Source organism: Pseudoalteromonas sp. OF7H-1 (assembly GCF_022347825.1).
Lineage (GTDB): Bacteria > Pseudomonadota > Gammaproteobacteria > Enterobacterales > Alteromonadaceae > Pseudoalteromonas > Pseudoalteromonas maricaloris.
Genome location: NZ_JAKRFX010000014.1, coordinates 57672 through 115342, shown reverse-complemented (window position 1 = coordinate 115342; position 57671 = coordinate 57672). Strand labels below are relative to the sequence as shown.

General features: G+C 43.4%; 47 protein-coding genes and 1 pseudogene (2 of these 48 cut by a window edge). 24 read left to right on the top strand and 24 right to left on the bottom strand.

The features are described from left to right. Positions 1–985, top strand: the 3' portion of a protein-coding gene (locus MHN30_RS17005; RefSeq protein WP_239360485.1) for a peptidylprolyl isomerase. The gene continues 194 nt to the left of window position 1, outside the view; 985 of the gene's 1179 nt are visible here — the last part of the coding sequence; the start codon falls outside the window, past its left edge; its stop codon occupies positions 983–985. Next, a complete protein-coding gene (locus tag MHN30_RS17000; protein WP_239360484.1) occupies positions 982–1503 on the top strand; it encodes a hypothetical protein in 522 nt (173 codons plus the stop codon). The genes MHN30_RS17005 and MHN30_RS17000 overlap by 4 nt, the downstream gene beginning before the upstream one ends. 50 nt (positions 1504–1553) lie before the next feature. On the opposite strand, the gene MHN30_RS16995 is transcribed toward MHN30_RS17000, so the two are convergent. The 4 genes from MHN30_RS16995 to dapE all read right to left on the bottom strand — a co-directional run bounded on the left by MHN30_RS16995 (position 1554) and on the right by dapE (position 4593). Further along, entirely contained in the window at positions 1554–2222 is a 669-nt protein-coding gene (locus MHN30_RS16995; RefSeq protein ID WP_239360483.1) for a hypothetical protein, read from the bottom strand. A gap of 27 nt (positions 2223–2249) precedes the next feature. Next, positions 2250–2621, bottom strand: coding sequence for an acyltransferase (locus MHN30_RS16990; protein WP_239360482.1), 372 nt, complete (start codon positions 2619–2621; stop codon positions 2250–2252). A gap of 188 nt (positions 2622–2809) precedes the next feature. Next, on the bottom strand, positions 2810–3256 hold the full coding sequence (locus tag MHN30_RS16985; RefSeq protein ID WP_010607857.1) for an Hsp20 family protein: 447 nt from the start codon (positions 3254–3256) through the stop codon (positions 2810–2812). A gap of 155 nt (positions 3257–3411) precedes the next feature. Continuing rightward, positions 3412–4593, bottom strand: coding sequence for a succinyl-diaminopimelate desuccinylase (dapE, locus tag MHN30_RS16980; protein WP_239360481.1), 1182 nt, complete (start codon positions 4591–4593; stop codon positions 3412–3414). 260 nt (positions 4594–4853) lie between these two features. On the opposite strand from dapE, the gene MHN30_RS16975 reads away from it, so the two are divergent. After that, positions 4854–5504 (top strand): OmpW family outer membrane protein, encoded by a 651-nt coding sequence (locus MHN30_RS16975; RefSeq protein WP_130164635.1) that lies wholly within the window; start codon positions 4854–4856, stop codon positions 5502–5504. A 74-nt stretch (positions 5505–5578) separates the two neighbouring features. On the opposite strand, the gene MHN30_RS16970 is transcribed toward MHN30_RS16975, so the two are convergent. Continuing rightward, positions 5579–6112, bottom strand: coding sequence for an acyl-CoA thioesterase (locus MHN30_RS16970; protein ID WP_045989626.1), 534 nt, complete (start codon positions 6110–6112; stop codon positions 5579–5581). A 200-nt stretch (positions 6113–6312) separates the two neighbouring features. Here MHN30_RS16970 and MHN30_RS16965 point away from each other — a divergent pair, with 200 nt between their 5' ends. Beyond that, positions 6313–6879, top strand: a complete 567-nt coding sequence (locus MHN30_RS16965; protein WP_039492231.1) for a hypothetical protein — start codon at positions 6313–6315, stop codon at positions 6877–6879. A 24-nt stretch (positions 6880–6903) separates the two neighbouring features. Here MHN30_RS16965 and tyrR read toward each other — a convergent pair whose 3' ends face one another. After that, complete coding sequence (gene tyrR, locus MHN30_RS16960; RefSeq protein WP_130126705.1) at positions 6904–8460, bottom strand: transcriptional regulator TyrR; 1557 nt, start codon at positions 8458–8460, stop codon at positions 6904–6906. A 290-nt stretch (positions 8461–8750) separates the two neighbouring features. Here tyrR and MHN30_RS16955 point away from each other — a divergent pair, with 290 nt between their 5' ends. From MHN30_RS16955 to MHN30_RS16925, 7 genes are read left to right on the top strand one after another with little or no spacing between them, the layout of a single operon-like run. Next, on the top strand, positions 8751–10955 hold the full coding sequence (locus MHN30_RS16955) for a CapA family protein (protein ID WP_239360479.1): 2205 nt from the start codon (positions 8751–8753) through the stop codon (positions 10953–10955). A gap of 14 nt (positions 10956–10969) precedes the next feature. Beyond that, on the top strand, positions 10970–12943 hold the full coding sequence (locus tag MHN30_RS16950) for a hypothetical protein (RefSeq protein WP_239360478.1): 1974 nt from the start codon (positions 10970–10972) through the stop codon (positions 12941–12943). Beyond that, positions 12944–16048: a poly-gamma-glutamate biosynthesis protein PgsC/CapC gene (locus tag MHN30_RS16945; protein WP_239360477.1), complete on the top strand. Its 3105-nt coding sequence runs from the start codon at positions 12944–12946 to the stop codon at positions 16046–16048. Further along, positions 16035–18287: a hypothetical protein gene (locus tag MHN30_RS16940; protein WP_239360476.1), complete on the top strand. Its 2253-nt coding sequence runs from the start codon at positions 16035–16037 to the stop codon at positions 18285–18287. Before MHN30_RS16945 ends, MHN30_RS16940 begins: the two co-directional genes overlap by 14 nt. Further along, positions 18274–19026, top strand: a complete 753-nt coding sequence (locus tag MHN30_RS16935; RefSeq protein ID WP_239360475.1) for a hypothetical protein — start codon at positions 18274–18276, stop codon at positions 19024–19026. The genes MHN30_RS16940 and MHN30_RS16935 overlap by 14 nt, the downstream gene beginning before the upstream one ends. Beyond that, the gene (locus tag MHN30_RS16930; RefSeq protein ID WP_130164641.1) at positions 19005–23228 is read left to right on the top strand and encodes a hypothetical protein; all 4224 of its coding nucleotides are present in this window, start codon (positions 19005–19007) and stop codon (positions 23226–23228) included. Before MHN30_RS16935 ends, MHN30_RS16930 begins: the two co-directional genes overlap by 22 nt. Continuing rightward, entirely contained in the window at positions 23218–27285 is a 4068-nt protein-coding gene (locus tag MHN30_RS16925; RefSeq protein WP_239360474.1) for a poly-gamma-glutamate synthase PgsB, read from the top strand. The genes MHN30_RS16930 and MHN30_RS16925 overlap by 11 nt, the downstream gene beginning before the upstream one ends. Before the next feature lie 11 nt (positions 27286–27296). On the opposite strand, the gene MHN30_RS16920 is transcribed toward MHN30_RS16925, so the two are convergent. Then, positions 27297–27476 carry a hypothetical protein gene (locus MHN30_RS16920; RefSeq protein ID WP_010370747.1) on the bottom strand — a complete coding sequence of 60 codons (180 nt, stop codon included), beginning with the start codon at positions 27474–27476 and terminating at the stop codon, positions 27297–27299. Between the two features lie 91 nt (positions 27477–27567). Here MHN30_RS16920 and MHN30_RS16915 point away from each other — a divergent pair, with 91 nt between their 5' ends. After that, complete coding sequence (locus tag MHN30_RS16915; RefSeq protein WP_343224349.1) at positions 27568–28614, top strand: nitronate monooxygenase; 1047 nt, start codon at positions 27568–27570, stop codon at positions 28612–28614. A 113-nt stretch (positions 28615–28727) separates the two neighbouring features. Next, positions 28728–29744, top strand: coding sequence for a CDP-glycerol glycerophosphotransferase family protein (locus tag MHN30_RS16910; RefSeq protein ID WP_239360472.1), 1017 nt, complete (start codon positions 28728–28730; stop codon positions 29742–29744). A 72-nt stretch (positions 29745–29816) separates the two neighbouring features. Here MHN30_RS16910 and MHN30_RS16905 read toward each other — a convergent pair whose 3' ends face one another. From MHN30_RS16905 to MHN30_RS16895, 3 genes are all read right to left on the bottom strand, one after another. Further along, positions 29817–29975, bottom strand: a complete 159-nt coding sequence (locus tag MHN30_RS16905) for a hypothetical protein (RefSeq protein WP_172439955.1) — start codon at positions 29973–29975, stop codon at positions 29817–29819. A 110-nt stretch (positions 29976–30085) separates the two neighbouring features. Then, positions 30086–30253: a hypothetical protein gene (locus MHN30_RS16900; RefSeq protein ID WP_017217813.1), complete on the bottom strand. Its 168-nt coding sequence runs from the start codon at positions 30251–30253 to the stop codon at positions 30086–30088. Positions 30254–30496: 243 nt separating this feature from the next. Next, positions 30497–30970 carry a VOC family protein gene (locus MHN30_RS16895; protein WP_239360470.1) on the bottom strand — a complete coding sequence of 158 codons (474 nt, stop codon included), beginning with the start codon at positions 30968–30970 and terminating at the stop codon, positions 30497–30499. A 197-nt stretch (positions 30971–31167) separates the two neighbouring features. Between MHN30_RS16895 and MHN30_RS16890 the strand changes: the two genes are divergently transcribed. Then, complete coding sequence (locus MHN30_RS16890) at positions 31168–33720, top strand: Ig-like domain-containing protein (protein WP_239360467.1); 2553 nt, start codon at positions 31168–31170, stop codon at positions 33718–33720. 117 nt (positions 33721–33837) lie between these two features. On the opposite strand, the gene MHN30_RS16885 is transcribed toward MHN30_RS16890, so the two are convergent. Then, a complete protein-coding gene (locus tag MHN30_RS16885) occupies positions 33838–34041 on the bottom strand; it encodes a hypothetical protein (protein ID WP_017217816.1) in 204 nt (67 codons plus the stop codon). Between the two features lie 314 nt (positions 34042–34355). Between MHN30_RS16885 and MHN30_RS16880 the strand changes: the two genes are divergently transcribed. Further along, a complete protein-coding gene (locus tag MHN30_RS16880; RefSeq protein ID WP_130126716.1) occupies positions 34356–35711 on the top strand; it encodes an MFS transporter in 1356 nt (451 codons plus the stop codon). Here the strand turns inward: MHN30_RS16880 and MHN30_RS16875 are convergent. Continuing rightward, positions 35692–36597 carry a LysR family transcriptional regulator gene (locus MHN30_RS16875; protein WP_130126717.1) on the bottom strand — a complete coding sequence of 302 codons (906 nt, stop codon included), beginning with the start codon at positions 36595–36597 and terminating at the stop codon, positions 35692–35694. The two genes, MHN30_RS16880 and MHN30_RS16875, sit on opposite strands and share 20 nt — an antisense overlap. Positions 36598–36688: 91 nt before the next feature. Here MHN30_RS16875 and MHN30_RS16870 point away from each other — a divergent pair, with 91 nt between their 5' ends. Both MHN30_RS16870 and MHN30_RS16865 read left to right on the top strand, forming a co-directional pair. Continuing rightward, positions 36689–37459, top strand: coding sequence for an NAD(P)H-dependent oxidoreductase (locus tag MHN30_RS16870; RefSeq protein WP_239360464.1), 771 nt, complete (start codon positions 36689–36691; stop codon positions 37457–37459). A gap of 37 nt (positions 37460–37496) precedes the next feature. Then, positions 37497–38456: a hypothetical protein gene (locus MHN30_RS16865; protein ID WP_239360461.1), complete on the top strand. Its 960-nt coding sequence runs from the start codon at positions 37497–37499 to the stop codon at positions 38454–38456. 7 nt (positions 38457–38463) lie between these two features. Here the strand turns inward: MHN30_RS16865 and MHN30_RS16860 are convergent, their stop codons facing one another. Beyond that, positions 38464–39570: an AraC family transcriptional regulator gene (locus tag MHN30_RS16860; protein WP_239360458.1), complete on the bottom strand. Its 1107-nt coding sequence runs from the start codon at positions 39568–39570 to the stop codon at positions 38464–38466. A 176-nt stretch (positions 39571–39746) separates the two neighbouring features. Between MHN30_RS16860 and MHN30_RS16855 the strand changes: the two genes are divergently transcribed. From MHN30_RS16855 to MHN30_RS16845, 3 genes are all read left to right on the top strand, one after another. Further along, positions 39747–40580, top strand: a complete 834-nt coding sequence (locus tag MHN30_RS16855) for a DUF2306 domain-containing protein (protein WP_130164648.1) — start codon at positions 39747–39749, stop codon at positions 40578–40580. Positions 40581–40610: 30 nt separating this feature from the next. Then, on the top strand, positions 40611–41180 hold the full coding sequence (locus MHN30_RS16850; RefSeq protein WP_239360455.1) for a hypothetical protein: 570 nt from the start codon (positions 40611–40613) through the stop codon (positions 41178–41180). Positions 41181–41301: 121 nt separating this feature from the next. Next, positions 41302–42477, top strand: a complete 1176-nt coding sequence (locus MHN30_RS16845; protein WP_130164650.1) for an alpha/beta hydrolase-fold protein — start codon at positions 41302–41304, stop codon at positions 42475–42477. Here MHN30_RS16845 and MHN30_RS16840 read toward each other — a convergent pair. Beyond that, on the bottom strand, positions 42469–43335 hold the full coding sequence (locus MHN30_RS16840) for an alpha/beta hydrolase-fold protein (RefSeq protein ID WP_239360453.1): 867 nt from the start codon (positions 43333–43335) through the stop codon (positions 42469–42471). The two genes, MHN30_RS16845 and MHN30_RS16840, sit on opposite strands and share 9 nt — an antisense overlap. Positions 43336–43743: 408 nt before the next feature. On the opposite strand from MHN30_RS16840, the gene MHN30_RS16835 reads away from it, so the two are divergent. Together MHN30_RS16835 and MHN30_RS16830 are read left to right on the top strand one after the other, a co-directional pair. Next, a complete protein-coding gene (locus tag MHN30_RS16835) occupies positions 43744–44484 on the top strand; it encodes a VWA domain-containing protein (protein WP_239360451.1) in 741 nt (246 codons plus the stop codon). A 193-nt stretch (positions 44485–44677) separates the two neighbouring features. Next, entirely contained in the window at positions 44678–46453 is a 1776-nt protein-coding gene (locus tag MHN30_RS16830) for a sulfatase-like hydrolase/transferase (RefSeq protein ID WP_239360449.1), read from the top strand. Between the two features lie 50 nt (positions 46454–46503). Here the strand turns inward: MHN30_RS16830 and MHN30_RS16825 are convergent, their stop codons facing one another. The 6 genes from MHN30_RS16825 to MHN30_RS16800 all read right to left on the bottom strand — a co-directional run bounded on the left by MHN30_RS16825 (position 46504) and on the right by MHN30_RS16800 (position 52195). After that, positions 46504–47406 (bottom strand): DUF808 family protein, encoded by a 903-nt coding sequence (locus MHN30_RS16825; RefSeq protein WP_039492132.1) that lies wholly within the window; start codon positions 47404–47406, stop codon positions 46504–46506. 124 nt (positions 47407–47530) lie between these two features. Beyond that, positions 47531–49504: a DUF2207 domain-containing protein gene (locus MHN30_RS16820; protein ID WP_239360447.1), complete on the bottom strand. Its 1974-nt coding sequence runs from the start codon at positions 49502–49504 to the stop codon at positions 47531–47533. A 205-nt stretch (positions 49505–49709) separates the two neighbouring features. Continuing rightward, positions 49710–50645 carry an endonuclease/exonuclease/phosphatase family protein gene (locus MHN30_RS16815; RefSeq protein WP_239360445.1) on the bottom strand — a complete coding sequence of 312 codons (936 nt, stop codon included), beginning with the start codon at positions 50643–50645 and terminating at the stop codon, positions 49710–49712. A 12-nt stretch (positions 50646–50657) separates the two neighbouring features. Then, positions 50658–51296, bottom strand: a complete 639-nt coding sequence (locus MHN30_RS16810; protein ID WP_239360443.1) for a DUF1826 domain-containing protein — start codon at positions 51294–51296, stop codon at positions 50658–50660. 23 nt (positions 51297–51319) lie between these two features. Next, positions 51320–51697, bottom strand: coding sequence for a MerC domain-containing protein (locus MHN30_RS16805; RefSeq protein WP_222242678.1), 378 nt, complete (start codon positions 51695–51697; stop codon positions 51320–51322). Positions 51698–52009: 312 nt separating this feature from the next. Continuing rightward, complete coding sequence (locus MHN30_RS16800; protein ID WP_069020990.1) at positions 52010–52195, bottom strand: hypothetical protein; 186 nt, start codon at positions 52193–52195, stop codon at positions 52010–52012. Positions 52196–52431: 236 nt separating this feature from the next. Between MHN30_RS16800 and MHN30_RS16795 the strand changes: the two are divergent. Continuing rightward, positions 52432–52585: pseudogene (locus MHN30_RS16795) on the top strand (IS110 family transposase); the annotation flags it as partial. A 43-nt stretch (positions 52586–52628) separates the two neighbouring features. Here MHN30_RS16795 and MHN30_RS16790 read toward each other — a convergent pair. The 4 genes from MHN30_RS16790 to MHN30_RS16775 form a co-directional block, all read right to left on the bottom strand. Further along, positions 52629–53150 carry a cysteine hydrolase family protein gene (locus MHN30_RS16790; RefSeq protein ID WP_130126724.1) on the bottom strand — a complete coding sequence of 174 codons (522 nt, stop codon included), beginning with the start codon at positions 53148–53150 and terminating at the stop codon, positions 52629–52631. 230 nt (positions 53151–53380) lie between these two features. After that, on the bottom strand, positions 53381–54400 hold the full coding sequence (locus MHN30_RS16785; RefSeq protein WP_039492118.1) for a hypothetical protein: 1020 nt from the start codon (positions 54398–54400) through the stop codon (positions 53381–53383). A 501-nt stretch (positions 54401–54901) separates the two neighbouring features. Continuing rightward, on the bottom strand, positions 54902–55429 hold the full coding sequence (locus MHN30_RS16780; protein WP_045989586.1) for a cytochrome b: 528 nt from the start codon (positions 55427–55429) through the stop codon (positions 54902–54904). Further along, positions 55422–56432 (bottom strand): catalase family peroxidase, encoded by a 1011-nt coding sequence (locus tag MHN30_RS16775; RefSeq protein ID WP_239360441.1) that lies wholly within the window; start codon positions 56430–56432, stop codon positions 55422–55424. The genes MHN30_RS16780 and MHN30_RS16775 overlap by 8 nt, the downstream gene beginning before the upstream one ends. A 266-nt stretch (positions 56433–56698) precedes the next feature. Here MHN30_RS16775 and MHN30_RS16770 point away from each other — a divergent pair, with 266 nt between their 5' ends. Beyond that, positions 56699–57671 carry the 5' portion of a DEAD/DEAH box helicase gene (locus MHN30_RS16770; RefSeq protein ID WP_239360438.1) on the top strand. Its footprint extends 452 nt past the window's final position, so the window shows 973 of its 1425 coding nt (coding positions 1–973); the start codon lies at positions 56699–56701; its stop codon lies beyond the right edge, outside the window.

Genomic DNA, 57671 nt, shown 5'->3' with positions numbered 1-57671 from the left:
AAGTATTTTGGAGCGCCAATCTAATGTTGGTTTCAGCACCCGATATCACGTCGATAAGTTTCTCGCAAGCTCACTCTTACATTGGTTCCCGGCACTTTCTCAGCTTGAAAAAAAACACTACCCTTTGGTATTTGATAAGGATCAGATGCTGTCTTTACTTGGACAGTACCCCGCTGATGGGCAATACCCTGCTGAGCAATTACTCAAATGGCAACAGCTGCAACTAACAAAATCAGCGCCACTGACACTTGCTCAAGTATTACATAGCCAATCAATGCAAAACCGCTTTAAACTTCACCAGGGAGAACTCGCATTACTGCAAGCTATTGTCAATCAACACCTCAATCAACAGGCGCTATTTACCGCCGCAAAGCCTTATATTGCTAAGCAAGGTCTAACAATAGAACAGTTACGACAAGTGGTAACCGCAGAACTATTGAGGCCGAGCATGTTGGCATTTCTTGGTGTTAAGGAAGAAATGCATGGTGCAACAAGCCAGTATGTTGATACCCTAAGAAATGAAATTCCAGAAAGTGCTATCGCGAAGTATTATGAGCGTCATAAGAAGCGGTTTAAATACATCAAGCAAGTCAGTGCGAGCGCAGCGAAATTTCCCGAACAAAAAGCCGCACAGCAATTTAATGATTATGCAAATGCACACTCATGGCAACAAGCCGTCGCTAAATATACCCCGATATTAATATGGCAGGCCCAACTCACTCCGCTGACGCGCCAAAGCATGCCGAAATGGGAAACACAGCTGGCGTTTAGTAATCAACAAGGCAAGATAACACCTAGTATTCGCACGCCAAGTGGCGAATGGCTGGTATTGTATAGTCAGTCACCGGTATATGATTACTACGATGTGAAAAGTGAAACAGTACGCTACCAAGCACTGCGGGCACTGACCCAAGAGTTTGCTCAGCACAAGTTCGAGCAAGATTATATGGCTTGGAAAGCGGCAAACAGCGGAGCAGTAATATGAAGTATTGGCAAGCATTGATTGTCATATTCCTTGGGGCAGTGATCGCTGTATTCACACTGCGTTTTGCCAGCATAGGTTGGCAAAACCCCACATATAATCCCCCCTCGCAGACAAAGCCCGAGCAGGAGAAAAGAACTGAAACGTTAATCACGCCAATCAATACTTATGCTCCTATCAAACCAAATGCAGAGACCTCACCCAAAGCAGTTAAGCCAATCACGGCTCCTGAATATCTGCCGCCAATAAACCAAGCAGAAAAGCAAATGGATGATTTTCAGGGGGATTTGTCGGATACCGAAGCTTACCAAGCGTATTTGGATCAAAAAGACGCCAAGCTAAAACAACAGTATATTGCGGCCGTCGATGGTAAAATAGCGCAAATAGAAGTACTGCTAGCACGTGGGATTAAAGAGGGACTACCACAACAACAGTTACAAGAGGCAAGAGATAAAATCACGGCACTTAAAGACATGCAAAATAAATTGCGCATTGAACTGAGCGAACGTGATAACAAATAAAATTAGGCTGTGGCTCCACTCGCCTAACCCCCTGCCAAAAACGAAAACAATTAACGTACCTGCAGCTGAACCTTGCCGCTAGCCACATTAGGGTTTTTCATCACCGCATTGAGGACTACATCTTGTTGACCTCCGTGATAATAGCTAATAATTTCTTCCAGCACCTTTTTGGGAGTACTTGGATTCATGGCAAGTGCTAAGTGCGTAGCAAAGTCTCGTTTTAGACTCAAATAAGTTAGCGTGTTTGGTGCCGTCGCGGGGTTTTGTGCAACCGCAAGATCTATCACATCGCCACTTTCAGGCAGATAAGAAACCAACGCTTCAAGTTGCTGAGCTGAAGTGTGGCTGTCTTTGGCTTGATTTAACACCAAAACATGTTGATTCATGTGTAATAAGATATAAATCGCAATGCTGACAACACCTCCCCAAAGCACTAAGTGTGTATATTTGATGCTCAGAACTAAGCCATCAACATGCATATCATGACGGGCAGCATGCATTTTCAAAAAGAAATAGCTAAAAATGGCACTAAATAGAAAAACCAAGAAGCTATAAACTAGCATCGCGTTTACGCCAGTATCTTGCGAAAAGGGCGAAAATTGCACTTGGTGATGAAACTGTGCGGACATGTGAAACAACAAAGTATAAAATCCACCCGCGATGAGTAACGATAACCCACCTGATTTCAACAACAATATCAGCTTATCTTTTAGCTCCATTCTTCATCTCAACACAATATTTTTCTTCTACCATACAAGTAACTCGCTAAAAACACTACTTAGATAAAAACTAAATACAATGATCGAGCCGTTAAACAAAGATGCAATGAGAAAGTGCTGACTCGGATAACGATACCCCGTCACTTTAAATCCAAGCGCAACAACCCCGAGTACAGCAAAGAATGGGGTAAATGTAAAAATAGCTTCTCCCACTACTAATCCAACAATAACGTCATGCAATGCGCCGCTCACGATAAAAGTAAACCAATAGCCAATTTTTCCCCCCACTTTCGCTGTACATGGACGAAATACGAAGCGCGCCAAGTAATAACTCCAGATAGGATTCCAATAAACCCAGAAGCCATCGAAAGACTGAGCGCCGAAAGCGCGCCGTAACATGTTTCCTAGTGACTGACTATGACCCAGTGGTACACCATTTCGTCTTTTTACGTATTGTCTTAGTCCTAGTTTCATTTTCTGGGGGATAACAAGTAAGGCATAACTTTACTAATAACAAATGCTTTGTATTTAGGCAAAAAAAAACCGCCTGACGGCGGCGAGTTGGAAATCAATAAATTAGATTGATATTACTTGCTTTCAAGCAAGTTGCCCGAGCCAATTTCTATTTTTCTTGGCTTCAGTGCTTCTGGGATCTCACGCTCGAGGTCAATAACCAGTAAGCCATGCGCTAAGTCTGCGCCTAATACTTTGACGTGATCACCAAGTTGGAATTTGCGCTCGAATCCGCGTTCGGCGATCCCTTGATGAATAAATTTACGCTCGTTGGCTTCTTCAGTCGCTTGCTTTTGCCCCTTTACGGTCAACGTATTGTTCTCTGATTCCAGTGTTAGCTCTTGCTCGGTAAACCCTGCAACAGCCATAGTAATTTGGTACTTGTCTTTACCTAGCGCTTCGATGTTGTATGGTGGATAGCTAGGTTGTTTATCTGTTCTTGCAGCAGCATCCATCATAGAAGCTAAATGATCAAAACCGATAAATGAACGATATAATGGTGATAAATCTACTGTACGCATAATTTTGTATCCTCTTAAAGCTATACATAGGTGCTCACTCTTCAAAAAGAACCAATAAGCACTTTTAAAACAAATAGTTATTTAATTTATGAGGCCCTGTCGGCGTCCTCATAAAGCTATTTATGGTCAGCAAATTTATTTTCAAGAAAATTCTTTTAAAAATTTTCAACTTTTTTAAAAAACCTATTTAAAACAGATAAGTATATTCTTTCTATGGCATGTAGATCGCTGAGGGATACATGTTCATTCACTTGATGAATTGAATCATTCTTTACCCCGCATTCGATCACTTGCGTTTTTCCGGTCGCAAAGAAGCGACCATCGGAGGTGCCGCCTGCAGTACTTAAACTCGGATATTGCCCCGTTGTTTCCTGGATTGCTTGTTCTACCAGCGTTAAGAAACAGTTTTCTTGCTTCGCGCCGGTATAAAACGACTCACAAGGCCGCTCCCAACTGATCGCTAACATAGCACCGGATTTAGCCAGCGACTCTTGAATATAGTGTACAACTTCTTGGCTCTTATAGGCATGGCTGTAACGAATATTAAAGGTGATTTCACACTCTGCTGGTACTAAATTATCCACAATATTTGGTACCGTGATCCCAGTGACTTGCAGCGTGGTTTGCGATCCCGCTTCGTCTTTCCACCAAGGTAAAAGCGCGAGCTGGCTAACCAACTGACCAGCGATATGAGCTGCATTTACCGTTTGTTCTGGATAAGCCACATGCCCCGCTCTTCCTTTAACCTGAATACGCCCAGAAATCGCCCCACGACGACCATTTTTAACCGTATCTCCCACCACTTGGTGTGAAGTCGGTTCACCAACCAAACAAGCGTCTAGCTCGATGCCATTTTCAGCTAATCGCTCTGCAATCAATTTGGAACCGAACTCCGCTTCACCTTCCTCGTCAGAAGTAAGTAACCAGTAAAAGCTTCCTCGTAATTTTTCAGGATGCTGTAGTAATGTTTTGGTTGCAGCAAGCATTGCCGCAACGCCACCTTTCATATCTGCAGCACCGCGTCCATACATCACGCCATCAATAATCTGCGCACTAAATGGTGGCACAATCCAGCCTTTATTATTTGCAGGTACGACATCCACATGACCAGAAAAAGCAAAAGTCGGTCCTTGAGAGAAACGATAACTTGCAATCAAGTTTTTTACTCCCTGCACCTCAAACCGCTCAATAGTAAAGCCCAGCGCGGCGAGTTGCTCTGACATAAACGCGATAGTGCCTGCATCACAAGGCGTAACCGAAGGCGCTTGGATCAAACGCGTTAAGATCTCTGTGGCGTAGGAAGTACTGAGGTTTTGATACTGTGTTGCTAGTGACATAACTAAGAATGATTTGTAGGTGAAATCTAGCAATTATTTAAAGATGAAACTTTGACCACAGCATTGCAGTTTTAATGCAAATTAATGACATCGAGAAAACTTAATCTAAATCAAACTTTCAAAAATTTCTGAAACCTTACAATTTAAAAATTGATCTAGAACAGTTTTTCATTTTTTGAACCCTTTTAAGATGGCTTCATTGAAAACACACACTGTTTCACAGTTTAAAAAATGTCCTCACATAGGGTTAGGAGAAGAAAATGAAAACTTTAAGCGCTGCACTTTTATCTACTCTGCTAGTTGCTGCTCCCTTCGCACACGCAAATTTCAGTGTTAATGTTGGTGCTATTAACGTAAACCCTGACAATTCGGCTTCTGCAATTGATCAAGATAACTCTCTTGGTCTAGTTGCTGACTCAAATACTCAGCTAGGTATCACGCTTGACTACCACTACAGCGATAACATCGTATTTGAACTGGTTGCGGCAACACCATTTTCTCACACAGTTGACGGTGCTGGTGGCTTAGCAGGAGCTGAAATCGCAGACATTAAACACTTGCCACCAACACTACTTGCGCAGTATCACTTCTTTGATGCAAGCGCTAAGTTTCGCCCATTTATCGGCGCGGGTCTAAACTACACAGTATTCTTCGATGAAGAGCCAAGTGCTGCACTAAAAGCAACATTAAACACTAACGACGTAGAAGTTGATTTGGATAGCTCTTTTGGTATTGCATTACAAATCGGCTTTAACTACGACTTAAATGAAAAATGGGGCCTGCACGGCATGATCTCTAAAATTGACATCAATACCGATGCAACAGTTTACGCTAACGGTGTAAAGGCACTGACATCTGACGTTGAGCTAGACCCTGTTGTGGCCATGTTCGGTGTGAAATATAAGTTCTAATACCTAAATGGTTTAAATCACAGATTTACTGTTACTTTCTCAATCCCCAAGGCCACAGATGTGGCCTTTATAGTTTATAGATTACTGTTTTTCTTTGCCTCTAACATGGCTTTCCAATGCATAATCTCAGGAGATAAAATAGGTACTTCATCGTTAAACCCAGCTACTTCGAGCATTTCTTCGACCGCAACTACCCCACCCTTACGCTTGAATACCCCACGTACATAAGCAATTGCATGCAGTCCACGTTTAGAATGAAAGCGCTGTTCAATGTAAAAGTATTTGTGATCCCATCCCACCACCTTAGTGGTAATGGTAAATTTTTGCAGCGGCTTGATATCGCGAATATAGGTAATCGCTGTTGCGTTAACAATTGGGAACCAGCGGCGTTTCATCACAGCTGCAAATAACCCAACTCGCTCTGTCATCCAAGTACGCGCCAAATCCATAAATGCCAGGTATCGTGAATTGGTCAAGTGCATATTGATATCGCAATCGCTTGGCAGGGCGCGGTACTCAATATCTATCGGAGACAAAATGGAATCTGCCGTTTGTTTATTCTGTCTTATTCTCCAAAACAGCAGCAGTAAACGAAAATATAAATTCATAACAATGGTCTTACCAGTTAATAATTTTTCGATTCTAGCATAGCAATTCATATTCTAAAGTGATTATTTTGCTACGCTTGCGTCTATAACCGATACATTACTTTGACCCTTGGTTGCAGTAATGCTGTCAGTAAACTAGATTAATAACCTGAGCTTCAAAAAATGAACGCCTTTCTAGCATGACCAGAAATGCCCATAAAATGAGCTTAAAAACAATGAGTTCGGTTACTACATACGCGAACCTCAAATTAAGTAAAATAGCTGAAGTGAAGTCAATGAAAAAATTATCCCTTGTTACCTGTTCCACCTTATTTGTCTTTTCCAGTATGTGCTACGCAGACTTCGACTTTAAAGGAGAAGGCGCGCTAACCTACCCAACCGGTGTAGAGAAAGCGTTTGAGTTTGGTTTTGCTTGGAACAAACAGACTGAACAGTTTCGCATCGGTGCAAATCATTATGACATGTCTGAACTACCAGAGTCTTACTCAGTTGCCATTACACTGAGTAAAGACGATACCCGCGTGTGGATCCAAGAATTCAATCAAGGTTTTATTTCTGAATTTAAGTGGCAAATTGCAGATCATCACATCTCTCTTGTGAAAAAAGAGTTTAGCGACTCTGTAAAGGGTAATTACGTTTTAACGGTAAATGGGATAGATTACTTCTTTGCGCGAGATAACGTGAGTATCACACTCTCTTTTGAAGAAGATGGCATTAAGAATATTAAGGTAGATGGCGTGACAAAAGACATGGGAACTAAATCATAAAGGCCACATTGCGTGGCCTTTAGATCATACTTTGACTGTTTTTCTATTTATCCCATACTCACGCAGCTTGTTGGCAACGGCTGTGTGGCTTAATCCCAAACGTTTAGCCAATTGCCTTGAGCTCGGATAAGCGGGGTAAAGCTTGCGCAACAAGGTTGCTTCAAATCGCTTCACCGCTTGGTCTAACGTCCCTTCAAAATCAGACTCCAAATAACCTAAGTCATGGGTAAAGGTCGGTAAGTTTAGATGCTCAGTACGAAGTTCTTTATCATCAAGCAACGAGACCGCACGATAAATGGCGTTTTCTAGCTGCCTCACATTACCAGGCCAAGGGTAATTCTCTAAAAACTCAATACATTCTCTAGCAAGTGTTGGCGCTGGATGACCATTTTGCTGGGCATATTTTTGTACAAAATGCTCAGCCAAAGGCCCGATATCTGCTTTTCTATCTCTCAGCGGAGAAATTTCAAGCGTTAGCACGTTAATGCGATAGTAGAGATCTTCTCTAAATACGCCCTCTTGCACCATTGCTGGTAAATCTTTTTGCGTTGCAGCTATGATGCGAACATTAACCTTAACTTCATTCTCGTCACCGACTTTACGGAATGTACCGTCTTGTAAAAAACGCAGTAACTTAGTCTGTAACTGGGTTGACATTTCACCCACTTCGTCAAGGAATACAGTGCCACCATCAGCCTGTTCTAATACACCACGTTTTGGCGCTGCATTTTCTTCATAGCCTGCATAACCAAACAGCTCAGATTCGGCAACATCATCTGGCAGCGAAGCGCAAGAAAGCGCGATAAACGGCTTTAACGAACGGTTAGACGCATAATGACATGCTCTAGCCAATAGCTCTTTACCCGTACCAGTTTCACCTGTGATCAGAATTGGCGCTTCTAGCTGTGCCATTTTTCTGGCTTCACGCACGACTCTACGCATGGCTGTGCTGTGGTTATGAATCGTCGCAAAACTTTCTTGACCGTAACGACGAAACGCACTGACTTGCTGCCCTAATCGCGACTGCGATTTAATGTTAATCACCGCACCGGCTAATACATCGCCTTCGCTCCCTTGGGGCACCGAAATTGGCAAAATATCAGCAATAAAATCTTCCCCGCCCACTTCGACACGGGTTGTCTGACCTAACACCTCTTTACCTTCTAACCAACGGGTAAAGTTAAACCCTTTCAAAAGGTTGTTAATGTTGGCACCGATCACTTCCTTTTCAACCATGTTAAGGTCGCGACAAGCTGCGTCATTGCAATGACGTACCCAGCCTTTAGCGTCGATAGAAATTACACCATCAGGCAAAGCACTGAGCAAAGTATTCAGCTCATTATGTTCACGTTCTGACGGTAAAAACGCTGTAGTACGAACATCTTCAACGCCATCGATTAAGCGGATCTCAGGCATGATCTTCTGAAACTGTTCAAATTCGATGGGTGGAAAGCTCACGTACATTCGACAATTTACTGAATCGACTTCTATACCTTTCAAATCGACACGGTAACTCACCAAGATATTGAGAATTTCTTGGGCAATACCAATACGGTCAGCGCAATGTATCTCTAGACGCATTTGTTCCTCAAAGCGGGTTTTCACAATTGACGAGATCATACTCTAAGAATAGCTGGCCGACTAGAAAAACGTAAAGAATATTGAACAGAATTTTAGCTATCCTCGCAAATTCTTGTCCTATACTAATGAAGAACTAAAAAAAGTTGTTTTTTAAGACATTTTTCAGCGCTTGTTAAGTTTTTGATTTGGAAACTTACATTCCATTTCAAAGGATTGCAACGCATAAAGAGTTACAGATATAATACTAAAGAATTGGATAATGTATCTTTTTTGAAAGCAGGCTGGCCACAATGAAAAAAATCTTAAATTTAGTATTACTATTTGCGCTCACGGCCTGCTCAGTAGAGGATCCAAATGAAACAGGTCCTTCACAAATAGATAAGGATGAAGATAAAAGCCAACAAGATAGGGATAACGAGACGCCCAACTTAAGCGTGTTGCTGCAAAACACAAAAGCGATGCCCATCGCCAATGCCAGCCTCACGATAAATGCTCTGTCATTTACCTCAAGTAGCGATGGTGTATTTGACCTGTCGGCTCTAGCATACGGCGCTTATGTTGCAGAAATATCTCACCCCGATTATTTACCCTTGGTTTTTACCTTTGCGAATCAAAATAACAATGAACAGCAGCTCACGCTTGAACTAAAAGCTAAGTCGAGCACGCTAAAAACCGTACTTTTCGCGGGTGATACCATGTTTGGGCGTCGTTATTTCAACCCTGACCTCATTACCATGGGGAATTCATTGCCCAGCACCCCTGACGGACTTATCCAGCCCCAAAGCGCAGGACCTGATGCCCAAGCGCTGGTGCAGTTTATGCATCCTTTATTTAAACATATCGATTTTGCTTCGGTTAACTTGGAGTCTCCAATCCTAAAAAACCCAACCACGGTCCATCCAAGTAAAGAGTTTGCATTTTTTAGTCTGCCAGAGTCATTAATTGCCCTCAATGATTTGGGTATTGACTATGTCGCACTTGGCAATAACCACGTTTATGACTATCGAGCATCTGGACTGAACGACACCTTGAAGTACGTCGAGCAAGCGGGACTTAAACACAGTGGCGCGGGCACAAGCGCGGCAGAGGCATTTAAGCCCTATAGCCTAAGCCTTGGTGAAGCAACCATAGACTTTGTGTCTGCGACTTCCATTACAGGCGATCAACATACCGTCACTTATGTAGCATCAGATGCTAAAGGGGGAGCTGCCGATCTAACAGATACCAATGGCATGAAAGAAACGGTGGTGCAAGCCAGTAACAACGGTCGCTTTGTTGTGGCTCAGCTTCACGGCGGTGACGAGTATTCATACGCACCAACAGCGTATATTTCAAACCGCTTTGATTTACTTTCCAAAAATGGTGCTAACTTGATGATTGCGCATCACCCTCACGTTGCGCAAGGGTTTGGCTTATACAATGGCGTACCAAGCATACTTGGACTAGGCAACTTTGTTTTTGAGCAAAATCGTCTTGAAACCTTCTTAGGACTGATAGCTGTGGTTGAGTTAGAAACTGCAAGCACACCTAAAATCAGTGCATTAAAAGCCTACCCTGTTTATCTAGAAGATTATGTTCCTAAGTTTGTAAGTGGCGATCTTGCCAATGCCCTACTAAAACGCATCGCTGAATTTTCTTCACCCGAAGTTGGTATCTCATTGCGCTCTGGATTTGCAGAAGTCACCTTTGATAAACCAGTTCAAGCAAAAGCAATCGAGCAAAAAGTTATTACCTTGGAAGCTGGTGAGCATATTGTCGATCTACGCCAATATTCAAGCAGTGCTGAGTTCCTTAGCAAACTCACCGCTAGTGATGCTCAAGCAGAGATTGTGCTTGGTCGGGACTTATTGTTCTTTGGAGATTTTGAAGACTGGGACAGCGATAACGAAAAAGGGGAAGTCTCTCGTTGGTTAATTGAGGCCGACGATATCGCGCCATGTTTAGTCGGCAAATATCGTGGCGTACAAGGACTTTGTCTACAACGAACGCAATTTAACGAAACACCAACGCGTGTGCCGTTCAAACACACAATTCGTACCATGCCTATTACGCCAGCGCCGAGCACGGCACAGGCTTACCATGAGCTCTCGCTCTTTGGTTATGCCAAAGGAGAGAACGCTGGTGAGTTTAAGGCTGATATTCGTATCTTAACATCAGAAGATAGCCTTATCTTTTCTGAGTCAACGCCCCAATTAAAGCCTGCGGGTAGTTATGAGTGGCAAGCGTTTAGACAAGACATTACCTTACCTGATGATTCCGTTGTGCTTGGCGATGATGGATTGCCTGCTCGTGGCGTCCAGTTTGGCCTCTCCATGGCGCCACCAAGTAGCGGTGAAAGCGCCTTATTTTTAGATGATATTGCGATGATCTCGTGGCAGCGTCCTGTGCTGCTTAAAAACGGTCAGTGGCAAAGCGCACAAATCCATGGCCTAGAATTTATCAAAGTAAAAGTAGCGAAGACGACTGAGCTGACTCTCACTTTTAGCCAGCAATAAGAGAGTGAAAAGGCATGTCGGTTTTTAGTCAATTAAACTTTATAAAACGCCAACGTGAGTTTTGGCTATTTATGAGCTTATTCGCTATTTTGTTGATCGCTTCAGCATCAGGCTTATATAAGCAGGTAAACCTAATTGGATTACAATGGTTTTCTAAGCTCAACACCACACAAGCAACGCAAGTAGTTGTGATTGAAGCAGAAAACTTACAGCAACAACATCAGCAGTTGGCAAAAATACTCTCTGACTATCAACCAAAAGCCGTTGTGTTTTTTGCAAATACCGAACTTTCACCACAGCAAAACGACCGCTCGATTTACTATCCATTCAATACACAATCGGTTTGTCTGTTGGAAACAGAAAATTGGTATGGCAGTGCAATCAGCCTCGCACCACCAGCAAACAAGTGTGACATACTGTGGGATAAAATATTCCCGCAGCATGGTGAATACCTCAACAAAATCATAGACTACTCGCTGCCTTATTATTCACTACCAAAATTCAGTGCGCAGAGAGTACTTGACGGTGACCTATTCACAGCACAACTCAGCGAAAAGGTCATCTTAGTTGCTCAGCATTCAAAGTTTTCACGCTTAAATAGTAATGCTTATTTTGGCGCGCAAGAACTTCCGCCAGTTTACCTACAGGCATTTATCGCCAATAGCTTTGCATCCGACAGCTTTATTCAGCCTTTAAATAAAGTGACGATAGTCGCACTCATGGTACTAGCATCAATATTTTTCTTAGTGTGGTACCAAAGAAATGCGACCAAGACCAATGTCATCATTGCGATATCCACCAGCATATTACTAATCATAAGTGGCCTTGCTGCGCATCATTGGTACTCCGTGTTATTGCCGCTTGGTGAGCTGCTATCTTTGATATGGCTGACGCTACTTTGGGTGTTTATCTCTTTGAAATGGTCAGAAGAAGAAAACTTAAAATCTCTGATAGCCCTGATCCAACAACGTATGATGGGTCGATATCTACCACGGCACTTTCTCGAGCATAATGAACCTTGGGATGCAATCATCCAACTAGTTAATCAGCAGCTTAATCTGAGAAGAAGTATCTTTCTCACTCGCTTAGAGGGTGACCACAGAGTAACTGAAATACGCGCAGTACACTGTCAGCTCAGTGATATCTTAGAGATGCGACGAGATTACGAGCGAGTACCTTATTCCGATGCAATCAAAGCGTTTGGTGCTATCAACATTACCCGCCCTTTCTTCCAACATCTAGCGGAAGATGAGCAGCAGTATATTGCACCCTTGATGTACGCAGGAGATGTTCGGGGTTTTTGGGCGCTAACCGTCACTCCTCAAGACAGTTTTGATGAGCAAGCGTTTATTAAAAATGTAAATCTCTTTGCACATCAAATTGGTGAATTATTATTCCACTATAAAGTGTTTTCTGCTGAGCAAAAAAACCTCAAAAGCACACTGACTCGGGCGCTGACCTTTTCTCTGAAAGAGCCACTAAGTCATAAAATCAAAAATGCAATTAATGAGATGGATCAAAAGCTCACCTCACTGGAGCATGTCTTCAACCAGCTTCACAGTGCCAGTATTTTATATAACTTATTTGGCCAAATTGTGCAGGTAAATGAATCTCTTGAACGCTTTGCAAGAGAGCATAAGCTGTCTATTTTCGACATGTCCGCCTTAGACTTACTTTGTCGCTGTACCGAGATGGATAGTGAACAAGCTAAAGGAAAGCTGCGCTATTTAACCTTAAAACGTGGCAAAATCGTATTACCCGTATATTTAGACAATCGAACTTATTTATTAAGCATTCGCGCCTTACTCAAACAATCAACCAGCCTTAACGCTAGTACCCCATTTGAAACCAGCGGGGTGTTATTTGAATTTATTGACCTTGGCGAGCAGTTATCTCAGCTAGATGATAAAGAAGCCTTTTTAATACACTTGTCAGAGCAGCTTGCGGTTAACGAGCAACTTTTGCCTGAAGAGTGGGATGAGGAATAGATGGACTGGACGCTGATGCTATTCCCAAGTGCGGGCGGACTTGGGCAGTCCGTTATCACGTGTGTTTGGATAGGCATCGCGGTTGTCGCATTTTTCAATCTAAGGTTTGGCTTCCCGTTAACTGGTTTAGTGGTACCAGGTTACCTAGTCCCTTTATTTATCGTGAGCCCAACATCGGCTTGGGTGATCATTGTTGAGGCCATTGTCGTTTATGGCTTAATGCGGTTTTTTGCCAAAACACTTGTTGAGCGACTGGGCTATGCAGAAATGTTTGGCCGTGACCGATTTTTTGCCATCGTTTTGTTAAGCATTATAGTTCGAGTTACCATGGATGTGCTGTTTTGGCCGCTGGTCGCCGCGTACTTAACACAATGGGATATCACCTTTGATTACGCCGCACAGCTGTATAGCCTCGGGCTGATTATCATCGCCTTGACCGCCAATGTAATGTGGAATGGTGGCTTTAAATATGGCATAAAAGTCACCGCTATTCAGTTGGTTGTTACCTATATCATCATTCGTTTTGGATTGATGACGTTTACCAACTTTAGCATTGCCAATCTTGCCGTCATGTACGAAGCTGTTGCGGCCTCCATTATTGCAGCCCCTAAAGCTTATATTATCTTGGTGATCACTGCTTTTATCGCATCAAGGGCTAATTTAAAGTACGGCTGGGAATTTAATGGCATTATGCTGCCAGCGCTGCTAGCTCTGCAACTGATGCAACCCACTAAGCTGCTCACATCATTCGTAGAAACAGCGATTATTTTAGTCTTTGGATATGTAGTCTTAAACTTTACTCGTTTAAAACACGCCAATATCGAAGGCGCGCGACTCATGCTACTGTTTTTTAATATTGGCTTTGTCTACAAACTGATTTTAAACTACGTCATCGTCGGTTACTTCCCAACCTTAAAAGTGACCGATACCTTTGCTTTTGGCTACATGCTATCGACCTTACTCGCCCTTAAAATTTACCAAAAAAATGCGCTAGGCCTTGTGATCCGTGCAACTTTTCAAACCTCAATTGTTGGTGGCTTTATCGCCATCTGTATTGGTTTTGCAATTATGGTTATTCCAAGCCTATTCGTACAAAGTAATACATTAGCGATAAATGAAACAGCCAGCGATTTAACGCTCGGCCAAGTGATCAGTAATTACAAGAGCCAGCTGTATACTCAAAATGCGGCTAACGTTAATGTCAGCCAATATGTGACCGAGCAGCAACGTAGCCACTTTAAACAAGCAATTAGGTTGCTTAAGCAGGATAGTGAGTCACACTATGTCGAGGCCGCCACCTTACTGCGTCAAGCCGACTTTTCTTTGCAACGTACAACACAATTTTTAGTAATAAAAGACAATCAACAAGATCACAAGCGCGGTCTGTTTATCATTAATTTAGCTGCTCAAAAAGCCCATATCATCAGCGTCCCCTACCCCACTGCAGAGCGGCTTGCCAGTGAGGCTGGTGGGATATTGTTTTCCTACTGGCAAAGCCAGGCAATGGCGTTTGGCAATGCGCGACCTAACCAAAGTGGCGATAAGAACGGTAAACAAAGCGAGTTCTATAGTGACTTTTTTATGGCGATGGATATTCCAGAGGTCGTCCAACTCAGAGAAATTAATCGGCAAGTAAGCCAATTGATGCACCAACACAGTTTAAAAGAAGACGCACAGATGTGGATATTTAACAGTGTGCCAAGCTCAGTGCAACAATCTGAACTTGCTACCTTGTTTAACATCAACGATGCACACTTTGGTCTCGCGGCAAATGCGCCTTTACCTTACAGCCAATTCCATGGACAGATGATTGAGGCGTATTTAAGCTCGGATAGCTATTCGTCGTTGCTAAGCGCATATGGCCTGCAACGCATCGACAAAGACATAGATAAAATAAGCACAAGCGATGAGAGCATACAGGCACTTATTGAAGCATTTTCAAGTCACATTAGCGCCAAAGGCAGCGGTGCATTTAGTGCACTGAGCGATACCAGTGCTGCATTGTGGGAATATGAAGTGTTAAGGCCGTTATTTGCTATCACCCAAAACCTTGAGATAGTAACAACGCCAGAAACGCTTGAGGTAAGGCTGAGTCAGATAAATCGCGTAGCAAACCTATTACAGTACCAATTAACTTTAGTTGAAAATAATCAAGGGCAATTCGTTGCGCTTTCTCCTTTAGATACCAAATCTGCCTATGATTTGGGTCAAGGGGTGTACTTTATTGCCTTGCTGGCTAAACCATCCCTCACCATTGCGGTGCCTAGACCACTCTTTGAAAGTAACACGCTGGAGTTCTCTGGGCAGTTGTTTACGGCCACCCATGCAAAGTTACTGGCAATCGCTGGTGCTCATCCGTATACCAGCATAGATGCAAATGTAATGGCAGCCGACAACGTGCGGTCATTATTTAATGTGGTGTATCAAAGTGCACAGCGCTACTTTTATGACAACCCCTTACTTAATTTACAGATCCGCAGTCATAGCGCGCCTGCAAGCATCAGACCTTCAGCGCTTGCGTACCAATTTACAACGCCTAACCCTATTCATAATGACACCATTGCTACACTACAAAGGGTGCTAGCTGATCTTGGTGTTAATACTCAAACCGTTTCAGGACAACAAGCAACAAGAGGCTTAGAACTCGGTACCACACCACAGTCGGGATATCAGCTGTTCGCACCAAAAAGTGAGTTAGCGGCATTGTGGTTGGCATCGGATTTTAAATCGCACTTTGCCATTACCAACGATGCTTTATTGCAACGCCTTTTAGCCGTTGCACACACACCTAGGCTCAAAGTAATCGATTTGCTTGCCCTCTCTCCAAATGATTGGCATGAGGCCAGTGCGCAATTTATTGACGCACTTAAAGTAGCCACAGGGCGCTACGCCACCACCCAACATTTACCTGTGCTCCAAGCACTTTGTCAATTTGAAAGCCAGTGTAAAATAAGCGTCTTTAGCACGCATAGAAATGGTGAGCTGGGATTAATGTTTACCCGAAATAACGCACTGCTCGCGCTATACTTACCAAGAAGAAATCGCGTTATTGATTTAGCCACTTATGCAAAAGCGGTTCATGAGGGGCGTTATGTACTGGATTAAGCAGATATTACGATTTGCTATTTTTACGGCTCTGCTGCTACTTTTTGTTTGGTTCGCCGTCACTTTATTTGTGTGGGTAAAATCGGCGGAGCCTTCAAATACCTCTACCCTGTTTAATATCCGCTCCAATGTTCATTGGCTAAAAACCGACAGTGCACTGAAGTTTTCCTTTTCTGCGTCTCGGACCATGTCTGTTCGGGTGTTGTCTAATGGAATATTCGAATCGCAGCCGTTGGATGATCAGCCGGTCAACTATGCTATTGAATATCAGTTACTTGATGCAAAAGGAGCGATTATTTATCGCGGTACTTATCACCATGCAGCTAAAGCCGCCTCGAACGACTTTCAGCAACAGGTAAAACAGATCATTGAAAACCGTGAAGCGTTGGCCGTGGCGTCTGGACAATCCTTTTATTTAAATCGTGAAGAGTTACAACAGGCTGCAACCATCACGTTAAAGCTAATACCAGAAAATGCTCAGCTTAAAGGCGTGGTGGTACGTGTCCATGCTCAAACCAGTAACAGTATTACCGACCCCGCCAAAGCATGGCTGAAAAGGCCAACCGAGTGGCGTGAACGCATGACGAATTACCACACCATAGGTGAAAACGCCTTAACCAACGAAGAAAAATACAATTCGGTCATGTTAGATTGGCAAAAGCTAGCGCCACAGGGCGTGCCTAACATCGACTTTCGTGCTGACTTGTTATACGAGTCACTGCCCTACAATGTGCTTAATCATGATTTTTCGACCCAGCTAGACTTAGACAGTTTGTTTATTTCTGAGCAGCTAAGCGCAAGTTTTCGCGTCTATGAACACACGGAATATTTATTAAGCCATTCCGAGAATGCAAATCTTACTTTTGTTTGGCACGATTTACGCCAACTCGACGCGCCAAAGCCACTAACGCCTGAGATGCTATCCACTACCCAAGCTAGACTAAGCAACCTACCAGCAGGCCTTGTTACCATAAGCGCAAGCGCCCCCACCAGCATTCGGGTATTTAGCAATGGCGTCGACCCTATAGTCCCGTTGCATAGTTATTATTATATGCTCAACGCGCAAACGCCGGTTTACTATCAAGTCTCTCCTAAAAGCGATATCGCTTTAGAATGGCGCGCGCCCATTGGCAGCACTCTCTCTGTGAGCCTCTATAGCAACAATGAGCGGATCAAGGACTATGTTTTTACCGCAACGGCGGAGCAAGCTTTGTTTGATAGACTGATAACTGAAACCACGGAGCGACAAACCTTACCAACCGCAGAGAAGCGTTATTTGGCAATACCAGATAACGTTAATCAAATCAAAATTGAAGCCGAAGACGCGATGGTGAAGCTGCAAGCCCGCAGCCCAACATTTAATTATCTGAATCATCGCTGTGACCCAGTGTGCGACCCTGAAAGCCCAATTTATCAGGGGATTGACGCATGGTTTAGCCAAAAGGCCGACAACCATTACCTCTTTCACACTCAAAAGCAGATAGCATCGGTGCGCTTATTTGAAACGCCACCTGAAGTACCTGAGTTGCTGCCTCAATACCGCTCCAAAGACTTAGATCAGCTTTTAACTGTATCGGATATCGCGTTGGTGCCCATTGAGCAAGCTTACTTTGATAACTCAGTACCGCAAATGGAGTTTGAATATCGTCAGGTAACTAAATCTGCACTCTTTAAGCTCGGTAAAGCAACAAGCTACCCAAGCAGTGTGATTGTGAAGCAAAAGCGCAAACCTACATTATTTGAAGTTCCGTTAAACAGCTTACAAATAGAGGAGTTAGCGAACACCCAAGCACTTTTCATCAATCAAGGGCTTCCAAGAACCGTGCGGAAGATCCGCCTGTACAAAGTGGCAAAAACAACGCCACTTACCGTTGCTGTTAGTGAGAATAACTTGCAACCTAACGCTTTGGTCGTCAAAGTGTTTAGTGCCGAACCTCAAGCTGAAATCACGGTAGCAACCGCTCTGGATAGCACTAAGGTAATCACCCCAAGCGATGAATACACGATTTTAGCTAAACACTTTGTCTTACACCTAAACCCTGCACAAACGAGGATGTTTTTTAACCCTAATCACGCAGAGCTGTACGAGTATCCAAGTATTACTTTGCCGCTATTTCAAGACTTAACATCGCCTAAAACCATGACGCTCAGCTTTTCACATGATGTTTGGATAAGTGTATTAGAGGAACATGAACAACCTGATGCAACATTAAACTGGTGGCAAGATGAAACGCCTTAGTCGCTACGCACTTTACATTGCATTGTGCTTGTCATTGAATGTTAACGCTGCAATTCCAGACAGCAGCAAAATGACGCACTGGTTTAAACAACCCGTAGCGCTCGATGGCTGGCAATTTACGCACCAAGCAGAGCAGTTTACATTGACGCCAAAGCCTCAAAGTGAAGCGCACGGCGAAGTCACGTATGCGCCAAAGCATCGGCCTTGCGTGGTGTCTGTTCCACATCGCTTTCATGATAAACATACGCTGACCATTGGTGCGCACATTTTCCAGCACAGTTGCCAAGTGTTACTGAGCAATACAAAACACAGATACGATAACAACGACACCGGTAAAACCTATGATTACGCCAAGCAACCTCACAATATTCACGCGTCAGCTATCGTAGCTTTTACATCTTTACACCCAACAGCAAAAGTGTTCCAAATACATGGGTTTAGTCAAAAGAAGCGAAAAACCGACGGCGGTAAACTAAGCGAAATAATTTTGAGCCAAGGCAAAACAAATGACGACACACTATGGAAGTTGAAGTCTTGTCTTGTTAAGCAAGGTTATCGGGCGCTGATTTACCCTCAAGAAGTGCAAGAACTTGGCGGGACGCAAAATATCATGCATCAGCTTGCGCTTCCTGAATATAGCTTTATCCATATTGAGCTAAGCTATCAAACAAGAAAGCAATTAATTAATAACAATCAACAACTAGAGCAGTTTACTAAATGCGTGCAATCACTTTTATAATGACACTACTGCTGTTTGCAACGATATCCCGAGCCAATGAGGTAGGGATACAAACGGCTGCCCAATGGGTTGATCTGTCACGTATGCAATTTATCCAAGCCAATGCTAACAAGCACTTTGCACCTCGGCAAAAAGCGTGGCTGTTTTTGCCAAGTCACGCATGGTTAGTCACAACACCAAGTGCCCTCGATACATTCGAATTTTTTGCAGGGGAAACTCCAAAGCTACGACGTGCCATTCCAACGTCCGATTGGTTATGTATTCAATCCAGATGCCAACTGAGTGCAACTGCACAAAACCGCTTAATTCAGGTTGCTTACACCGGTGATAACGCTCAATCTCTCACGCTTTGGCAAGGCAGCATGCACAGCCACAGAGATCCGTATCGAAGAGCGCTCAGACTGCCAGGGCTTGACGACCAAACACTGCAATTAGCGCAAGATACAGAGCGCTGGTTTTATCTACAACCTACACAAGTGACAAGCGTATTCTTTGAACACGCCAAAAAGCTCAAACTAGAGGTTCGAAAAGATCTACACGCGATTGCGCAAAACGGTACTGTCACAATTAAAGTCAACGGTGAAGTTATCAGCACCATTGCAATATCAGATATCCAAGCGGATGAGTACCTTGAGCCTAAAATCGGCTTGTCTAACCAAGATTATATTGCCGTCCCGCAAGGTAGTTATCTCACTATCACAACATCGGTGCCTACCTACCTTAACTTACTACAAATGCACCGTGGTATTTACGATGACAATGCAGGAATAAAGCAGCAAGAGTCGTTATTTAATCCGTATTGGAATAAACAGCTGAACGAGCAGCTCAGCGCCCTTTACATGAATGGTGATACTTCCCCACTTACTTTTAGCGCTTCTGACACGGCGTTGGCAGTCAAACGTAAGCAAATGCTTAACGATATTGCCTCTACGGTGTATTTTTTAACGCCAAGCTCCCCTCAACCTCTCACTCATCATGTTGCGCTAAGCGGAGTAACACTGGGCAGCCGCAGCGCAGCTGGGCAAGTGCTGCTCACTTCAAGCCCTCAGCGAGTCAATTACATTACCTCGTCTCAACCACTGAAGTATCATCTTGAGAATATACTGAGAGTTGATAATGCAATTACCTTGTATGTTCGAGCAAGAACGCAAGAGCACTTAACCATCTCCAGCGGGCATGGCCAACATACGCTGCTTGTTGCGCCTAGCAGTCATTTTCAAAGACTTACCCTACACATAAATCCAGCATCCAAAGTTGTGATGATTGAAGGAGCTAAGCAAGCGCTTGATATCGCTGTAGCAGTAAACCGCTTACAACCATTTCCCGACTTCTTGACCATGACGCAAGAAGCGATAGGCCAAGGGTCACTCGTTCAAGGTCTGCTGGCAAGAAGCAAACAAAATCGAGCGGACACTTACTATTTATCTCTTAGCGGGCTGAGTGCGCCGGAACTAAGTGTTAAGACAGACAACCACGACCAGTTTACTGCCACTAAAGTACTTGCGGAACTGCAAATGGTAGCAAAGACCAAACCACTCATGGCGCTTGCGAAACTGAAGCCGTATTTGAGTGGGCATAGTGAGCAAGTTACGTTAATGGCTTGGCAACTTAATATTGCTATTTTGACTCAGCTAGAACGCAGTGGAAACGCCGAGGTGTTACTAAAATCGCTGCTTAAAAGCACCGCTCAATCTTTAAGAGAGTACGCCGCCAATGAACTACTCACGAGATATTTAGCGCTGAATGAATATATCCAAGCTAGCCTATTATGCGCTGCCCACGAAAGCGATATCACACAATATCAATGCGATGATATCCTGTTGACGCACCTACTTGACTCCGGCCTTCAACAAGAAGCGCTGTGGACAAGCCAGCAAATGGCATTAACACCAAAACAAGCCGAACAAGTCGCGGCAATTCAAACAAACGAACTGACCCAGCCTCAATACAGCCTTAATCACTACGGTTTACAAGTCGTAGAGTCAATGGATGATCAAACTGAGCTGTACCCGCTAGGTTCAGGTAAACCCATCAAACTAGTTGCTAAAACGCCTTTGACGGTCAAGCTAAGTGCACGTGCTGCGTACCAAGGACAAGAATACAAAAATACTCAATGGCTGCTGTATGAACACAACGCCAAAACCCGGATTTTACCCATCTTTAGTGATATTGCAGCAAACTTACAATTGCAGCCACAAACCACTCGATTATCTATTGCATCGCAGCAATATATTCAATTAGCGGCAAATGAAAGTCTCACCCTTTTCAGTAATAATGAGTTGTTTGTAGAGATCCGGGTGCAACCAGACACCGCTGATACTAAGGCTTTTGTAGATAAGTCTGCACACTTGGTTAGCAGCGCTGATGGGCGCATAGCAAATGAGCTAAGCGCTAAAGAAATTGCGATAAATGCCTTGTATCAATTGAGCCAGCAAACATTGTCTAACGAAAGCTACAACAGGGTCCTTCAACGTCTGCACCCAAGCTTATCGGATGATGCCGTTTTAACCGATTTATATGCCCGCTTGATGCGCTATGGTCAATGGCTTGCTGCGGAACAATACACTAGCTATGTTGGCACACAAAAGGTAAAAGTTGATACGCTTGCGGCGCAAAGCGTTGGTGACCAGATCACCGCACACCTCACTGAAAATCAGCCGTCGGGCCTGCCGCTCAGAACAAATGAGATACTGACTATTGATTTTTCTGAGTATCAACAAGTGCAAGTAAGGGTAAAGTTTGCCTACTCTTCTGCCAGGCAAATCGTGGCACCGCCTGCTAATGTAGAGCTGGTGGGGCCAAATCAAGGTGATGTGATTTCGCTGCAGCCAATGCAACCACTCTATTACGGCATTAAACAAGTTGAGACGCAACAGGGACTATTGCAATTGCGTTGGCTCAACCCTCTATCAGGACAAAGTGTGAGCATACGTCCGCAATACTTCGACCAAGGTCAATGGCATGATATCCCATTGGATACGAGGCAAATTTTTTATCGCTCTGATGAAACAACCCCAATCACGGCGAAATTAACTCGAGATAGTCTGATTAAAATTGAAACCTTTGCCGATGGTATTAGACATGAAGCCACCTATTTTCACCCGGCAGGACAAGTATCACTAACCGGCCAACAGCAGCAAACGTTAGCACGCATGTCTATCTGGACGTTAAGTCCAACATTGCACCGCGTTAACCTAGTACCTGAAGTGCCAATGTTCTTAAAAACCAAGCAACAGTTAACACCAACAAGTGCTGAACCCGTATTTCAGCAGGCTCGCATTGAAACTGATGAGAGTCGCACTGGCATCGAAGGCTTTTTGAATATTGATAGCGACGACATTGTACAGACAACGGAGCCTAGCCCTAGCCGTACTACACTCGATTTAGGTTTATCACTGAGAATGAAGGATGAAAATAACTGGTACCGCATCGATACTTTCTACACGATGGATAATCATCACCAAGACACTTTCTCCATCAATGGTCAATATGATTGGCTCTCGAAACAGTCGAACTGGTTTGCAGAAGCAAGAATGCGTAATCGCTGGCAGGATGCAACGGCAATCAGTGAAACCCATTTAAGCTCTAGTATTTCGGCAAAGTTTGGCCAAATTCACCGTTATAACAGCGGTTTTAGAAGCATTTGGTGGTGGCAGCCTTTTTACACGTACACCAGTATCAGCAAGGACGAATTTATTGCAGACGAGCAAATTGGTCCTGATATGTACACCTTTTACCGTAATAATCACAAGCACGGCTGGCAAGCGCATGCTGGGCTGCGCTATCAGCCCTGGGTTGATAGTTACTTCAGCTCCGGCGTTACATTGACGTCAAATCAAGATTGGCAAACGCTCGACAATGCACTGTTTTCATTTGATTGGTATCAATTTTATCAAGGCCATATTTTTCATGCCGGATTAACATCAAGCTATGTATTTGCCGATCAGAACCGTCCTAATCCAACATGGCAATACTTAACTCAATTGGGTTGGCAAACGGGCTTTGACTTTAGTCATAACACCGCGGGTTGGTTAGGTGTAACTTGGACTCAAGACTGGTTTAACAATACCCATCAGGTTGGGCTACAAGTACGTTTAGGCAACTTACAGCAAACCGCTTTTGCCCCCTATGCTCACGATGAAATTATTTTTGAATCGTTACAGCTAAGTCATTTATTAGAGCAAGATTTACATGAGCGTTGAAGCCTTAAAGAGTCAATTAGAAGCCCTATTTTTTGCCGAAACTGAAAAGTTTTGGCTGAACTTGTATCAACATAAATACAGTGCGTTGATCGACGAATTGTGCGCATGGGAACTCATTTACAATCGCCCTGAAAACGAGGATGAAACCGACTGGCTGGTACTTCAATCTATCGCCTTTTTGCGCCATAAAATTGAGACTCTACATGAGCAAATTTTGCTGCTTGAGGTATCCCACACCGGATTTGTGCAGCGTATCGCTAAGTCTGAATTTGCCAGTGAAAAAGAGCTTCATATTATTGCTTATGCTCAAGAACTTGGCACCACTAAAGCCGCGTTAGAGCAAGATAAAAAAGCTTTTTCACGATGGTTTGACGAAGGTGCTGTAGTTGCTCGATATCAACATCAAGTTGCCGCTATTGAGCAACAGGTTAAATTTTTAATCGCCAAACTTGGGGCGCTAACGAATCGATATTTACGTGCTCACCACGATACCCTAGAAAATGCCTGGCAACGCTTGGATTTACAGCCATTTTGCTTAAATTTACTCGCCCATAGTCAAAATCAACATATTCGTCATGGCTTGATCCGCGCACTGGTGAATATGGTCGCAACCTTAAACAACTATGAGGTCGACTCAGAATTAGACGCAGAGCTTATCGCCAAACTTATTGAATTGCTTGAGTCTGACAATATGCCCTATCAGGCAATCGTCGATATTTTAGAGATCTTAATACATCAACGCCCCACCTTTATTCGTGCCTACATGTGGGCTTTGCTTGAAGAAGCGAACGATATTGAAAATAGTCAGCAAGTTGATGCCGAAGTACTCTATATTTTGAGTATCTTTCCTAAAATTATTGTCAGCCAGCCAAAGCTTACAGAAAAAGATCTCAATATGCTTTGTGCACTCAGCGAGCACACCTTACCTAGGGTGCGCCAGGTTACGCTAGAGTTTGTCGAGTTTTATCCCACATCGTTTGCACAAGAGTTAATCGCCAAGCGGTTTGAGCAAGAGAATGAGAATGCCGTACTTTTTACCTTGATAAAACAGTTATCCGCCGACCGCTTTTGCCAACACGATTTTGCATTTTTACGGTGGCAACGCGTACTAACTGGCGACTTTAGTATGCAGCTCAAGCGCTTAGCGCTTGAGCAAAGCGCGCGTATTATGCTGAATATGCAACTTGAATCAAATCAAGCCGATCTCTGCTTCAAACGGTTTATTGATACCTTAAATAACTGCTTATCGAACGAAACAAACATCGCCGTTTGCCGTTATATCACCAGAGCCAGAGAGCAGCTAGGTAGCTTCTATCATCAAGCCATCATTGCACAGCTCAACGCTTCTCTTGAAGCCAACGAACAAAGTGACGCACTGGCAACTTGGTCTCGTGATGAACTGGGCCGCTCACTTTCTTATATTGCACAGCGCGGTCAAAGTCTTAATGCCTCAAAAACAAAAGCTGGCTGGCGTATCCAACAAGGCTATCGTCAAGCAAGAAGATTATGGCGAGTAATACACGAAATAAGACAACCAAGTACCGATAAACGTCAAAGCTATTCCCACACCAAAGCGAAAAAGCCCAGTGTGTCGATCCACGTCCCTAGCTGCACTACCGCGGAAATTAGCGAAACAAAAGTGCCAGGGGAATTGCTCTTTAATATCGCCGAACAAACGAGTCGACCACATCTACCATTACTCGACTTTTTGCTAAGTGTACTGACTAATGACCACCGTAAAGAAGACGCCAAAACCTATACGCCGGATGGTATTTTAGCCGTTACTCCGCCATCAACTTTGTGGCGACGCCTTAAGGCGTACTGGACCATAACATGGCAGTTTGCAGAGCTAGACCGCTTACGAAAAGGCAACGAACTTGAGCAAGGTAAGTATTTGGATGCACTTAACACGCTGGGGTTTTCGCTACGCTTTAGTGCCTACGGCGACATCGCAAAAACGCCATTTCCTGTCGCGAAAGATATTCAGCAACTTTATACTCGCTCTGGTGCCACCTCAGCGCTACTCACCATTTGGAGCAGTTTTAAAGAATACGTCGATGCCATTTATCAAAATAGTATTTCGCAGCTGGTTTTCTTTGTACTGGTATTTATTAGCTACTTTTGGACTCGGCATATTTATGTCAGTAAAAGAATAAAACAAAATCGAAAACACATTCCGGTGTCCATTGGCGGCTGGGGAACGCGAGGAAAATCAGGAACCGAGAGGCTGAAGTCGGCTTTATTTAGCAGCTTGGCGCTGAGAGTCGTGAGCAAGACCACGGGCTGTGAAGCGATGCTTATCTATTCAAAAATTTCTGGTGAACAATATGAGATCCCACTATTTCGGCCTTTCGACAAAGCGAGTATTTGGGAGCAAGCTGATGTGCTACATTTTGCGAAGCAGGTAAAAGCGGACGTTTTCCTGTGGGAATGTATGGGCCTGACTCCGAGATATGTAAAAATTCTAGTGCGCTGGATGAAAGACAATTTTGCTACCATTACTAATGCCTACCCGGATCATGAAGATATTTTGGGCCCAACAGGTTTGGATGTGGCAAAAGAAATGTCCGCCTTTTTGGGCTACAACACCCAAGTGTTCACCGCCGAGCAGAATATGGCCTCCGTACTCAACTTGGCGGCAGAGCAAAAAAACACGTCGCTCATTCAAATTCATTGGGGTGATGGGTATCAAATCACGCCTGACATTCTCGCAAAATACCCCTATGTTGAGCATCCGGATAACATCGCTCTGGTCTGCAAAATGGCGCAATATATTGGCATCAATAAAGACTATGTGTTCAAAGAAACGGCTTCTAGGGTTATTCCAGATGTTGGCGTGCTTCAGCAATTTACGACCGCAAAGATCGGTGTAATCAGTCAAAGCTTTATCAACAGCATGTCTGCCAACGAACGCCTAGCAACGATAGAAAATTGGAAACGCTTAAACATCGTCGAACAGGGAAAGCAGGGGCAAATTGTTGCACTAATTAATAATCGTAACGACCGTGTAGCGCGCTCGCAAGTATTTGCGAACATTCTGGCCAGTGATCTGCATTTTGATGCCATTGTGGTGATCGGCACCAATATCGATGGCTTCTTTAAGTACTTTATGGTTGCACTGGAAAACCTCTTACACAGTATTTTCAGCAATAACGACCACAACGCACTGTGCGATTTACTCACGCGTTTTAGGCTCACATTATCGCGAGATGCGCTTATTGCATCATTAAATACTGCGGCAGACAAGCTACCTGAGTCTGCGTTTTCAAGCCTCGACTCACTACAATCACACCTTAACAGTGAAGATGAAACACATCAGCTAATTCTAAAACGTTTTGAAGCGTGGACAATTGCCTATACGATTTTGGAAGTTGAAGATCTGAACACTAAGCTTTCGCAGACAGCAGCGCTTGCAGAGCAACTTGCCACTCTAAAATGTACGTTAGTGCATGATAGCGACATCAAGCCTGACGCCTTAAACCAAATCATTGCCAAACAAGCACTGCCAAATGAACACCAAATTATCGTCGGCATGCAAAATATCAAAGGTGCGGGACTGGGCTATGTGTACATGTGGCAAAAGTGGCAGTTGTTTAATCAGCATTGCGAGCGTCTAAGCCGCCGCAGCGTGACACAAACTGAGTTTAGAAATGGCTTAAGTAGAATTTTACAGCAAGAGGAGCTCAGCGCGATTGAATGCCAATACTTAGCTGACAAGCTCGACTTGTTCAAAATGTTGCCCAATGCCCAAAGCGAATTTAGCCAAGCCGAATTAACACAAATAAAGCGCAAACTAGAGCAACAAACGCAACGCTTAGAAAGTAAAGATAATACCCGAGCTCGCTCGCCGCTAACACGCTTTTTGAATAAATTGGTCGAGTCATTTTTAGATGCCGGCGCGGCGGTAAAAAGAAAGAAAATCGCAGTTCAGGTATACAAAGATATCGCCGACTTTAGGATCACAATAGAAAAGGCAACCCTTATTTTAAGTGAATTAAACCGTTCGCAAAAACCTGGATGGTTGAAATTACAAAGTGGTAAGCGCCGCAAAAAATAGCTCGGCGCTTGTTACCCGACCACTAAAACGTAGATAAGTTTAATGATCAGGGTCACCATTAATAAAGGCAGTACATATTTGGCATACTTTTGCATTTTATCTAGTCCTAAACGCTGCTGATACTTTTCCAACAGCGGTATCAAGACGACCAACGCGATGACTAAACTCACTAATAATATAACTACGTTCATCTTAGCTCCTCTTTCTAAACAGGTATCTTACAACCAGTATTCACTTCAAGCAAAATTCCAGCTATGCTCATAAACACATCTGACCAGTAGAATAACAATGATGAAAACTGCTATCACCGAATTATTCGGCATCGAAAAACCCATTATATTACCTGGCATGAGCTGGATTTCTGTCCCTGAGCTTGTTGCGGCAGTGAGCAATGCTGGTGGCTTAGGTATTTTAGCCACGGGCCCGCTCAGTCAGGACGAGACACGTCAAGCAATACGAAAAATTCGTGCACTCACCGATAAGCCTTTTGGTATTGGTGTGACGTTAATGATGCCAGGCGCCAAAGAAAATGCCAAAGTCGCATTAGAAGAGCAAGTGCCTATTATCAATTTTTCTTTAGGAAAAGGCGATTGGCTAGTGCAAGCGGCTAAAGCCTACGGCGGAAAAGTCATTGCTACTGTGGTGACGCAAAAGCATGCATTAGCAGCACAAAAATCTGGCGTTGATGCGCTATTAGTTACAGGTCATGAGGCCGCAGCCCATGGTGGTGAAGTAACTTCACTGTGTTTAGTGCCGAGTATAGTCGATATTGTCGATATACCTGTGATTGCCGCAGGGGGATTTGCCGATGGTCGAGGACTTATCGCCGCGCTAGCGCTTGGCGCAGAGGGCGTTGCGATGGGCTCTCGTTTTGCAACATCTAAAGAAAGCCCTTTGCATCAACATGTCAAAGATACTGTAGTAGAAAAAGACGTTGAACAGACGATTTACTCCAAAAACTTCGATGGTCTTTATGCTCGAGTAATGAAAACCCCCATGGCTGAAAAGGCAACGCGCCGCCCAATGAACTTTTTCATGGCCACAATAAAATCATTCAAGGCCGCCAAAATGGTCGACATGCCCTTATGGAAGCTACTACTAGGACTGTTATCTCAATTCGATAAAATTAAGATGCTGTCGCTCTTTGGTGCCGCCACCGAAAAACTTGAAGCCGCCACAATCCACGGAGATTTAGACCATGGCGTGCAGTTTATTGGCCAATCTCAAGGCTTAATTCGAGAAATCGAATCAGTACAAACCTTAATGGATAACATGATGGCTCAAGCCACTGAGGTGCATTCACGTATCGGTAACATTACAGCCGAGTAACGGATGTTTGGTATTGATGCGGTAAAAGCGGTATTATTTGCTTAATATCGCTCTGGCCCTAGTTGCGCCACTCAAGTGCTGGCCATAAACTCTGATTTTATAAGTGACTTTCAATGCCTAAACATTATCTTTTCTACATTGAGCAGCCATATAGCTTTGCCATTCTGAGACCTATCCAAAACGCTATCCATGCTAACGGTGATGTGGTGAAGTGGTTTTTAAAAGGTAAAGATGTAAACTCAAGTTCACTTGCACCAGACGAATCAGAGTTACTGAGCGTAGAGGACGTCAAAGCATTTAATCCCAGAGCAGTATTTGTACCTGGAAACGTTGTTCCTGACTTTTTCCCAGGCGCCAAAGTGCAAGTATTTCACGGATTAGAATATAAAAAGAAAGGTCACTTTGGGATCCGTGGTTTCTTCGATTTGTATTGTACTCACGGCCCAATTACCACTGCGCCATTTAACCAACTCGCACAAAAACATGGTTATTTCTCGGTGATTGAAACTGGCTGGCCAAAACTCGACCCCTACTTTGATTACACTAAGCAAGAGAATGAAAAGCCAGTCATACTGTACGCTCCCACTTTTTCACCGAACCTTACATCGCTTGAAGCATTACATGCACAAATCAAACAGCTCGCAGAGTCAGGAAAATACAAAGTCCAACTTAAGTTTCATCCTAAGACGAAACAGCAGTGGCAACAGATGTACATGGAACTTGAAACCATCAGCGACTTTGAAATCGCCGGAAATGACAATCTTATTCCACTCATTCAGCAAGCCGATGTGGTGATTTCTGATACCTCTAGCGCCGTTGATGAGTCACTATTAATTGGTAAACCGGTTATCACTTTTAATAATCATCAACCTCAAGATGCCTTAATCAATATTACCGACGCAGGCCAATTATCTGAAGCGGTTGAACAAGCACTCAATCTATCCGACGCACAAAGTGAACGTATTGAGCTATATATTCAGCAAGTGCACCCTTACCGCGATGGTAAAAGCGCCGAGCGTATACTCGCGGCAACAGAGACTGTAATTGCTGCTGGATTAAAGCGTAAACCACTTAATTTATTGAGGCGCTATAAAATACGTAAAGCGCTGAATTACATGAAGATAAAGTAAATATTGGTAACTTTTCGAGAATAAAAAAGCTCACTTAACTGTGAGCTTATGCAAGTTAATTTATCACTAATTTTAACACTCACACTGCCAATACTGATTGCCAGTTTCTGACATCGGAGGACGACAACGAATACCTGTCGCGCCACCAGCGATGTTTGGTGTTTGCTCTTGAGGCAAGCTTTGTTTTTTATCTAATTGTTTTAATGCTGTTTTTTTAAATTTCAATTTCATCTTCTTATCCTTGAGTTAATCTTAATTTATAAATCATGTTGTTTAAGGTTGATAGTCCAATAAGTCGATCTCTACCTCATTAGGCTAACCTAAAACACTGCTCGACTATACTAACAACGGCACTGACCGTAATCCGTACCAGTCAACGTTTCCGTTAAACGGCATGGAATTCTAGTATTTGGCTCAGCACCACCAGCTACTTGAGGCGTTTGCTGTAAAGGTAGGTTTTGGTTTTTATCTAGTTGCTTCAACGCTGATTTTTTTAATTTTAATTTCATTATCATTTCCTTGAAATAGTCATTTAGTGATAAAAATTTATCACTAATTCTTAAGCTGCCATGAAAAAATAAAAAATTCAACAATATTAACAATAAAATTAACTTTAAAATTCACTCCCCACCACAAAAACCGCTAACCACTTGTTAAATAGATACTTTCAACCAAGAACCCCAAAAAGCACACCGTTAAAAACAAACAAAAAATTAATAAATCTGCAATCTAATAAGATAAACTTACCTCAACTAGGCATCTTGTTGCTTATCCATAAAATCAGCCATACGCGCGAGTAACTCGGTTTCTGTGAGATCTTCTTTATGTGTGCCAATCGTCCAAATATGACCAAATGGGTCTCGTAGCGTTCCAGCCCTATCACCATAAAACTGATCACAAACGGGCGTGACTTGCTGTGCCCCCAATTCAATTGCACCCGCAAACACAGTGTCCACATCGTCAACATACAACATCAAGCTAACGGGCGTGCCACCAAGCTCATTGGGGTCTTTAAAGTGCATATCAGGGCACATATCTGAAAGCATCACATAAGAGTTACCAATCAGCAGCTCCGCATGTGCTATTCCTCCGTCTGGCATAGGTAACTGAAGCTTTACGCTAGCGCCAAAAGCAGCTCGGTAAAACTCGATAGCTTTTGCTGCACCAGCCACAATGAGGTAAGGCGTGAGTGAATGATAACCGGGAGGAATTGAAGAAGTCGCCATGATATGGGTCCTATAAAGTCCGTTAAATTCCTTCTAAAACTAGCCGATTATTTGAAATATGCGAATTAAAATTGTGATGCTCATGTTATTGCAACGATGAGATTTACTCATAACTCGAGTGTTGATTAACGAATTATTTACCTATATGCTAATTTGGTTTTGTTCATAAAACACACAACAACATGTAAGGGATCAGTATGAAACCAACTTCTATATTACGATTGGCTTGGACGAGCGGTGCTCTCATCCTCGCGGGCCAAGCAAACGCCTACGACTGTAGTAATTTAACCCAGTGGTCTGAACAACAAGTCTACAGACAAGGGGATATTACACAGTCCCAAAACCAAGCATATGAAGCTAAGTGGTACAGTCAAAACGACAATCCAGCTGGCCACTCCGGTCCTTATGATGTCTGGCGGTCACTTGGAGCTTGTGCAACAGGGCCAGGTCAAGCACCGAGTGTCGTACTCACCAGCCCAAATAATGGCGCTGTGCTGGGTGAAAATGACAGCGCTGTTTTTTCTGCTAATGCCAATGATGTCGATGGTGATCTGGCTTATGTCGAATTCTTAGTAAATGGGCAAGTCATCGCAACGGACACTACCGCGCCATTTCAAACCACTTGGAACGCAGTACTTGGCGAATACAACATCAGTGCAATTGCCACCGATGCCCAAGGGCTAACCGGAAGTTCGCAATCAGCACAGATCACAGTAAAACCGGGCGGAGAAAATTTACCACCGAACGTATCCATTGTAGCGCCAGCCAGCGGTCAGCAGTTCTATCAAGGCGATATGGTAGGGATCAGCATCACAGCTGAAGATAGCGACGGTACTATTGCGAGAGTGGAAATTAGCGTGAACAATCAGCTTGTCGCGAACCTAACAACCTCTCCTTTTGAGTTCCAACTCCAAGCGGAGCAAGTTGGCGTAAACCAACTAAATGTAAAAGCGATGGACAATCAAGGCTTGGTAAGTGAGGCAAACCTTGCCATCGATGTGCTAACAAAAGTGGGAGGTGGCTGCCTAGGCCTTAGAGCATACAGCGCTGGACAAAATTACCAGACTGGTGAACTCGTCGCTCATAATAATCATAAATATCGCTGTGATATTGCAGGTTGGTGTAGCTCAAACGCGCAATGGGCATATGAGCCAGGTGCTGGCCAGTATTGGACCGATGCATGGAGCGATTTAGGGATCTGTGCAATCGCACCAACCGTAACGTTCGAAAGCCCGTCCAATAATGGTACTGTTTTGGTCAATGCGCCCACCACTATCTCTGTCAGTGCTCAAGATACAGACGGCAGTATTGCTACACTGTCACTCTATGCCGGCAACACACTCCTTGCCACAGCCAATCAAGGAACGCTTAGTCACAGCTGGACACCGACAGACCTCAATCCGGTGAGTTTAAAAGCCATTGCCGTGGATAACGAAAGTAATCAAAGCGAGCAAACAATTACAGTGAATGTGACAGATAAACCGATTGCCGTTGATTTACTCGCCCCCACTAGCGGCAGCCAAATTACCTTGGGTAATTCCACTCAATTGATTGCACAAGCATCCTCTTTTGTTGGACAAATCACTCAAGTACAGTTTTATGCTGATGGCGTGTTACTCAATACAGACACAACGTCACCCTACGAATATAGTTATGCACCGGCCTCAATCGGCACAAAAACACTTTATGCTACGGCCACCAACGACAATAATGATCAGGTGTCCAGTAGCGGCGTGACTGTTCAAGTCATCGACAAACCCATCGGTAAAAAGCACAAATTGATTGGCTATTGGCATAACTTTGTCAATCCAGCTGGTTGCCCAATTCCACTTGATCAGATGTCTAATGCTTGGGATATCATCGATATTGCCTTTGCTGAAAATGATAGAAACTCGAATGGTACAGTGCACTTCACGCCATTTGAAAAAGACATTCGGTCTAACTGCCCGCCTATCGACCCAGTAAAATTCAAATCCGACATGCAGGCACTACAAGCGCAAGGTAAAGTTTTTGTGCTAAGTCTTGGTGGTGCAGAAGGCACAATTACCCTTAATACGGATGCCGATGAAGCGGCATTTGTCACTAGCCTCACCGATATTATTCAACAATGGGGGTTTGACGGGCTCGATATCGATTTAGAGAGCGGCTCGAACCTTGTGCATGGCTCTCAGATCCAAGCTCGACTGCCAAGAGCATTAAAGCAAATTGAACAAAATATTGGTGGCAATATGGTACTTACCATGGCCCCTGAGCATCCCTATGTGCATGGTGGCATGATTGCCTATTCAGGTATTTGGGGCGCTTATATTCCACTTATAAATGAGCTACGCGATACATTAGATTTACTTCACGTACAGCTATACAACAATGGTGGCCTACCTAACCCATATGAACCGGGAAGTGCTCCTGAGGGCTCAGTAAACATGATGGTTGCCCATGCAAAAATGTTGATTGAGGGATTTGATCTTGCTGATGGCACCCGCTTTGCGCCACTTAGGGATGACCAAGTAGCCATCGGTCTACCTTCTGGTCCACAGTCGGCAAATTCAGGCCAAGCGCCTATCGGCAATATCATCAATGCCTTGGATTGTTTAACCAAAGGTACAGGATGTGGCACTATCCAACCTAGCAAGACTTATCCGAACTTTGGTGGCGTGATGACATGGTCGATTAACTGGGACAAGTACGATGGCTATAACTTCTCTCAACCCATTGGCGATAAATTAACGCAGATGAATCAAGGAAATTAAAACTACATTGGCCTGAGCTTGGTATGTACGTCAAACGTTATGCTGAGCTCAGGTTGATTAATCAATAAAATACAAAAAATAAAGGCAGGTACAGCCCAGATCCTGCTTACTTGATTGCTAACAATTTTCAGTCGTGTAGTTGTCACATCTAGCGCTTGTACAAAGTGCCGTGGTGATTAGATCACACTCTTTAGTCGTGGTTTCACAACCAATCGTGCCAGGCCTCGTTGTATAACCACCTGCCACATTAGGCGTCGCAGCATAATCAAGTGTTTGGCTGTTTTTAGATAAAGACTTTAATTTTTTAACCGTTAATTTCATTGGTAATCCTTTTTTGTTTTATTGATAAATTCAGGAACTAGCTCGTAATAATTTAGTCCTGAACTTAAGTTGTATCACCTGAACAAAAAACACTCAACCCAATTAAAACAACAATTCAATTATACGCGTGTTATCACTGTATTTTTGCCAGAACCACACTGAAGAACCCTATAACTTAGGCTATGTAGCAATCAGCCAACGACACAAGCAAACAAGGCAGATAAACAGCCAACAGCTTTTTGCTTGGAAATAAACTATTTCTCCCCTACTATTAGAGCGTTACACGCAAATTCATAATGAATCCCAAGGTCGATATGAAATCTTTTCCATCGCTTTATTTAACAAATCTATTCTTAGTCGGTGGGACAGGCCTGCTGACCACTTACTTAGCGCTTTATTTAGGCCAGCACGGCGTTAGCACGTTTTGGATCGGCTTGCTTACCTCGTTTTATTACTTGGGTTTGTTGCTCGGTGCTAAATTAGGCTACCACCTGATCAAATCAGTTGGGCATATTCGCGCGTTTGCGGCAAGCACAGCGGCAGTGACGGCCTGCGTAGCGATACATGGGGTGAGTGACAATATCTATCTTTGGCTTGGACTACGACTAGTGGTGGGTCTTGGCATGATGTGTAACTTTATGGTGCTCGAAAGCTGGCTGAATGAACAAGCGGCACCTGAGCAGCGAGGGAGGGTATTTTCTTTTTATATGCTCACCTCCTACCTCGGTATGGTAACAGGGCAGTTTGCGCTTTCTAATTTTCCTGAGCTTGGCTATGCGCCGCTGTTTTTAATTGTTGTTGCCTTATCCTTTGGAATTATCCCCATTTCAACGACGAGGCGGATCCACCCCAAGCCACTTAAGCCTATTCAAGTCAGTCTGTTTACCTACTTCAAAAAAGTACCTCAATCTCTTACGGCGGTTTGTTTTGCTGGTGTAATTAATGGCAGCTTTTATGGCCTTGCCCCGACTTTTGCAAGCCAATCAGGATTTAATGCCGAAGAAATTGCCATGTATATGTCGGTAACGATTTTTGCAGGTTTGCTTGCACAGTGGCCAATGGGCATTATCTCTGACCGAGTTCGCAGAAGTATCTTACTGCGCAGTAACGCTGTTTTTATCGGTTTGATTTCTCTTTGTATATTTTTACTGCCACTGAGCCCAAGCTACAGTCTTTGGCTGACTTTTGGCTTTGGGTTATTTGCATTTACCATGTATCCACTTTCTTCGGCACTAGCAAACTCCCGTGTTGATGATGAAGACCGTGTTGGCGTTTCTTCTGCACTGCTGGTAGCGTTTGGGGGAGGTGCCTGTGTTGGCTCGGCCGCTATTGCACAGATCATGTCCCATTTTGGTCATCAAGCCCTATACGCTTCGTTAAGCGCACTAACCGTTGTTATGTTCTTACTCCTCCACTTTATCAACGCTAGACAAAAAGCCGAGCAGCCAGAGCCTAGCGACTATGTGGCTGCGACTTCTGATATTACCAGCTCACCGCTCGCTGCCACCATGGACCCGCGTATCGAGGAAAAAACAGCACATGAGCAGCTACTTGTCGTTGACGAAGACGAAGACGCGCCTCGCGATAACGACGATGAACCCGACGACAATGAGCAAAATAGTGAGCCAACCGAGGAGCTGGACGAAACGACTAACAAACCTCAGCCATAGTCCGGCTAATAAATGCTCGTAACCAACGGAGTGCAGGATATTGATGCTGCACTTCGTGCCACACCATAGCGACGTCAAAAGCACAGTCAGGTATCGGATTTTCAACGAGGGTAAAATCTGCTCCAAGTTTTGACGCCTGACGAGCCGGAATAAGTGCAACCAACTCAGTATTTCTCACCAGTTCCGGCACCAATAAAAATGAGGGAACTGACGTCATCACCTGCCTCGATACACCATATTGCTGCAAGATTGAATCAACGAATGTTGAGGTGCTATTTCCTTCAAAAGACACCACAATATGCTCAAGCTTCACATAATCTGCGATTGTCATTTCTGACGTTAGCTGTGGATGGTGTTTTCTGCCAATCAAGACATACTTCTCTTGATATAAGGTTTTAAATCTTAACGAATCAGGCCCACATTCCGGCGACATTAATGCCAAATCGAGTTCTGAGTGTTGTAGCTGGGCTGCAAGCGTTGCTATTTTTAAGTGACAAAGCACCACCTTGATATTGGGCGCAGCAATTTTTAAACGCCGTATCACCTCTGTCATCACCACTAACTGTAAATAGTCGGTACATGCCACTTTAAAGGTTAAATTGGCCGTTTCTGGGATAAAGTCTTGATGCTCTACTAACACGTTACTTACTAGCTTCATCGCAGCGCGAAGCTCCGGCAGCAAAGCAAGCGCTTTGGCAGTTGGTAGCATGCCTTTATGAATAGGGACTAATAACTGATCATCAAATAGTCCACGCAGCCGACTTAGCTGAGTGCTTACTGCTGGCTGGCTGAGGTTCAGCCTATCTGCCGCTTTGGTCACATTGCACTCTTCTAGTAACACCACCAAAGTCTGAAGCAGGTTTAAGTCCACCTTTTTACTATCCATTTAATTTATACCTAGGGTAAAAATATTCAATTTCATTTATAGCAAGATTACAGAGATAGTAACAACTCCTTTTCGTTACAGAGCACTTATCATGACCAAATCCGCACTAGTGATATCGGCACATCCAGAGCCGACTTCCTTAACCCAGACACTCGCCAAAACAAGTGTCGAAGCCTTAACGCGTATGGGCTTGCAAGTTCAAACTTCGGATCTATACCAAATGGACTGGAAGGCTGTGGTTGACGCAACCGACTTCCCGCAAGATGACTCACAAGCACCACTTGCGATTATTGCAGCGTCTGGCAAGGCATATCACTCAAACACCCAAACCGAAGATGTTATTCAAGAGCAGCAAAAATTGCTGGCTGCCGATTTGGTTATTTTTCATTTTCCGCTTTGGTGGTACAGCGTGCCTGCCATACTTAAAGGCTGGTTCGATAGAGTCTATGCCTATGGCTTTGCTTACGGCTATCAAAACAAAGGGAACCAACTGCGCTACGGCGAGGGAGTTTTACAGGGAAAACGAGCGTTAATTTGTGTAACCACAGGTGGTGGATATGAGGATTACTCTCCTTTAGGGATAAACGGCACAATGGACGAATTACTATTTCCGATCACGCACGGGACTTTGTTTTTCCCAGGTATGGACGTTCTACAAAACCATGTTATTTTCGACGCAAAAGGCGAGCCTAATCAACGTATAACTGATGAAATTGCCAATTGGTCAGAGCGCTTAACACACGTATTTAGTGAAAAGCCAATCCCCTACCGAAAGCAAAATAGTGGCGATTACATCAACGGCCAAGTACTAAAAGCCGAAGTCGCTATGGGAAAATCGGGTATTGCTGCACATATTGCTTAATCAAGGTGTTATCAGCTATGTTTATAGAATGTAGCTGATGACTGATGAGTATTGTGATTTGCAAAACACTTGGATTGCCTTTGGTGGCGTTATGTTGCTCGCGGCTTGTACCATAGCCAATAGCTGTGAGCTTGCTGTACTTGATGGTAGTGTCGTGCTCAGTTCCTCAAAGATACAGCCTAAATGTCGTTTTAAACAAGATCAAACCGGCCTGTTGTCTGCTGCGGCTAAGTTCACCTCAGCGCTAACCCATCAAACGCCAAATTCTAAAATAAAGCGGTTATCACAGGAGCAAGTTCAGCAATCATGCAACATCGACGCTACACAAGGCAGTTTGACTTGTACATTTAATGGTAAAAGCGACCACTTCACGCTGACTAACACCGTTAAACAGGGGAAAATCGCATCAATAAACTGGCAAGATGATGAATATGTTTACCTTGGCTGGATGACCAACACTGAGGTATTAATGGGCTATATTGTGTTTGGCGCGCTTAACAAGCACAGCGCCCCCTTTTTCATTCCCGCCTCCCAGTTTTGCCAATATGGTCTAAGCTCGCATATTATCGACCTTGGTAAGGGCGACTTATTGTGCCAAAACCACGAAGGACTTTGGTCTCATAGCCGTTTACTGCCCCTACCACAGCCCTGCCAACAACCACAACAAATGATCCAAGATAAAGGTGGGATTTGGGCGCTGGAGTTTATCGAAAGTAGCTATCAATGGCGGATCTGCAGATACAACGATAACGCAGGTAGCCTGTTAGCTGCATACGAATACAGCATAGACTTAAAGGCAACGCTGGCTCGGTATGACTTACAGCCCAGTGATTACACCCAACTTACTTTTTTATCCAATGGCGATACAAACGCTATCGCGAATGCGGTGGCAATTGATAACGTCTTTCCGGTCAGTGATATTACGCCAGAGCTTGACCCACAGACGATAGAGCTGCCTATTCAGCAGCTACAATACAAACTGACTAAGCTAGATTAATCGCCACTTACTCTTGTGCTTCACGTAGCACCTGCGTTTGGCTATTTTGCTTTCTAAATTGGTTTGGTGTGGTTCCCGTAGCGATTTTAAATGCTCTAGTAAATGGTCCAACCGACGCAAAACCACTTTCCAGGCCAACGACAAGCACTGGCCAATGCTGTTTAGCGGGGTCTTGTAACAGCACTTTGGCATGCTCAACCCGCAACTCATTGACCAATTGGCTGAAATTTCGCGCTTGCAGGTTTTGTCGTATCACTCGACTTATCTTGTATTCAGGTTCATTAAATTGCTGAGCTAAGTCAGCAACTTTTAACCCTTCTTTGAGGAAGCCTTTTTGCTCGATAAGAAAGTGTTCCACCTGTTGCTGGAGCGCAATATCATCCTCGGTTTGTGTTGGTTCATTTGATTCGACGCACCTAATGGATGTACTTGTACGTTGAGATGAAAATCGCCAATACAGTAACACTTGCGCCGTCAATATAATGAGGATGGCTGCGCTTGTCACCGCCCATTCTTGAACCTCACGATTATCGGCAAAGCGATTTTCGATTAGTTTAGTGCCTGCGACGCAAATAAAATAAGCGGATAAAAATAGCACCCTTTGTGCTTTTTCTTGCCCTTGAGACTGCGAGAACCCTCTGCACCCTTCCCAAAATGCCAGCATGAGTACACTAGATGACAACAACAAGGTAAGCTCATACGCCGCAATGTTAAGCCACTCAAAAAATCCGCGAGCGTTCATGTGTAATTGACTATCGATAAACAAATAGCCTTGTCGCCATATGACCAAGGCAGCAATGGCGATTGCAAACACAACATGCCTTTTTAAAATGGCATGTTTTTCTCTAAATAGTGCCCTAGCAAGCAACCAAAACCCATTACAGGTCACACAAGCACCCATGCCAATTAAATACTGATATCCATTTAAGGAGTCCTGAGTCAGCTTTTTGGTCGTGGCCAATGCTATCGAGCCGCACACTAAAGCAAAGAGTAAATGTGCTGCTTTTTTCTCTTTTACAAAAAGCTGAGCAACAACCAAAGTGCAACATAGGCTAAGCAAAAGTAGGTAATAGTTTTCAATAGTCATGGTGATTGAAGGAATATTGGTAGACACAGAAACTCTAACAGCCACACCAAAAGCATTCAAATTAACTTTGTAAGTAAACTTAACACCACCATTTTTTAAATTCGGCCTACTTTCTTTGCTTTGATTTTCAAAATCAAAGCGACGAGATAGCAAAATCTTGTCATTTTATATATCAAGTTCATTGATTTATAAGGATAAGTACTTTGTCTTCCCTCAATCTAACCAAAACAACTGGGCTTTTCTTTAGTCCCTTTAGCGTATTGAATGGTGCCGTAAAGAGCTGGATATGTGTCGCACTGCTCGGGCAATGGATGTTTGCTGTTTATATCTTAGGCCTATATGCCATCCCGCTTATCGTGGGACTCACAGAGCAAAGTGCAGCGGTTTCACCGGCGAGTGGACACACAAAAGATGCCAAGATGTTTTTTAGCCATGTTTTACCCGCTGTGATTTTGGCCACCAGCGGCTTATTACAGCTTATTCCTGCGGTGCGGAAACACTTTCCACGCTTTCACCGCTACAACGGACGCGTATTTTTTATTCTCGGTATTTCGGGCGCACTCACTGGGTTATATCTCACTTGGGTAACCGGTCTTAGGCTAAGCGATATTGGTGCCATTGGGATAACACTCAACGGTATATTAATTCCCATTGCGATATTTTTTGCTTGGCGCGCTGCCATACAAAAAAATATCGCCGCACATCAACGTTATGCCGTACATAGTTTTTTCTTGGTTAATGGGGTGTGGACGTTTCGTCTTTATTTGTTTGGTTGGTACATGGTCAACCAAGGCTTCAATGGCAATACCGCAACCTTAGATGGCCCTGTCGATATATTTATTTCGTTTGCCTGCTATCTGCTACCAATGGCACTCGCAGAACTCTACTTTTGGGCAAAACGCCAAACCAAAGCCAGCGCACCGGTGTGGATAATCGCGGTGATGATGAGCCTAGGTTTTGTGATCACCGCGATTGGCGTCTGCGCGGCCGCTGTCATGATGTGGTGGCCACGCATTTCAGCCGTCTTTATTAGTTAAATTAGAGTTTAATCAGTTAGGAGTAGAAACATGCTTTTAGTCAAAGCGAACAAAATCAACAAAGGCCTAATTACATCGGCTATCTTACTCGTGATATTAACGCTGATGTGGCAACATTTAAACGGCGGCATAGTCAGTCACCACTTACTTCACAGAGATGATTTTCCGGCAGTATCTAACGCATGGGGAATTATCATAATTCCCGTATTAGCTTGGCTTACTGCACTGCGGCTCCATAAAGCAATTGGCACAGAGCCCATTAAAAAAACAGCACCCGTGGTTATTCCTACTGAGTTTTTGGTCGCATTCTTTGTGATGTTACTCTTTAGCTTGTTGCAATCAGCCCTTTGGGAGTTCGGTTATCAAAGCCTCACCATGTATACAGCCTTAGGACTATTGATAGCTGGGCTATTTTATCCAATCTACCGTTCAGAATGCATATTGGGACACGTGGTCGGTGCTAGTTTTACCTTTGGTTATGTTATTCCTCTAATTGGCATTTTAGTGATGGCAATCGTTTCAGTGTTTTCTCTTTTTTGCTTAAAACCTATCTTTTCTAAACTACTCAAGAAGACACAAACACCAATAAGAATGGAGTGATAGTGACCTTAAAAGGCTCAAGACAAAACAAATAATTCCTAGGCGCTGCTATATAACCCGTTCCTTGTTGTTTTGACTCGTGTTAAATTAGCGATGATTTTTAATCAAGGAACGAGCGGTTATGCAAACTAGGTTAGTTACTCACATTGTTATCGCGGCTATTTTTACATTGCTGTCAATTGGTAACGCTGTTGCTAATAACTCAGCAGTTCCGAACTCGACACTGCAGCTTTCGTCCGCTTATTTTTCGCAAAAAAGAACGGTTCATATCGTCCTGCCACCAAGCTATGAACAAGGCAATACAAGCTATCCAGTGTTATATCTAACTGATGGCCAGAGCAATCTTGAACATACCGCTTCAGCGGCCCGCTTCTTGGCACAACAACATAAAATACCGGAACTTATCATTGTTGCCATCGAAACCAACGAACACCGCACTCGAGATCTGACCCCACCTTATCGCAAAGGCAGCCTTGCGGTACTGGGACATTTTGCAGGTCCAACACGGCAGCAAAATCCAGGCGGTGCAGAAATGCTACTGCAATTTATCGACAAAGAACTCATCCCTTACGTAGACAAGCATTATCGAACATCAGGCTATCGCGCGTTAGCAGGACACTCATTCGGTGGGCTGTTTGCAACCTATGCGCTACTTGAAAAGCCCGATTTATTTAATGGTGTGATGTTGGCAAGTCCAAGCCTTTGGTGGGATAAAGAGCGATTATTAAATGACTTACTGGCAAAAGCGTTAATCAACAAGTGTATCTACATCAGCATGGCAGACGAAAGCGCAATCATAACGCAGCCATTTCAACGTCTTAATGATGCTTGGCGAAAGCCAAATGGAATTGACTTCAAAGCGCAGCACTTTAGCGGCGAAACCCATACGAGCGTCGTCTACCCGAGCTATTATCATGGTCTGCAGCACCTCTTTAACCATTATCAGCCATCCTTGAAGGTAGCGACCGCCGGTGTCACGCAGCTGGAAAATCATGTCGCCATCGCTAAGTCACTATATGGACTTAAGGCTTACCCCTACAGCGCGCTGACTTCGCTCGGGAATGCCGCCCTATTCGAACGTAACTTCACTGCGGCCATCAACCTGTTCAGCTTTGTGAGCCAGCACAACTCAGCGTCCCTCAATGCACTGCAGCAATTGGCCATGGCTTATCAGCAAAAAGGAGATAAGCCATCACTATTAAAGACCTACCAAGCCATGCTTAAGCTTGAAGCGCTAAGTGAAAGCGAACAAAAACATTTGCTCTCTGAAATCAAAGCATTGCAACACTTACATTAACTGATTTTTTCTAAAGTGATGATACTCACTCAAGGCAAGTGGCACGGAAACCGCTGGATTTTGTGAATGCCCCGCGCCCTCGCTAATGCTGTGTCCCCAACGCACATTGGCAGGCGCATGCTGTTCAAGTGCATCTAATAAACCATGAAATGACCCGGTAATGATGTCATTCTCAGCACCACCAATGGAAAGGTAAATATACTTAGGTTTGCCTTGAATATTGGCTAGGCTTTTTGCGAATTCTTTTACGACAACCGAGTCGTCGTACCACGCAGCAGGACTAAAAGCAAAGTAGCCATCAAAAAGTGCAGGTTTAGTCACCATGGTATAAAGTACAAAACTTCCACCAGCAGAGAACCCGCTTAACACGCGGTTGTCGTTAATTGAGTAGTTAGCTTCTAAATAGGGTAACAGCTCGCTTTCAACAAATTGCAAAAAACGATCTGCACGACCAAAAATGGCAGGATCATTGTCACTCTCTGGACGGGCCTCAATCGCAACATCTTGTCGAGCATAAGGCGGCACTAAGTCGCGGTTGCGGGTCTCTGTCCAAAATTGATTGGGAATAGACACTAAAATGGCATCTTCTACCCTACCTTGTTCGGCAAGGCTGCTTAGGACCTCATCCCATCGCGCGAGATTAAAGTTGCCGTCGGTGCGAATAATGAGTGGATAACTATGTGCCTTGTCATATCCTTTTGGGAGGCGAATAAAGACCTTTCGATCTTCATTAAGCACTTGTGAAGACAACACTACATCAACATAATCTGAAGTGTAATGAGACTGATACTGGGTAAACTTCCAACCAGCGGCGGCGATGGCAATTAAACCTAAGAGAGAAAAGAGATATCGCTTCATAAAACTTCCTGTCATTGTTTTTATTATTTCGTACTTTTGAATACTGTTTACTTCATCCTACTGTATATTTTTTAGAAACTAAATCGCAATCGCTATTATATCAGGCAGCTAAACATAACATCATGAAAATACTAAAGTTTACGTCAAACCTAAATGTAAGATTATGTTTTATAAAATAAATTGTCGCTGTAATGTGGTGTAATGGATAAAATTAGAATCTACCCTACCCTTACGTTGCGCAACAAATTTGCAACCAATTAAGTTCATTTTTTTTTACTTGCGCAAATCATGTATCTGCATCAGCAGTACAGCCAGATACTTCTTACACCATTTGAACAATACCTTGTCGCAGCCGTGAGGTTTTTCGATTAGATAATGCAAATGGTATCTTTTGACATGGAGTTCACGATGATGAAAATCTTAGTATCTGCCGTTGTATTGGCAACCACAATGTCGAGTTTCAATTCGCTCGCTGCGCCTGAATCTTATGGCGTGCTTTTTTTAGATCGCAGTAGTTCAATGAACACGTTGCGCCCAGATGGACAAAGCCGATGTTCATTCTCAAAACAACAAGCAGTGCAAAAAGTATCAAAGTTCTTTTTAGATGCCACAATTAATGGCCAACAGCTAAATGTGAAAACGTTTGCTAGTGGCGGTCAAATTCAATCCCTAACTAACGGGTTTGTCGGTTTCAATGCGGCAATGATGGCACTCTATCAACTAGATCCAGAAGGGTGCTCAGGGCTAACTGCACTTGCACAAGCTATGTGTGATGGCGCTGATGAGTTGAGAGTAAACTACTCAACGGAAGCCGCTAATGGCGCACTGTTAAGAGTGTATGGATCTACTGATGGCGGCGAAAATGACAGCCCAGCCTCTAGCTGTGGCGGCTCAAATTGGCAAACGAGCGTAACCTCTAAATACCTGTTTGAGCTACCACCAGTGCAATTCAATGCCACAATCTATACAGGCACAGTGCAAAATATTCTGGCTAATAAAGATAAGATGTATGTATTAGATGTTTCATCTGCATCTCAGTCGGTATCTAGTACCCCTACATTTCAGTTTCTTAAACAGCTGAGTATTGACACTGGTGGTACTTACGAGGAGATCAGCGACTCAGATGGCGGCGACCCAGGCGACTGGTAATTCACCAAATACAAAACTATATAAAGGTCGATAAGGCCTTTTTTCTATTCGTCGTTGAGAAAATACAGAATGTTGTTTTTACACATTATTTAAAATAAAAAAACAATTAAATTACACAAAGCGCAAATACCTAAGGATCTTCAACTACACTCTTCGTGGGCATTTGCCCTGTGCAAGTTAAAAGGAGATTGTAATGAAGATTAATGGCAAACAACCGAACTTTCTAATCATTACCACCGATGAAGAGCGCTTCCCTCCGCCTTACGAAAATTCACAAGCAAAAGAGTATCGACTCAAGCACAGTGCGTGCATGGCAGAAATGCGCCGCTGTGGCATGGAATTTATGAATCATAATGCAGCAGCGACGGCATGCGCACCAAGTAGAACATCCATTTACACGGGACAATATCCATCACTACACGGTGTGAGCCAAACACCTGGAATTGGCAAGTCGTCATTTGATCAAAACATGTTCTGGCTGGCTCCCAATACCGTGCCAACCATGGGCTCTTGGTTTCGCGAAGCAGGTTATCAAACCTATTATCGTGGTAAGTGGCACCTCTCCGATGAGGATATTATCGTGCCGGGGAGTCAGCAAGCGCTGTATAGTAACTCTGCAACCGGAGAGCCTTACCCAGCAAAACAAGCTCTCTATGAGCGCGCAGAGCGTCTAGATAAGTTTGGTTTTAGTCAATGGATAGGTCCTGAACCTCATGGCGCAGCAGAGAACAATTCAGGCACATCTCGAGATCCGGGATTTGCCAATCAAGTTTGTGAAACCCTTAAACAACTTGAAGAAAAGGCACAAAACGGCGACCAAACACCATTTTTACTGGTTTCTTCATTCGTAAACCCTCATGACATTGTATTAATGGGACAAAAAGATTGGTTTTCCAACTTTTATGCTGAAAAAGAAGCCGGTAACCTTCCAAGTGTTGCGCCAGCCCCAAGCCAAACTGAAAGCTTAATGGACAAGCCTAGATGCCAAAAAGACTATCAGCTTATGTACCCGCATATGTATCTACCACAACCACCAGATGAAACCTATCGACAGTTTTATTACTACCTAATCGCAGAAGTGAATAAGCATATAGAACAGGTAGTTAACACATTAAAGCAGTCATCTTTTTATGAAAATACTATTGTCGTTTTTACCTCAGACCATGGTGAGCTACTGGGTGCTCACGGCGGTCTACATCAAAAATGGTACACCGCGTATCAAGAAGTATTAAACGTGCCGTTTATTATTTCTAATCCTGTGCTTTTCAATCAACCTAAGCAGCTTGATATCACCACATCGCACATCGACTTACTGCCTACCCTGCTTGGTCTAGCGGATATAGATATTGAGCAAACTCGTACTCAGCTTGCTAAAGATCACAGTGAGGCACAGCCACTCGTTGGTAGAAACCTAGCCAACGTTATTTTAGGTGAAGCGCCGCCCAAAGAAGAAGCCATTTACTTTATGACCGATGACAACATCGAAGTTGGCAGTGATATGACGAATATGCTTACCGGTAAAGCTTACAATAGTATTATCCAACCGAACCATATTGAAGCCGTAATAACGCAACTACCGGATATCAGCGGTGACACGAAATGGAAGTTTGTGCGTTATTTTGATAACGCTAGATTCTATGAGCAAGACCCGAACCAAGTTGATCTTGGTGGTAACGATGAGCCTACCACGCAAGCGTCTGTGAGTAATGTCGTTGGCGTCGGCAACCCAGACGGAATAACAACCACTCAGTTCATTCCCAGCGAATACGAGTGTTATAACTTGAGTGAAGATCCGACGGAAGAGAACAACCTGTTAAGCCCGTTTTGCGAAACGCCATTGGATGCGCGAATTTTAAAAGCGCTACAATTTACGCTACGAGAGCAGCGTAAAGCCAAACGTTTATTACCACAAAACCTCAATGAAGCACCGCAAAAGCCAGTCAACCAGCAAGTGCCGATTAGAAGGTAATCGAAAAGATCTGCAAGTAGACCTGAAATCTACGGGCTACTTGCGATTATTTATGCTTTTTTAAACACTGCCAGCAACTGACTCAGCACCGCCGCAATAATGACACCAATCACCGCCCCCAATCCAAGCTTGGCGATAATACTCAAAAACCAGCTCATTGCAGGGATCAGCTTTTCAATAGCGTGAACAATTTCTTCAAGTAAGTGGAACTGGTGAGCCAAAATATCAACGCCAACTAAAAGCATTGCCAACACACCAGCGACTGACAAAAACTTCATCAGACCGTTAGCAAAATAAAGCAGCCCCTTACCCACCCCACGTTTTATCGCCGCAAGTGTAGTCTTACCTACGTCCTTAATCATGGCTAAACCAATATCATCAAGCTTAACAATCAGGGCCACAATTCCGTAAACCCCGATTGTCAGCGCAAGCCCAATTAACGAAAGGACTATTGCTTGCTTTTCAAAAGGCTGATCAGCAATCGCCCCCAGCGCAATGATGATAATTTCCGCCGACAGAACAAAGTCGGTAACGATAGCGCCCTTGATTTTGTCTTTTTCAAACTCGACTAAGTCAACACGCTCATCCTCAAGCGCTTTGACAAACTCATCGGTTTCTTGCTGCTGCTCCTGACGGTGAAAAATAGCGTGGAGAATTTTTTCGCCGCCCTCAAACAGCAAGTACAGCGCCCCTAAAATTAGCATAATGGGGATCATAAACGGCGCAAAGTAACTGCAAGCCAAGGCAACGGGCACTAAAATAAACTTGTTCAGCAAGGAGCCTTTAAATACTTTCCATACCACTGCAAGTTCCCGATCTGGTTTGATCCCGCCCGATAGTTGCTCTGCGTTGACGGCAAGATCGTCTCCTAACACCGGAGCGGTTTTCGTTGCGGCTAATTTTGTTAACGCAGCGACATCATCGAGCAAGGCAAGTAAGTTTGCGGATGGCATAGCACACTCCTTTCGTTTAAGTTATTCATCAAGTGCGGTTGTCAACTAACTGTTTATGTAACGCGCATATAGTGCTTGCAAAATGCCAACGCTCAACAAAAACAAAGTTGAAAAATCAATCGCCCTAAGTGTATGGCTGTCTATCATACAGTGAACATGATATTGCAGGCATGACCGCTTCAAGACAACTTAAATGTTGTTTTAATTCTCTCGGCTCGGTAATTTTTTTATAGCGGATCCAAGGGATCAAAGGCGTAGTGTCGTCCTGCTTTGCAGTTAGATAAGCCTCATACCCTTTTATCCATTCATTCAACAAACCAAATGCATATGCATAAGGTAACAATGCTTCGTACTCCGCTTTTTCGACTCCTTCAGCGAAGCAGTGCTGACTCTTAATTTTAATGTATTGATAAAATTGCTGAGACTGCAATACCCAAGCTTTAAATTGCTTGGAAGGCCCGATAAATGAAAAGAAAGCCGCAATAAAACCTAGGTAAAAGAAGTGAAAAACCACACTGGTACCATTCACCAGCTCATCATCACCATCAACACACATCCATAATAAGAATAAATAGGTAGGAATATAAATTAACGCTCGTACAAGCCACATTTCTCGGCTCTTTTTATCTTCGCTGCGATGTTCTATGAACATCTCTACAATAAGCACCGCAATTAATAATATAGAAGTGCACAATAAAACGACAATTAAACTACCCGCAAACACTTGCCACCCATTGCCAGCACCAACTCCAATCACAACAAATGAAGCACTTAACCAAAGTAAAATAGGCGCTATAAAAGCAAGAAAGTTTACATTATGCTGAGCTTTCCCCACTTCGGCATTATTCACATAATGACATATTATTTCTGTGAAAGACGTTCTCCCCTCGTTTCCTTTGTTAATAACAAAGCGGTTTTTTATCACTCGTTTTCGCTTGCGTTTTCCACTCGAGTTTTGCACGTCTTGCTGTTGATAAAAGTAACGTTGCAGTTTACCGCTTAACCCTACCACCTCTGGCTGACTCGGCGCTTCAGGATTTAACTGAATTTGATGCAGCTTTTTTAGGTCAACATTACTAAATTCATCATTGTTTTTACCCCGTTCGCTAATCGTTAACTGTTTCGCCACTGCAAGCTTTAACACCTCAGCTAACGCGTCTTTTGCTGTTAGCATGCGTTCGATATTTGCAGCAACCAGTTCTCTTACCAAGCAAATCGGTAAGTCTGGTGGTTGAGTTGAATAGGGAAGCGCATCGGCAAGTTTTGGCAATGCATGAAGGCGCTTACGCGTTTGCCACACAGCCAATGCAAATAGCATTAAAAACGGCAAAGCAATAAATAATACCCTAAACGGATACCATACTTTGCGGTAAAGATAGTTATCCTTAAATACACCTTTTTCAAACGCGAGGGCGATTTCTCCCTGTGCTTTATCTGCTATCTCAGATTGACTCTCGAATAGGAGCTGATTACGTCCATCAACCATCCCATCATGTATCACAAACGCATCATTGTTTAGATGATCGACAAACAATTGGTGCTCCTTGAGCGTTGCAGTTTGAGGATAGAGAATCGAGACGGTAAGCTTGTTTATTTTCAGATTTACATTCGGAAAGAGTGAATAAGTCAATTCGTCCAATGTCGGATAAAACCGCATACGGTTTTTTGATTGATATCGCACTTCAAATTGCTGAGCCTGCCCTTGCTTTGGAAGCAGCTCTTTGCTTATTACGAGCGTTACTGCACTTCTATCGTAGTTATACTTCAGTGCATAACGCACTTCTTGCTCGTCAATTTTTACTGAGTCAATGCTGATATCGCTCAGATAGTATGTACCATCTGGATACCTCACATCCAGCTCAATTGTTTGCGCGAGCCCCTGCCAATCGAAGTTTCCCCCTTGCAGTATGCCTTGCTGAGTAACTTGCAGTGCACCCGTTTTATTAATATCGAGATTAACTTGTAGCTGAGAGAAGTGAGGATCCGCTACCGACGCATCTTTAAATCTCAAATAAGCCAGAGAAGGCGCGCTCACAACCAATAAAATGATTGCCAGTAATACACCATAAAGCGTGGTAAACCAAAAGCGTTTAGTCATTGTTCAAATCCTTTGAATGCGCAGCGCTAAGTCTATGTAACTCAGCTCAATTTGCGCAGCAGACTAAAGCAAATAAGGTCTAATTTCAACACTAAAGTTACCGTTAAAAACGCCGCTTTTGGCGAGTAGACCTTGATAACATTTGCACATCACCGGTTGACTTTTTGGCTATATACGCTCCCTTTTGGTGCAACGAACAACCGCCTTAACGCATGCTAATTGACACCGAAATAGCGCAGTGATCGCTGAGCATTTTCTCTTCAGACATATCCGCAAAAAAGTGTACGCTGGGGTCGAATTTTACCGTGTTTGCAAGTTTGTTGCTTAGCAATATATGGTCAATCGGCACAGGGTAGCGTGGGTGACAACCTGTCAGTGTTTTAGTTGCGTTTACCAAAGGTGCAGAGGCGTTATTTTGGTGCTTAGTTAACTGCTGCCAAAATTGATTGTCGCCATGGCTTAAACGATGATTGAAGTCACCCAACACAATGATGTTGCTATTTGCGTGTTTCTCCAACCAAGACTTAAGTACTGGTAGCTGTTCTGCCAGCAGTCGACAAGCCTTTTTATCCGAAGTCGAATAGTTATCAACAAAACAGCCGCTTTTAAGATGGACATTAAGCACTGAAAGCTCACCAAACTGAGTATCTAAGGTCACAACTAGGCCATGCCTTAGTCCTTCAACATTCACGCTAAGTTCGCTCACGTTATCCACTTTGCTTGGGACAAGGTTATTTCTAATCGCAAACGCGGTTTTCTGCTGTGTAGATAGATTGCCACTCCCTCTACAGTCGTACGTCGCGCTATTAGCTCGACTTGAAATCAGTAATTGCCATTCACTACTTGGAAAGACCTGCTCTAATGCCTTAACCGATGCGACTTCCTGCAGCGCAATAACGTCTGCATTAAGCCCTTTTGCATAATCGCGCAGCGCGCTTATCTCCTGCTCGTCACGAGGCCTACATCCTGCACTCGATGGATATGCTAAATGCTCCATGTTCCAAGTCGCGATTTTAAGCGGAGCGACGGTTGCTTGGCCGCTTACCGCGGAGGAACCGATATTTGAAGGCTCCGACTGGCATCCCAATAGCGAGAGGCTAAAAATAGTGCTCAATACAAATGCAGTTAATTTTGTTGTCATAATGAATCCAATCTAGGCGATAAAATCTAAAGTCAGTAGCAATCGTTTTTCCCCTGTTACTACCGCTGGTGAGCGATGCACTATGCCACGGCCTTCATTACCGTCCCAACGCTCACCTTTTAATAATGCCACATCCCCACAGGCAAGCTGTGTTGCGTCAGCTTCAGGAGAAATAGTCAGTTTGTTGCCATCCCTTGATACGTGCTGGTTTCTAAGCCACTCGCTGCCAGCGCCTGCGAGTGTAGTCACCAGTCGTACTGGCACTTTATCAACATGAAATTTCGGGCACATTGCAGTCTCGAGCGTTTTTAACCGTAAACCAACGACGCGAAGTTCAAATAGGCAGCTAAACATATCTACTATTTCAATAATATGCGCCACCATCGCATCACTAAAATTCAACCGCTTTAACGAGTCACTGACTTCGCAAGTGATCTTGCTAGTCGCAATTTGTAGCGCTAATTCTAGCTCTTTTGCTGTTTCTAAGTATCGGCCAAACTCTGCTTTCAAAGCAGATGATAATGCATGTTGCCAAATCACAATATTGGTTTTGGGCTCATAAATCTTGGTTAACACGGTAGCATGTTCTGACTGCTGATGATGCACTGAGTCCACGTCAAGCAAGGGCTCTATAGGCATAAGGCTATTCATAGTAACTCCAAATAGGGTTTTATTTAGTGAAAGTTGCGACGCAGCGCATAGTTTCGAAGATGAGCGTAGGAGATGAGCATAGAGCCAAGTACTGTAAACAAGGTTTCTCCGCGTTGTTCACCTAAAATAGTTGCTAGCACCAAGAATGTGCAGCCCATTAACCCCAAGCCCACTACAAGACCTGACTTATGCCGCACATAGCCAAATCCAAGGGCCAATACGCTAATGGGTAGCACGGCTATGAGTAACCATTCGTGAAAAGCTTCATCAGAGAGCGCGAGTAACCCCGCAAAGGGAGGAAGTACAATTAATAAAAAAGGTAATATTAAACAATGGACTAAGCACAACATAGATAACCCAATTGCTGCTTTGTCTCCAAACGACTGTACTTTTGCGTTCACGCTTTCTCCTTCGTCATGCCTGTATTAAATTGATACAATATAACATACCAAACAAAAAAGAGTGAAATATTAAAAGCTGTACTACAAAAAGAGTTTTCGATAAAAAGCCCAACATAAAAAAGTGGCGTGTATTTAAAGCACCTAGAGAGTCAATCTCTGCTTGTCGTGATTTTTACGGTGTTGTAGCAAATAAACGCAAAGGTACTTTGGAAAGTGTTTGATCAAATAGGAATGCACTGAATTACAATTCACAGGTTTGAGATTCAGAACAAATCTGTGAATTGATGAGTAATCGCTGACTATGGAGAAAGGTTACGCGTTACAGCCCATAGTTTCACACTCTGGATAGGCAGATGGACAATGTGTTGTTCCACAAAAATAAAAGTCTGTATAACCTCGATTGTAACCACCAGCAATTTGCGCAGTGGCATTTTTAACAACTTGGCTATTGTCTTTATTGAGTACTTTCATGTTTCTTTTCTTAAGGCTCAGTTTCATTTTATTTCCTTAATGATCATTGTTTAAAGTTTCTAAATTGGAAACTAGCTAATGACTATACTGACAGCAGAGAAACAAATAATCAACATGAAAAACATTTATTAAACACTTTGTTGAATAACCTCTATACCTAAACTAGCATCGCCTTATTCGGTATTACATCCGTCAACCATGGTAACTTCGACTTCAAAGCGTGAGCAAAATACATGTTGGTCTTGATCTGAGTGGGGGCTACGCTGTATGTAGCGATGATGTCAAACCCTGTTTTTAAAAAATCAATCTCAGCAGTTAGTGGCTGCCGAAAAACCGAAAAAAGTAGCTATCATTGCCAGTATTAGAAAGATGGTTGTGATATTAAACTCGATGCTACAAGATGGTGTAATATGGTAAGCGCCAACAGCTTAAAAATAGCTAGTGACGCTGTAATCTCTTGCTAGCCCGAAATCAGCGCTGCAGTAGAACTCAGAGCAATATTGGGATGCTTAGACAGAGTAAAATTATGGTGTGAAATAATCGAAGGTGCATCCAAATGAGGCTTACCGTGTGTTGTATGAGCATCCTCTATCAAAGTAACTTTATAGCCTTTATTGGCTGCACTAAATGCGGTTCTATCTATACAAAACTCTGTTGAATAGCCACATATAAGCACATGCTCAACTCCATTTTCATTTAGATACCCTCTTAAGTCTGTATCTTGGAACGAGTCTGGAGTTCTTTTGCGAACCTTATAGCTAGAATCATTAATTGTTAAATCTGAAAACAGTTGCCAAGCATCACTTTCTGGCTCTAGCACCCCCGGGATTTCATGTTGTATAAATACAATTTCAATTTCAGATGAGCTAGCGTAACCCAATAATTGTTTAATATTGCTTATTACATTTTCAGATAAATATGGAGGATTGGTGGAACCAAAAACTCCATTTTGAACATCTACGACTAAAAGTGCCGATTTCATATTACTTCCTCCTAGGGCTCGCCTTTGTTACAAAGACAAAATTTGCTTGGCTATAATCATTGAAAAATGTACGCACGCCAAGTGTTTTGTGCCTGCTCTTTTAGCACTTTGTTAAGTTAAATAGCTGACACCCACCACTTATATGCACTAAATTAAATAGCTGACATATATTCGTTTCTTAAGTGGGTGTCATCTATTCGCCCAATCTATTCGTAATCAGCCTTGACTTATTATGTGCGATGCAAGTAATTGTTAAGCTCCTCGACTAACTCAAGTGCTTCATTTTTTGTCAGATAAGGGACCTTTATAGTTCTAGCCCAAAAGAAACTTTTACCTGTTTTTGAGCTAACTGCTGAAAAAGGCATAGCCAACAATTTGTTATCTTTCCGGTTCGGAATAGGAGTCAAAAACTCTACGTCTCGATACAAAGTTTCACTGTCAGGAGCTTTAACTTCACCTTTTACTTTTGCGGCAGCGATTAAGCCGCACCATTTGTGCGAAAAGAAAACAATATCTCCTACATGAACATAGTGAACAAACCTCTTTGCATCACCATATGCCTCAAGACGACTATTATCCATCATCGACCAAATTGAATTCTCATCCCAACTACGATTTGTATCAAATAATACACCTTTTACATCACTTGGATTCTTGTGCTTATCATATGGAAGCGCAAAGAATTCAAAGTACTTTTCTCCAGCGATTTCGTAAACTCGATATGGTAGGAAATCAATAGATATACCATTTTTCTTCCAGTAATCGACGGAAGATACTAATGATTCATCAGCTGCACTACCGATAACTAACAGGTGTTGTTTATTATTTATTTCTTTTGGATCTAATTCATGCTCAAGACTAAAAGCCTCTCTGTGAGCTTCAACTAGTGACATTTCGCTTTTGCTATATTCTTTGAACTTTTGTTCTAACTTTTGGTAGCTCCATTGACCAGCATCTTGCGCATATCTTAGTGCTTGATGGACGGCATCTTTCCCAACTGATGCACGCTTTAATTCAAATATAACTAATTCACCATTTTCATTAAGTGCATATATATCAGCTTCCGCTTGCCATTGTCTTTCCTGAAACACAGGCATCAATCTAGCATCTTCAAACAACACATCTAAGATGCTATTTGCAATTAAGTTTTCTAGATCTTTCTCAAGTTTTCCAAAACTAGAAAAGTCTTTGAACTCTACGGGCTCTAACTTTTCAAAAGCTTCGGCTTGTTCTTCTATTTTGTAGAGCATCTCTGCATTCCTTTGAGTACCTAACAGCTCATTAGCGTGAATTCTTGAATATCTCACTTATCCACAAGTCAAAAACAACAACATTCAAGCTAACTTTATTTAGTATTTTTAGTAACTTACCAGTCAAACATTGTCATTTCAACATGCAAATCGCTTGCAACTAGCGAGCAGTGAATTATCCAAGCCATCAATTGGCTCGCTAAGAACAAATCACACCTAGCTAACGTATTAAAAACGCTCAATTTTAAATGGCACATACGAGATATTCGAGAGTTTTTACATCTCGTTATTTATTTTGTGCTTCTAGACTTTGGCGTAACTCGTTTGGTTAGCAGTATCATAAGAAGCGATTATAAAAACTTGCTAAGGGCTGCGATGGAGCAAAGCTATCCCGCCATTAAACAAGCCGAGTGCAACATGGGCTATTTCGACACCAATATGACACTAGAGTGTTAGGGCGCGGTAATTTAACTGTTTTTACTTACAATGACTCTTTATCGATTACAACATGCTTTTTAGCACGCCATCTTTTCTTATAAAGTGATGGTAAAGCGCTGCTCCAATATGAACTGCAAGTACTGTAATCAGTAGCAATACAGCAAAACCATGTCCTTCGCGAAATACAGCAAAGTATTCGATGTAAGGCACCATTGCGGCTGGAATGGTGAAAAAGTCGAACACCACTATTGGTCGCGCTGCATAATACTGCATCAACAGGCCGCTAGTCGGTATGATTAACATCAATGCGTAAAGCAGCCAGTGGCTGAATTTGGCCAGTTTGACTTGTATTGTCGACATCCCAGATGGCAAGCTAGGTGTCGATGACTTTATTCTAATAAGAAAGCGCAATAAAAGTAGCAAAAGTGCCAGCACACCAAATGATTTATGTAGCCCAAGTAAGGTAAGCTGCCAAGGCTCAAGCGCACGTACCATCGCAAGTCCTGCAAAAATCATGGCAAAGATAAGTAATGCCATAGACCAGTGAAGCACTCTCATCGCAAGATTAAATCGTGTTATTTGATCAGTCATTCGCTGTCTCCTCAAGCGCGCCCATCAATTGCTCCTTAGCCCTACGACGATAAGACTCTGCATAGGCAGCAGAGCGCGCTCTTAGAATTGGATCTTCGGTTGCTTTAACACCGCTAGGTAATATCAAGGGATCAAAATTGAGCGCATGGCAGTTCCCCAATAATTGCGGTTGCCAATGCGTTATGAAGATCTCTCCTGCATCTACCTTCGCGCGGTTACTGGGCCAAAGTTTGGCTGGATTATTTTCATCATCTTCTTGCTTGGCAAATATAAACTGCCAATTGAAGCGTACAGCTCCTTTCTCTAATCGAGTTGCAAATTCTTGCTGTAACGCGTCTTTGCCTGTGTAAGGATTTTTACTTTCTTCATTTAATGGCAGCATTTTCCAGCGAATAGCCTGACGCTGCGCTTTTTCATCAACCAAATAAAACGCATTAATACTATGATAAGTCTCAAGGGCAAAACTCGAGCTTGGCGTGTAACTCGCTTTCCATGCCAAAAAATCCGCACTCTCAGGGTGCCCAGCAAAAAAGTCTTTTACTGCCTCTTTGCCCTGCTTCAGAGCAACAATTTGCTGATAAAAATCATGGGGATTCGTTACCGCCATCACTGGAGGTGTATTCATCGCAATATTCCAACGCTGAGCACCTGTTACGAAGCTCAGCGCGAAGCTCCTTACTGGTGCCGTCAACTCAGCAGCGTGCGGATTATTTCCAGCAATGGACAATCGACCAATAAATGGATGCGTGCCGGCTTTAAAAACGGTTGCGTTTGAGTACTGAGATAGCCGTCCATTCGATTTAAATTCTCCTGACACACAAATCCCTTTTGCGTGTGCCCTACGAAACCCCGGGAAGTGGTTTTGTCCTTGTTGCAAATCGACAAATTGCTGGGCGGTGACTTGCTCGGTTTGCGCTTGTGTTAATGGTGAAAGTAACAACGCAACAGCAAGGCTCGCAACATAAAACCCCTTTTCTAACAAGGATACAGATGTGTATTTCACAAAACGGCTCCTAAGTTAACCCAGTTTGTCGAATTAGTGACTTATATACAGCGCAAACTGGTCGTGAATAACTAATGCCATCAATAGACCTGTAGTACGAACGTTTCCTTTCACTTATTTTGTATGTAATCCTGATGTTTACGCTATGCTTTGTTATCTACCCGCCTATCGTTATTTAACTTGAGGCTATTTAACAACACGGCGAAATTGCTTAAGCGGAGTAAATACTGTACTCTTGCCCGCCGCCCAATACAGAGTACAAAATCATGAGCTTTAGCCACCTAGGTTTAGCCCCAGAAATAAATCAAGCCGTTGTCGAACAAGGTTACGACAAACCAACTCCTATTCAAGAGCAAGCCATTCCTGCTATTTTAGAAGGCAGAGACGTGATGGCTGCGGCGCAAACGGGGACAGGTAAAACAGCGGGCTTTACATTACCTTTGTTGCAAAAGCTGATTGCCGGCACTAAACCACGTGCGAACAATGTACGCGCGTTAATTCTAACGCCGACCAGAGAGCTTGCTGACCAAGTATGGCAAAGTGTTGCGCTGTACAGTAAACACCTGCCTATCAGCTCTGAAGTTGTTTACGGCGGTGTGAAGATCAATCCGCAAATGATGAAGCTGCGTAAAGGCATTGATGTTTTAGTGGCAACACCTGGGCGATTACTCGACCTTTACCAGCAAAATGCTGTCAAATTTGATGACCTTGAAGTACTGGTATTGGATGAAGCCGACCGTATGCTAGACATGGGCTTTATTCACGATATCAAGCGCATCATCAAAGTATTGCCAAGCCGCAGACAAAACTTGATGTTCTCTGCCACTTTCTCTGAAGAGATTAGAGCATTAGCGAAAGGGCTAATTCATGATCCAGTAGAGATTTCTGTGGCACCAGCAAACAGCACCGCAAAAAGCGTGACTCAATGGGTATACCCGGTAGACAAAAGTAAACGTACGAGCTTACTCAAGCATTTAGTGCAAACGCATGATTGGCAACAAGTGTTGGTATTCACCCGCACAAAACACGGTGCCAACCGCTTGGTTAAGGATCTAGAAAAAGACAAGATCAATGCCGCAGCAATCCATGGTAATAAAAGCCAAAGCGCTCGCATGAAAGCCCTTGCTGGCTTTAAAAATGGTGAAGTACGTGTACTTGTTGCCACTGATATTGTGGCACGGGGCTTGGATATTCAAGAGTTGCCTCATGTCGTGAACTTTGACCTGCCAAATGTTTACG

What these genes read in the sequence shown, in the direction of transcription:
- MHN30_RS17000 (WP_239360484.1), top strand. Translation starts at nt 982, where the DNA reads ATGAAGTATTGGCAAGCATTGATTGTCATATTCCTTGGGGCAGTGATC.
- MHN30_RS16995 (WP_239360483.1), bottom strand. Translation starts at nt 2,222, where the DNA reads ATGGAGCTAAAAGATAAGCTGATATTGTTGTTGAAATCAGGTGGGTTA.
- MHN30_RS16990 (WP_239360482.1), bottom strand. Translation starts at nt 2,621, where the DNA reads ATGTTACGGCGCGCTTTCGGCGCTCAGTCTTTCGATGGCTTCTGGGTT.
- MHN30_RS16985 (WP_010607857.1), bottom strand. Translation starts at nt 3,256, where the DNA reads ATGCGTACAGTAGATTTATCACCATTATATCGTTCATTTATCGGTTTT.
- dapE (WP_239360481.1), bottom strand. Translation starts at nt 4,593, where the DNA reads ATGTCACTAGCAACACAGTATCAAAACCTCAGTACTTCCTACGCCACA.
- MHN30_RS16975 (WP_130164635.1), top strand. Translation starts at nt 4,854, where the DNA reads ATGAAAACTTTAAGCGCTGCACTTTTATCTACTCTGCTAGTTGCTGCT.
- MHN30_RS16970 (WP_045989626.1), bottom strand. Translation starts at nt 6,112, where the DNA reads ATGAATTTATATTTTCGTTTACTGCTGCTGTTTTGGAGAATAAGACAG.
- MHN30_RS16965 (WP_039492231.1), top strand. Translation starts at nt 6,313, where the DNA reads ATGAGCTTAAAAACAATGAGTTCGGTTACTACATACGCGAACCTCAAA.
- tyrR (WP_130126705.1), bottom strand. Translation starts at nt 8,460, where the DNA reads ATGCGTCTAGAGATACATTGCGCTGACCGTATTGGTATTGCCCAAGAA.
- MHN30_RS16955 (WP_239360479.1), top strand. Translation starts at nt 8,751, where the DNA reads ATGAAAAAAATCTTAAATTTAGTATTACTATTTGCGCTCACGGCCTGC.
- MHN30_RS16950 (WP_239360478.1), top strand. Translation starts at nt 10,970, where the DNA reads ATGTCGGTTTTTAGTCAATTAAACTTTATAAAACGCCAACGTGAGTTT.
- MHN30_RS16945 (WP_239360477.1), top strand. Translation starts at nt 12,944, where the DNA reads ATGGACTGGACGCTGATGCTATTCCCAAGTGCGGGCGGACTTGGGCAG.
- MHN30_RS16940 (WP_239360476.1), top strand. Translation starts at nt 16,035, where the DNA reads ATGTACTGGATTAAGCAGATATTACGATTTGCTATTTTTACGGCTCTG.
- MHN30_RS16935 (WP_239360475.1), top strand. Translation starts at nt 18,274, where the DNA reads ATGAAACGCCTTAGTCGCTACGCACTTTACATTGCATTGTGCTTGTCA.
- MHN30_RS16930 (WP_130164641.1), top strand. Translation starts at nt 19,005, where the DNA reads ATGCGTGCAATCACTTTTATAATGACACTACTGCTGTTTGCAACGATA.
- MHN30_RS16925 (WP_239360474.1), top strand. Translation starts at nt 23,218, where the DNA reads ATGAGCGTTGAAGCCTTAAAGAGTCAATTAGAAGCCCTATTTTTTGCC.
- MHN30_RS16920 (WP_010370747.1), bottom strand. Translation starts at nt 27,476, where the DNA reads ATGAACGTAGTTATATTATTAGTGAGTTTAGTCATCGCGTTGGTCGTC.
- MHN30_RS16910 (WP_239360472.1), top strand. Translation starts at nt 28,728, where the DNA reads ATGCCTAAACATTATCTTTTCTACATTGAGCAGCCATATAGCTTTGCC.
- MHN30_RS16905 (WP_172439955.1), bottom strand. Translation starts at nt 29,975, where the DNA reads ATGAAATTGAAATTTAAAAAAACAGCATTAAAACAATTAGATAAAAAA.
- MHN30_RS16900 (WP_017217813.1), bottom strand. Translation starts at nt 30,253, where the DNA reads ATGAAATTAAAATTAAAAAAATCAGCGTTGAAGCAACTAGATAAAAAC.
- MHN30_RS16895 (WP_239360470.1), bottom strand. Translation starts at nt 30,970, where the DNA reads ATGGCGACTTCTTCAATTCCTCCCGGTTATCATTCACTCACGCCTTAC.
- MHN30_RS16890 (WP_239360467.1), top strand. Translation starts at nt 31,168, where the DNA reads ATGAAACCAACTTCTATATTACGATTGGCTTGGACGAGCGGTGCTCTC.
- MHN30_RS16885 (WP_017217816.1), bottom strand. Translation starts at nt 34,041, where the DNA reads ATGAAATTAACGGTTAAAAAATTAAAGTCTTTATCTAAAAACAGCCAA.
- MHN30_RS16880 (WP_130126716.1), top strand. Translation starts at nt 34,356, where the DNA reads ATGAAATCTTTTCCATCGCTTTATTTAACAAATCTATTCTTAGTCGGT.
- MHN30_RS16875 (WP_130126717.1), bottom strand. Translation starts at nt 36,597, where the DNA reads ATGGATAGTAAAAAGGTGGACTTAAACCTGCTTCAGACTTTGGTGGTG.
- MHN30_RS16870 (WP_239360464.1), top strand. Translation starts at nt 36,689, where the DNA reads ATGACCAAATCCGCACTAGTGATATCGGCACATCCAGAGCCGACTTCC.
- MHN30_RS16865 (WP_239360461.1), top strand. Translation starts at nt 37,497, where the DNA reads ATGACTGATGAGTATTGTGATTTGCAAAACACTTGGATTGCCTTTGGT.
- MHN30_RS16850 (WP_239360455.1), top strand. Translation starts at nt 40,611, where the DNA reads ATGCTTTTAGTCAAAGCGAACAAAATCAACAAAGGCCTAATTACATCG.
- MHN30_RS16845 (WP_130164650.1), top strand. Translation starts at nt 41,302, where the DNA reads ATGCAAACTAGGTTAGTTACTCACATTGTTATCGCGGCTATTTTTACA.
- MHN30_RS16840 (WP_239360453.1), bottom strand. Translation starts at nt 43,335, where the DNA reads ATGAAGCGATATCTCTTTTCTCTCTTAGGTTTAATTGCCATCGCCGCC.
- MHN30_RS16835 (WP_239360451.1), top strand. Translation starts at nt 43,744, where the DNA reads ATGATGAAAATCTTAGTATCTGCCGTTGTATTGGCAACCACAATGTCG.
- MHN30_RS16830 (WP_239360449.1), top strand. Translation starts at nt 44,678, where the DNA reads ATGAAGATTAATGGCAAACAACCGAACTTTCTAATCATTACCACCGAT.
- MHN30_RS16825 (WP_039492132.1), bottom strand. Translation starts at nt 47,406, where the DNA reads ATGCCATCCGCAAACTTACTTGCCTTGCTCGATGATGTCGCTGCGTTA.
- MHN30_RS16820 (WP_239360447.1), bottom strand. Translation starts at nt 49,504, where the DNA reads ATGACTAAACGCTTTTGGTTTACCACGCTTTATGGTGTATTACTGGCA.
- MHN30_RS16815 (WP_239360445.1), bottom strand. Translation starts at nt 50,645, where the DNA reads ATGACAACAAAATTAACTGCATTTGTATTGAGCACTATTTTTAGCCTC.
- MHN30_RS16810 (WP_239360443.1), bottom strand. Translation starts at nt 51,296, where the DNA reads ATGAATAGCCTTATGCCTATAGAGCCCTTGCTTGACGTGGACTCAGTG.
- MHN30_RS16800 (WP_069020990.1), bottom strand. Translation starts at nt 52,195, where the DNA reads ATGAAACTGAGCCTTAAGAAAAGAAACATGAAAGTACTCAATAAAGAC.
- MHN30_RS16790 (WP_130126724.1), bottom strand. Translation starts at nt 53,150, where the DNA reads ATGAAATCGGCACTTTTAGTCGTAGATGTTCAAAATGGAGTTTTTGGT.
- MHN30_RS16785 (WP_039492118.1), bottom strand. Translation starts at nt 54,400, where the DNA reads ATGCTCTACAAAATAGAAGAACAAGCCGAAGCTTTTGAAAAGTTAGAG.
- MHN30_RS16780 (WP_045989586.1), bottom strand. Translation starts at nt 55,429, where the DNA reads ATGACTGATCAAATAACACGATTTAATCTTGCGATGAGAGTGCTTCAC.